The sequence below is a fragment of the Streptomyces sp. NPDC049915 genome (assembly GCF_040656475.1).
Lineage (GTDB): Bacteria > Actinomycetota > Actinomycetes > Streptomycetales > Streptomycetaceae > Streptomyces.
This window is the reverse complement of record NZ_JBFAMH010000009.1, coordinates 214,137-271,095: the sequence shown is the minus strand read 5'-3', so window position 1 is coordinate 271,095 and position 56,959 is coordinate 214,137. Positions and strand designations below refer to the sequence as shown.

The 56,959-nt window shown below is 69.9% G+C and carries 48 protein-coding genes, 1 pseudogene and 1 riboswitch (1 of these 50 running past the window's edge); of the genes and pseudogenes, 28 read left to right on the top strand and 21 right to left on the bottom strand.

Features of this window, described 5'->3' with window-relative positions:
- Positions 1 to 4 precede the first annotated feature (4 nt).
- The 5 genes from AB0J12_RS18635 to AB0J12_RS18615 all read left to right on the top strand — a co-directional run bounded on the left by AB0J12_RS18635 (position 5) and on the right by AB0J12_RS18615 (position 5,377).
- Positions 5 to 847: a M24 family metallopeptidase gene (locus AB0J12_RS18635; protein WP_363265377.1), complete on the top strand. Its 843-nt coding sequence runs from the start codon at positions 5 to 7 to the stop codon at positions 845 to 847.
- Positions 844 to 2,601 (top strand): SDR family oxidoreductase, encoded by a 1,758-nt coding sequence (locus AB0J12_RS18630; RefSeq protein ID WP_363265376.1) that lies wholly within the window; start codon positions 844 to 846, stop codon positions 2,599 to 2,601. Before AB0J12_RS18635 ends, AB0J12_RS18630 begins: the two co-directional genes overlap by 4 nt.
- Positions 2,602 to 2,765: 164 nt before the next feature.
- Positions 2,766 to 3,329 carry an RNA 2'-phosphotransferase gene (locus tag AB0J12_RS18625; RefSeq protein ID WP_363265375.1) on the top strand — a complete coding sequence of 188 codons (564 nt, stop codon included), beginning with the start codon at positions 2,766 to 2,768 and terminating at the stop codon, positions 3,327 to 3,329.
- 66 nt (positions 3,330 to 3,395) lie between these two features.
- The gene (locus AB0J12_RS18620; protein WP_363265374.1) at positions 3,396 to 4,307 is read left to right on the top strand and encodes an LLM class flavin-dependent oxidoreductase; all 912 of its coding nucleotides are present in this window, start codon (positions 3,396 to 3,398) and stop codon (positions 4,305 to 4,307) included.
- 182 nt (positions 4,308 to 4,489) lie between these two features.
- Complete coding sequence (locus tag AB0J12_RS18615) at positions 4,490 to 5,377, top strand: HAD hydrolase family protein (RefSeq protein ID WP_363265373.1); 888 nt, start codon at positions 4,490 to 4,492, stop codon at positions 5,375 to 5,377.
- A gap of 26 nt (positions 5,378 to 5,403) precedes the next feature.
- On the opposite strand, the gene AB0J12_RS18610 is transcribed toward AB0J12_RS18615, so the two are convergent.
- The 4 genes from AB0J12_RS18610 to AB0J12_RS18595 form a co-directional block, all read right to left on the bottom strand.
- Complete coding sequence (locus AB0J12_RS18610; protein WP_363265372.1) at positions 5,404 to 6,459, bottom strand: peptidoglycan DD-metalloendopeptidase family protein; 1,056 nt, start codon at positions 6,457 to 6,459, stop codon at positions 5,404 to 5,406.
- Positions 6,460 to 6,611: 152 nt separating this feature from the next.
- Entirely contained in the window at positions 6,612 to 10,238 is a 3,627-nt protein-coding gene (cydD, locus tag AB0J12_RS18605) for a thiol reductant ABC exporter subunit CydD (protein WP_363265371.1), read from the bottom strand.
- A 12-nt stretch (positions 10,239 to 10,250) separates the two neighbouring features.
- Positions 10,251 to 11,255 (bottom strand): cytochrome d ubiquinol oxidase subunit II, encoded by a 1,005-nt coding sequence (gene cydB / locus AB0J12_RS18600; RefSeq protein ID WP_363265370.1) that lies wholly within the window; start codon positions 11,253 to 11,255, stop codon positions 10,251 to 10,253.
- A gap of 20 nt (positions 11,256 to 11,275) precedes the next feature.
- Positions 11,276 to 12,784: a cytochrome ubiquinol oxidase subunit I gene (locus AB0J12_RS18595; RefSeq protein ID WP_363265369.1), complete on the bottom strand. Its 1,509-nt coding sequence runs from the start codon at positions 12,782 to 12,784 to the stop codon at positions 11,276 to 11,278.
- 209 nt (positions 12,785 to 12,993) lie between these two features.
- Here AB0J12_RS18595 and AB0J12_RS18590 point away from each other — a divergent pair, with 209 nt between their 5' ends.
- Complete coding sequence (locus AB0J12_RS18590; protein ID WP_363265368.1) at positions 12,994 to 13,389, top strand: cyclophilin-like fold protein; 396 nt, start codon at positions 12,994 to 12,996, stop codon at positions 13,387 to 13,389.
- A gap of 182 nt (positions 13,390 to 13,571) precedes the next feature.
- On the opposite strand, the gene hisC is transcribed toward AB0J12_RS18590, so the two are convergent.
- Positions 13,572 to 14,651, bottom strand: coding sequence for a histidinol-phosphate transaminase (gene hisC, locus AB0J12_RS18585; protein WP_363265367.1), 1,080 nt, complete (start codon positions 14,649 to 14,651; stop codon positions 13,572 to 13,574).
- A gap of 468 nt (positions 14,652 to 15,119) precedes the next feature.
- Here hisC and AB0J12_RS18580 point away from each other — a divergent pair, with 468 nt between their 5' ends.
- From AB0J12_RS18580 to AB0J12_RS18570, 3 genes are all read left to right on the top strand, one after another.
- Complete coding sequence (locus AB0J12_RS18580; RefSeq protein ID WP_363265366.1) at positions 15,120 to 16,235, top strand: LacI family DNA-binding transcriptional regulator; 1,116 nt, start codon at positions 15,120 to 15,122, stop codon at positions 16,233 to 16,235.
- 321 nt (positions 16,236 to 16,556) lie between these two features.
- Positions 16,557 to 17,657 (top strand): metallophosphoesterase, encoded by a 1,101-nt coding sequence (locus tag AB0J12_RS18575; protein WP_363265365.1) that lies wholly within the window; start codon positions 16,557 to 16,559, stop codon positions 17,655 to 17,657.
- Positions 17,658 to 17,873: 216 nt separating this feature from the next.
- A complete protein-coding gene (locus AB0J12_RS18570; protein WP_363265364.1) occupies positions 17,874 to 18,743 on the top strand; it encodes a hypothetical protein in 870 nt (289 codons plus the stop codon).
- A gap of 257 nt (positions 18,744 to 19,000) precedes the next feature.
- Here AB0J12_RS18570 and thiC read toward each other — a convergent pair whose 3' ends face one another.
- A complete protein-coding gene (gene thiC / locus AB0J12_RS18565) occupies positions 19,001 to 20,785 on the bottom strand; it encodes a phosphomethylpyrimidine synthase ThiC (protein WP_363265363.1) in 1,785 nt (594 codons plus the stop codon).
- A riboswitch (TPP riboswitch) is annotated at positions 20,778 to 20,955 on the bottom strand. Its footprint overlaps the gene before it by 8 nt.
- A 71-nt stretch (positions 20,956 to 21,026) precedes the next feature.
- Here thiC and AB0J12_RS18560 point away from each other — a divergent pair.
- Entirely contained in the window at positions 21,027 to 22,565 is a 1,539-nt protein-coding gene (locus tag AB0J12_RS18560) for a YibE/F family protein (RefSeq protein WP_363265362.1), read from the top strand.
- A gap of 106 nt (positions 22,566 to 22,671) precedes the next feature.
- On the opposite strand, the gene AB0J12_RS18555 is transcribed toward AB0J12_RS18560, so the two are convergent.
- The 4 genes from AB0J12_RS18555 to AB0J12_RS18540 all read right to left on the bottom strand — a co-directional run bounded on the left by AB0J12_RS18555 (position 22,672) and on the right by AB0J12_RS18540 (position 24,966).
- The gene (locus AB0J12_RS18555; RefSeq protein WP_363265361.1) at positions 22,672 to 23,118 is read right to left on the bottom strand and encodes an SsgA family sporulation/cell division regulator; all 447 of its coding nucleotides are present in this window, start codon (positions 23,116 to 23,118) and stop codon (positions 22,672 to 22,674) included.
- A 100-nt stretch (positions 23,119 to 23,218) separates the two neighbouring features.
- The gene (locus AB0J12_RS18550) at positions 23,219 to 23,944 is read right to left on the bottom strand and encodes an IclR family transcriptional regulator C-terminal domain-containing protein (RefSeq protein ID WP_363265413.1); all 726 of its coding nucleotides are present in this window, start codon (positions 23,942 to 23,944) and stop codon (positions 23,219 to 23,221) included.
- Positions 23,945 to 24,276: 332 nt separating this feature from the next.
- Positions 24,277 to 24,489, bottom strand: a complete 213-nt coding sequence (locus AB0J12_RS18545; protein ID WP_363265360.1) for a DUF5326 family protein — start codon at positions 24,487 to 24,489, stop codon at positions 24,277 to 24,279.
- 159 nt (positions 24,490 to 24,648) lie between these two features.
- Positions 24,649 to 24,966 carry a cupin domain-containing protein gene (locus AB0J12_RS18540; protein WP_361630332.1) on the bottom strand — a complete coding sequence of 106 codons (318 nt, stop codon included), beginning with the start codon at positions 24,964 to 24,966 and terminating at the stop codon, positions 24,649 to 24,651.
- A gap of 57 nt (positions 24,967 to 25,023) precedes the next feature.
- Here AB0J12_RS18540 and AB0J12_RS18535 point away from each other — a divergent pair, with 57 nt between their 5' ends.
- From AB0J12_RS18535 to AB0J12_RS18510, 6 genes are all read left to right on the top strand, one after another.
- Entirely contained in the window at positions 25,024 to 25,401 is a 378-nt protein-coding gene (locus AB0J12_RS18535) for a phage holin family protein (RefSeq protein ID WP_363265359.1), read from the top strand.
- A 6-nt stretch (positions 25,402 to 25,407) separates the two neighbouring features.
- Positions 25,408 to 25,899, top strand: a complete 492-nt coding sequence (locus tag AB0J12_RS18530) for a low molecular weight protein-tyrosine-phosphatase (protein WP_363265358.1) — start codon at positions 25,408 to 25,410, stop codon at positions 25,897 to 25,899.
- The gene (locus tag AB0J12_RS18525; protein ID WP_363265357.1) at positions 25,896 to 27,035 is read left to right on the top strand and encodes a cystathionine gamma-lyase; all 1,140 of its coding nucleotides are present in this window, start codon (positions 25,896 to 25,898) and stop codon (positions 27,033 to 27,035) included. Before AB0J12_RS18530 ends, AB0J12_RS18525 begins: the two co-directional genes overlap by 4 nt.
- Positions 27,036 to 27,264: 229 nt before the next feature.
- Positions 27,265 to 28,170: a LysR family transcriptional regulator gene (locus tag AB0J12_RS18520; protein WP_363265356.1), complete on the top strand. Its 906-nt coding sequence runs from the start codon at positions 27,265 to 27,267 to the stop codon at positions 28,168 to 28,170.
- A 106-nt stretch (positions 28,171 to 28,276) separates the two neighbouring features.
- Positions 28,277 to 28,759, top strand: coding sequence for an NUDIX hydrolase (locus tag AB0J12_RS18515; RefSeq protein ID WP_363265355.1), 483 nt, complete (start codon positions 28,277 to 28,279; stop codon positions 28,757 to 28,759).
- Between the two features lie 140 nt (positions 28,760 to 28,899).
- Positions 28,900 to 29,766 (top strand): GNAT family N-acetyltransferase, encoded by an 867-nt coding sequence (locus tag AB0J12_RS18510; protein ID WP_363265354.1) that lies wholly within the window; start codon positions 28,900 to 28,902, stop codon positions 29,764 to 29,766.
- An 87-nt stretch (positions 29,767 to 29,853) separates the two neighbouring features.
- Here AB0J12_RS18510 and AB0J12_RS18505 read toward each other — a convergent pair whose 3' ends face one another.
- The gene (locus AB0J12_RS18505; protein ID WP_363265353.1) at positions 29,854 to 30,276 is read right to left on the bottom strand and encodes a heme-binding protein; all 423 of its coding nucleotides are present in this window, start codon (positions 30,274 to 30,276) and stop codon (positions 29,854 to 29,856) included.
- Positions 30,277 to 30,343: 67 nt separating this feature from the next.
- Positions 30,344 to 31,552, bottom strand: a complete 1,209-nt coding sequence (locus AB0J12_RS18500; RefSeq protein WP_363265352.1) for an MFS transporter — start codon at positions 31,550 to 31,552, stop codon at positions 30,344 to 30,346.
- A gap of 144 nt (positions 31,553 to 31,696) precedes the next feature.
- On the opposite strand from AB0J12_RS18500, the gene AB0J12_RS18495 reads away from it, so the two are divergent.
- Both AB0J12_RS18495 and AB0J12_RS18490 read left to right on the top strand, forming a co-directional pair.
- Complete coding sequence (locus AB0J12_RS18495) at positions 31,697 to 32,161, top strand: MarR family transcriptional regulator (RefSeq protein ID WP_363265351.1); 465 nt, start codon at positions 31,697 to 31,699, stop codon at positions 32,159 to 32,161.
- 9 nt (positions 32,162 to 32,170) lie between these two features.
- Positions 32,171 to 32,623 carry a GNAT family N-acetyltransferase gene (locus tag AB0J12_RS18490; RefSeq protein WP_363265350.1) on the top strand — a complete coding sequence of 151 codons (453 nt, stop codon included), beginning with the start codon at positions 32,171 to 32,173 and terminating at the stop codon, positions 32,621 to 32,623.
- Between the two features lie 87 nt (positions 32,624 to 32,710).
- Here the strand turns inward: AB0J12_RS18490 and AB0J12_RS18485 are convergent, their stop codons facing one another.
- Complete coding sequence (locus AB0J12_RS18485; RefSeq protein ID WP_363265349.1) at positions 32,711 to 34,096, bottom strand: serine hydrolase domain-containing protein; 1,386 nt, start codon at positions 34,094 to 34,096, stop codon at positions 32,711 to 32,713.
- 73 nt (positions 34,097 to 34,169) lie between these two features.
- Positions 34,170 to 35,648: a replicative DNA helicase gene (gene dnaB, locus AB0J12_RS18480; RefSeq protein ID WP_363265348.1), complete on the bottom strand. Its 1,479-nt coding sequence runs from the start codon at positions 35,646 to 35,648 to the stop codon at positions 34,170 to 34,172.
- Between the two features lie 460 nt (positions 35,649 to 36,108).
- Here dnaB and AB0J12_RS18475 point away from each other — a divergent pair, with 460 nt between their 5' ends.
- Positions 36,109 to 37,446, top strand: a complete 1,338-nt coding sequence (locus AB0J12_RS18475) for an MATE family efflux transporter (RefSeq protein ID WP_363265347.1) — start codon at positions 36,109 to 36,111, stop codon at positions 37,444 to 37,446.
- 191 nt (positions 37,447 to 37,637) lie between these two features.
- Here AB0J12_RS18475 and rplI read toward each other — a convergent pair whose 3' ends face one another.
- The 4 genes from rplI to rpsF all read right to left on the bottom strand — a co-directional run bounded on the left by rplI (position 37,638) and on the right by rpsF (position 39,375).
- Positions 37,638 to 38,084 carry a 50S ribosomal protein L9 gene (rplI, locus tag AB0J12_RS18470; RefSeq protein WP_363265346.1) on the bottom strand — a complete coding sequence of 149 codons (447 nt, stop codon included), beginning with the start codon at positions 38,082 to 38,084 and terminating at the stop codon, positions 37,638 to 37,640.
- 17 nt (positions 38,085 to 38,101) lie between these two features.
- A complete protein-coding gene (gene rpsR / locus AB0J12_RS18465) occupies positions 38,102 to 38,338 on the bottom strand; it encodes a 30S ribosomal protein S18 (protein ID WP_003949403.1) in 237 nt (78 codons plus the stop codon).
- Positions 38,339 to 38,419: 81 nt separating this feature from the next.
- Positions 38,420 to 39,007, bottom strand: coding sequence for a single-stranded DNA-binding protein (locus tag AB0J12_RS18460; RefSeq protein WP_363265345.1), 588 nt, complete (start codon positions 39,005 to 39,007; stop codon positions 38,420 to 38,422).
- 77 nt (positions 39,008 to 39,084) lie between these two features.
- A complete protein-coding gene (gene rpsF / locus AB0J12_RS18455) occupies positions 39,085 to 39,375 on the bottom strand; it encodes a 30S ribosomal protein S6 (protein ID WP_014673750.1) in 291 nt (96 codons plus the stop codon).
- 275 nt (positions 39,376 to 39,650) lie between these two features.
- On the opposite strand from rpsF, the gene AB0J12_RS18450 reads away from it, so the two are divergent.
- The 3 genes from AB0J12_RS18450 (at position 39,651) to AB0J12_RS18440 (ending at position 42,353) form a co-directional block, all read left to right on the top strand.
- Complete coding sequence (locus AB0J12_RS18450) at positions 39,651 to 39,965, top strand: hypothetical protein (RefSeq protein WP_363265344.1); 315 nt, start codon at positions 39,651 to 39,653, stop codon at positions 39,963 to 39,965.
- Between the two features lie 169 nt (positions 39,966 to 40,134).
- A complete protein-coding gene (gene femX / locus AB0J12_RS18445; RefSeq protein ID WP_363265343.1) occupies positions 40,135 to 41,256 on the top strand; it encodes a peptidoglycan bridge formation glycyltransferase FemX in 1,122 nt (373 codons plus the stop codon).
- Between the two features lie 65 nt (positions 41,257 to 41,321).
- On the top strand, positions 41,322 to 42,353 hold the full coding sequence (locus tag AB0J12_RS18440) for an alanine racemase (RefSeq protein WP_363265342.1): 1,032 nt from the start codon (positions 41,322 to 41,324) through the stop codon (positions 42,351 to 42,353).
- Positions 42,354 to 42,435: 82 nt separating this feature from the next.
- Here the strand turns inward: AB0J12_RS18440 and AB0J12_RS18435 are convergent, their stop codons facing one another.
- Positions 42,436 to 43,938, bottom strand: a complete 1,503-nt coding sequence (locus AB0J12_RS18435; RefSeq protein WP_363265341.1) for a glycosyltransferase 87 family protein — start codon at positions 43,936 to 43,938, stop codon at positions 42,436 to 42,438.
- A gap of 130 nt (positions 43,939 to 44,068) precedes the next feature.
- On the bottom strand, positions 44,069 to 46,768 hold the full coding sequence (locus tag AB0J12_RS18430; protein WP_363265340.1) for a transglycosylase domain-containing protein: 2,700 nt from the start codon (positions 46,766 to 46,768) through the stop codon (positions 44,069 to 44,071).
- Positions 46,769 to 47,152: 384 nt separating this feature from the next.
- Here AB0J12_RS18430 and AB0J12_RS18425 point away from each other — a divergent pair, with 384 nt between their 5' ends.
- The 4 genes and pseudogenes from AB0J12_RS18425 to AB0J12_RS18410 all read left to right on the top strand — a co-directional run bounded on the left by AB0J12_RS18425 (position 47,153) and on the right by AB0J12_RS18410 (position 50,948).
- Entirely contained in the window at positions 47,153 to 47,830 is a 678-nt protein-coding gene (locus AB0J12_RS18425) for a PadR family transcriptional regulator (RefSeq protein ID WP_363265339.1), read from the top strand.
- 44 nt (positions 47,831 to 47,874) lie between these two features.
- Entirely contained in the window at positions 47,875 to 48,957 is a 1,083-nt protein-coding gene (locus AB0J12_RS18420) for an inositol-3-phosphate synthase (RefSeq protein ID WP_363265338.1), read from the top strand.
- 87 nt (positions 48,958 to 49,044) lie between these two features.
- Positions 49,045 to 50,306: pseudogene (locus tag AB0J12_RS18415) on the top strand (MFS transporter).
- Positions 50,307 to 50,423: 117 nt separating this feature from the next.
- The gene (locus AB0J12_RS18410; RefSeq protein WP_363265337.1) at positions 50,424 to 50,948 is read left to right on the top strand and encodes a hypothetical protein; all 525 of its coding nucleotides are present in this window, start codon (positions 50,424 to 50,426) and stop codon (positions 50,946 to 50,948) included.
- Positions 50,949 to 51,058: 110 nt separating this feature from the next.
- Here the strand turns inward: AB0J12_RS18410 and AB0J12_RS18405 are convergent, their stop codons facing one another.
- On the bottom strand, positions 51,059 to 52,525 hold the full coding sequence (locus tag AB0J12_RS18405) for a CCA tRNA nucleotidyltransferase (RefSeq protein WP_363265336.1): 1,467 nt from the start codon (positions 52,523 to 52,525) through the stop codon (positions 51,059 to 51,061).
- Between the two features lie 287 nt (positions 52,526 to 52,812).
- On the opposite strand from AB0J12_RS18405, the gene AB0J12_RS18400 reads away from it, so the two are divergent.
- Positions 52,813 to 55,218, top strand: coding sequence for a DUF6049 family protein (locus AB0J12_RS18400; RefSeq protein WP_363265335.1), 2,406 nt, complete (start codon positions 52,813 to 52,815; stop codon positions 55,216 to 55,218).
- Positions 55,219 to 55,261: 43 nt separating this feature from the next.
- Positions 55,262 to 56,959, top strand: the 5' portion of a protein-coding gene (gene murJ / locus AB0J12_RS18395) for a murein biosynthesis integral membrane protein MurJ (protein WP_363265334.1). The gene runs 621 nt beyond the window's last position; 1,698 of the gene's 2,319 nt are visible here — the first part of the coding sequence; it begins with the start codon at positions 55,262 to 55,264; its stop codon lies off the right edge, out of view.

Below are 56,959 nucleotides of genomic sequence, written 5' to 3'. Positions count from 1 at the left end.
TGGCATGACGACCGCAGGGACCCGCGAAACCTCCACTGAGCTGCGAGGCTTCCAGCGGGTGCAGCGCCTGGCATACGAGTGCGCCGAGGCGGTGGCGGCCCGGTTGCAACCGGGAGTGACCGAGCGCGAGGCGGCGCGTATGCAGCGCGAGTGGCTGCGTGAGCGTGGGGTGCGCGACTGGTTCCACATGCCGTTCGCCTGGTTCGGCGACCGCACCGCGTTCGTGAACTTCCGGGTGCCGCTGCAGTTCTTCCCCACGGACCGGCGCCTGGAGCCCGGGATGCCTTTCATCCTGGACATGGCCCCGGTGTACGAGGGATACACCGCGGACATCGGCTACTCGGGCTCCCTCGGGCCGAACCCGGTGCAGGACAAGCTGATGGCGGACCTGAAGGCGCACCGCGAGCTGATCCTGCGCGAGGTGCGCGAGCGGCGGTCGCTGCGCGAGATCTACGAGGACGTGGACCGGCTCATGGTCCGGCAGGGTTATGCCGACCGGCACCGCGCCTACCCGTTCGGTGTGATCGCGCACAAGGTGGACCGGGTGCGCGAACGCCGTTTCGCGCCGCGCCTGTTCGGGTTCGGCACGCAGTCGCTCAAGGGACTGCTCTCCGACGCGGTGCACGGTCACCGTGAGGGCTGGTCGCCGCTGTGGTCGCCGTACCGTTTCTCCGACCATCCGCCGCAGCCGGGCCTGTGGGCGGTCGAACCCCATCTGGGCTTTCGGGGCACGGGCGCGAAGTTCGAGGAGATCCTGGTCGTCACCGACTCGAAGGATCCCGCTCAGAGCGCCTTCTGGCTGGACGACGATCTGCCGCACGTGCGGCGCTGGGCGGAGGACAAGTGACTGTCATGGGTGCTCGTGAGCGCCGGGTGCGCGCCGGCGACGTGGAGCTGTGCGTGGCCGAACTGGGCGATCCGGACCGGCCGACGGTGATCCTCGTGCACGGCTATCCGGACAGCAAGGAGGTCTGGTCCGAGGTGGCCGTCCGGCTCGCCGACCGCTTCCACGTCGTGCTGTACGACGTGCGCGGTCACGGCGGGTCCACCGCGCCGAAGCCACTGCGCGGCGGTTTCACGCTGGAGAAGCTCACGGACGACTTCCTGGCGGTCGCGGACGCGGTCAGTCCGGGCCGGCCGGTGCACCTGGTGGGGCACGACTGGGGTTCGGTGCAGTCGTGGGAGTTCGTCACGGTCAAGCGCACCGAGGGGCGCATCGCCTCCTTCACCTCCATGTCGGGGCCGTCCCTGGACCACTTCGGCCACTGGATCGACAAGCGGCTCAAGCGGCCCACGCCCCGCCGGGTGGGTCAGCTCCTCGGCCAGGGCGCCAAGTCCTGGTACGTCTACCTGTTGCACACGCCGAAGGTGCCCGAACTGGCCTGGCGCGGACCGCTCGGCAAGGCCTGGCCCGGCATCCTGCGGCGCGTCGAGCGCACACCCGACGACGACTACCCCACCGCGTCGCTGCGCGGCGACGCGGCGCACGGCGCCTGGCTGTACCGCGACAACGTCCGCGCCCGGCTGCGCAGGCCACGACAGGACGCGTATGCGCACGCGCCCGTGCAGCTCATCACGCCCGTGCAGGACGCGTTCCTGTCCGAGCGGCTCTACGACGATCTGGAGCTGTGGGTTCCGCATCTGACCCGTCGCACGCTTTCGGCCAAGCACTGGATCCCGCGGACCCGGCCCGACCAACTGTCCTCCTGGATCACCGAGTTCGTCACATCCGTCGAGGACGGCAGGCAGCAGGTACCGGCCACCGGTCGCCACGCCGACCGCTTCGGCGGACAGCTCGTCCTGATCACCGGTGCGGGCAGCGGCATCGGGCGGGCCACGGCGTTCGCGTTCGCCGAGGCCGGCGCGCGCGTGATCGCCGTCGACCGGGACGCCGAGGCGGCCGCGCGGACCGCCGAGATGTCCCGGCTGGTGGGCGCACCGAACGCCTGGGCGGAGGCAGTTGACGTCTCCGACGAGCAGGCGATGGAAAAGCTCGCGCAGAAGGTCGCCGTCGAATACGGCGTCGTCGACGTGCTCGTGAACAACGCCGGAATCGGGCTGTCCGGCAGCTTCTTCGACACCACACCGGACGACTGGCGCAAGGTCCTGAACGTCAACTTGTGGGGTGTTATCCATGGTTGCCGTCTCTTGGGGCGGCAGATGGCCGAGCGCGGCCAGGGCGGCCACATCGTCAACGTCGCGTCCGCCGCCGCGTACCAGCCGTCCCGCGCGCTGCCCGCGTACAGCGCCTCCAAGGCGGCCGTGCTGATGCTCAGCGAGTGCCTGAGGGCCGAACTCGCCGAGCAGGCCATCGGGGTGAGTGCGATCTGCCCGGGGTTCGTCAACACCAGCATCACGTCCACGGCCCACTTCGCGGGTGTGGACGCCGAGGAGGAGCGGCGACGGCAGAAGCGCACGGCGCGGCTGTACGGAGTGCGAAACTACCCGCCGGAAAAGGTGGCTGACGCTGTGTTGGGTGCTGTGGTGCGCAACGCCGCAGTGGTGCCGGTGACTCCGGAGGCGCGCCTGTTCCACGCCATGTCCCGTTTCGCTCCTGGTGCTTTGCGTGCGCTGGCGCGGGTCGAGCCTCCTGTGTCGTGACAAGTGGGCTGTATGTCCTGTCGTGTTGACCAACGGGTCCTATATCTGGTCTGGTTGTCCACAGAACCGTCAAGTTGCCTGTGGATAACCGCACTTGGCTGTGGATCAAACCCAGGTGCGGAAAAAAAGTGCGTGACGCAGGTCTCTCGCGTCATCATGACGACATGAACAAAAACGACACGGGCGACAGGCGCGTCGTGCGGGTGTCGAAGTACCTGTCGAAACATCTGCGACACCAGCCGGACCGCATCGGGCTGGTGCTGGACGAGGGCGGCTGGGCCGAGATCGACGCGCTCCTGGCCGCCGCGGCCGAGCATGGCTTTCCGATCACCCGCAAGGAACTGGAACACGTCGTCGCCGCCAACGACAAGCAGCGCTTCGCGATCGAGGGCGGACGGATCCGCGCCAGCCAGGGTCACAGCGTCGACGTGGACCTGGGCCTGTCCCCGGTGACCCCTCCGCCGTACCTCTACCACGGCACGGTCATCCGCTACCTCGATGCCATCCGCGCCGAGGGGCTGCGGCCCATGAACCGGCACGATGTGCACCTCTCGGCCGACCGGGAGACCGCCACGCGTGTGGGCGCACGCCGCGGCAGACCCGTCGTGCTGTCGGTCGACGCCGGCGCCATGCACCGCGACGGCCATGTCTTCCACGTCAGCGCCAACGGGGTGTGGCTGACCCGGGCCGTTCCCGCGCGCTACCTGCGCTTTCCCGAGAGGCACTGACATCCGGCGGTGCCCCGCGGTGATCGTTTCACGTGAAACACGGGTGTGCGCCTACCCTCGGGGGTTATGAGTCTGCGCCTGAGCACCGTGATCCTCCCCCACCGCCGCTGGCACCAAGGCGGCCGTTCGTCCTGGACGCGGGCCGAGCAGCTCGGCTTCCACACCGCGTACACCTACGACCACCTCTCCTGGCGCAGCTTCCGGGACGGGCCGTGGTTCGGTGCCGTGCCGACCCTGACGGCGGCCGCGTCGGTCACCGACCGGATGCGGCTGGGAACGCTGGTGACCTCGCCGAACTTCCGGCACCCGGTGACCCTCGCCAAGGAGTTGATCTCCCTGGACGACATCTCCGGTGGCCGGATCACCCTGGGCATCGGAGCGGGCGGCAACGGCTTCGACGCCATGACCCTGCTGCAGGAGGGCCAGGAGCCGTGGACGCCGCGGGAGCGCGCCGACCGGTTCGCCGAGTTCGTGCCGCTGCTGGACCGCCTCCTCACCGAGGACGCGGTCACGTACGAGGGGACCTTCTACTCGGCGCGTGAGGCGCGCAACATCCCCGGCTGTGTGCAGGGCCCCCGGCTGCCCTTCGCGGTGGCCGCGACCGGCCCGCGCGGGCTGAAGCTCGCCGCACGCCACGGGCAGGCCTGGGTGACCACCGGCGACCCGAAGCTGTATGAGAACGGCACCCCCGAGCAGTCGGTCCAGGCCCTGCGCGGTCAGCTGCAGAAGCTGTCCGAGGCCTGCGCGGCCATCGGGCGGGACGTGGCCGGGATGGACAAGGTCCTGCTGACCGGCTTCACCCCGGATCGCAGCCGTCCGCTGGAGTCGCTGGACGCCTTCGTGGACTTCGCCGGGCGCCACCGGGAGCTGGGGTTCACCGAGATCGTCCTCCACTGGCCGATCCCCGACTCGGACTTCGCGGCGGACGAGAAGGTCTTCGAGGACATCGCCATGGAGGGGCTCGCGCAGCTGGGGTGACGAGGCCGGAGACGCGGGCGGGGCACACACGGCCGTGGGTGACGCGAGCGTGGGGTGACCCGGCTGGGGGTGACCCGGCCGCGGGTGACTCGGTCGCGGGTGACCCGACCGTGGTGGCCCGGCATGGGGGAAACCCTCAGATGCCCTCAGATGTGCACAGTGCCGCACGGTCGTGCGGGCATATGCGGGACAATGGCCCGGTGACCTCAGCGACTCGACAGCCCGAGACCCCGGCCTCCGCTCTCCCGCCGCGGTTGATCGCCACCGATCTCGACGGAACCCTGCTGCGCGACGACAAGTCGGTGTCGCCGCGCACAGTCGCCGCCCTCGCCGCCGCCGAGGCCGCGGGCATCGAGGTCTTCTTCGTCACCGGCCGCCCGGCCCGCTGGATGGACGTCGTCAGCGACCACGTCCACGGCCACGGCCTGGCGATCTGCGGCAACGGCGCCGCCGTGGTCGACCTGCACGGCGGCCCCGGCGCCCACCGCTTCGTGAAGGTGCGCGAGCTGGCCCGGGAGAACGCGCTGGACGCCGTACGCCTGCTGCGCGACGCGGCACCGGGCACCGTGTACGCCATCGAGCAGACCTACGGCTTCAACCAGGAACCGGACTACCCGAAGCTGCACATGGAGGTGCCCGACGTCCTCCTGTCCGCCGAGGAGCTGCTCGGACCGGACGGCCCGCTGCCCGACGAACCGGTACTGAAGATCCTGGCCTACCACCCCTCGATCGAGCCGGACGCCTTCCTCACCCTCGCCCGGCTGGCGATCGGCGAGCGTGCCAACGTCACCCGGTCCAGCCCCAGCGCCCTGCTGGAGATCAGCGGCCCGGACGTCTCCAAGGCCAGCACCCTCGCCCTGTGCTGCGCCGAGCGCGGCATCTCGCACGAGGAGGTCGTCGCCTTCGGGGACATGCCCAACGACGTCGAGATGCTCACCTGGGCCGGTCGGTCGTACGCCATGGGCAACGCCCACCCGGACGTGATAGCCGCGGCCTCGGGACGAACGGTCGCCAACAACGACGACGGGGTGGCCGTCGTGATAGAGCGGCTGCTGGCCGAGCACGGCTGAGCCCCGCCGCTCGGCACCGCCGGCCGTCAGCCCACCCGCACTCCGCGCTCGGCCAGCCACGGCAGCGGGTCCAGCGCCGCACCCATGTCGGGTGTGATCCGCACCTCGAAGTGCAGGTGGGGTCCGGTCGAGTTGCCGGACGTGCCGGACTGGCCGATCCACTGCCCCGCCAGCACCTGCTGCCCCGCGTCGACGCCGACGGCGGCCAGATGGCCGTACTGCGTGTAGTAGCCGCCGGGGTGCTGGAGCACGATCTCGATGCCGAAGGCGCCACCGCAGGCCACCCGCACCACCCGTCCCGCGCCCACCGCCCGCACAGGTGTGCCGATCGGCACCGCGAAGTCCTGCCCGGTGTGCCGGTGCGCCCAGTGCGAGCCGTCGCTGCCGAAGCCCGCGGACAGCTGGTACGTCTCCACCGGCGCGACCCACGCGCGCGTGCCGTCGAGCGGCGGCTGGTCGAGACGGACGGCACCGCGGCAGCTGCCCGCCGCGACGGACGCGTCGGCCTGTCCCTGCAGCCGGGTCCGGGCGTCCTCCAGCTTCGCCTCGATGCCCTTCTTCAGCACGGCGAGTTCGGCGGTGCGCTGCTCCAGCGCCTGCCAGCCGGCGGCCGCCCTGGCCTCGTCGGCGCTCAGCCGGGCCTCGGCCCGGCGGTTCCGGTCGATCGCGCGGGTCACGGTCCCCTGGACCCGGGCGAAGGCGTGCTGTCCGCGCAACGCCTCCTCGGGGTGGTCGGCCAGGAGGAGCCGCGCGGTCATCGGCAGTCCGCCGCCGGAGCGGTACTGGGCCCGCGCGATGCGGCCCAGGTCCTTGTGCAACACACCCAGCTGCTGCCGCTGCCGCTCCAGCAGGCCCTCGGCGCGCAGGGCCCGCACGCGCTGGGCGTCGGCCTCCCGGCGGCCCTGCTCGTACCGCTGGGTCGCCGCGGCCGCGTCCTGATAGAGCCGCGCCACCTCGGCGCTGACGCCGGCAGCGGTGCCGTCGCCGGGCTCGCCGTCGTCCGGTGCGGGGGCCGCCGCGAGCACCGCCAGCGTGCCGAGCAGGACCGCGACGAGCAGCGGGCGACGGCGAAGTGAGCGCATACCGGCGATCGTCGCGCGGGACGGCCCACGCGGTCCTGTCCGAGTCGTACGACTGGGGGAGAGGTGTCCCGCGGATGGGTACGAAAGAGCACCTGTCGGCGTGTCGCACCGCGGACCCGTACCTGGCCGCTCCAGATGCGGCCCGGGTGTCCTCAGCGCGCTCCCACCAGCAGTTCCGCCTCCGCCTCCCGGGCGGCCATGCGCCGCAGCGGCCCCTCCTCGGCGGCCAGCCGCGCGTAGGGGCCGCGCTGCACGATGCGCCCCTGGTCCAGCACGATCACCTCGTCGACGGCGTCCAGACCGGCGAGCCGGTGCGTGACGAGCAGCGTCGTACGGCCCTCGGTGGCGGCCAGCAGGTCAGCGGTGAGGGCGTCGGCGGTCGGCAGGTCCAAGTGCTCGGCGGGCTCGTCCAGGACGAGGACGGGGAAGTCGGCGAGCAGGGCACGGGCCAGGGCCAGACGCTGCCGCTGCCCGCCGGACAACCGGGCGCCGTGCTCGCCGATCAGCGTGTCGAGACCGTCGGGCAGGCTCTCCGCCCAGGTGAGGAGCCGGGCCCGGGCCAGGGCACCGCGCAGGTCGGCCTCCGAGGCGTCCTTCTTCGCCAGCAGGAGGTTCTCGCGCACGGAGCTGTCGAAGAGGTGCGCGTCCTGGGCGCACAGCCCGGCGAAACGGCGCACGTCGTCACCGTCGAGCGCGCGGGCGTCCGCACCGGCCAGCGTGTACGACCCGGCCGCCGGGTCCAGGAAGCGCAGCAGGACCTGCGCGAGGGTCGTCTTGCCGGATCCGGACGGCCCCACCACGGCGACCCGGCGTCCGGGCTCCAGGGTGAGGTCGACACCGGCGAGGGCGTCCCGGTGCCGGCCCGGGTAACGGGCGGTCAGGCCCTTCAGGACGACCGGGAACGGCGTGGTGGGAGCCGCGAGCGGCCGCTCCGGCTCCTGAACGGGCGCGGGGGAGTCCAGTACGTCGTACACGCGCTCGGCACTCTCGCGCACCCGCTGCCGGTACTGCACGGCGAGCGGCAGCGACGTCACGGCCTCGAACGCGGCCAGCGGCGTCAGCACGACGACGGCCATGGCGACGCCGCTGAGCCGTCCGGCGGCGACGGCCTGGGCGCCGACCAGGGCGGAGGCGGCAACCGTCAGCCCGGACAGCAACGCGGTGAGCCCGTCACCGAGTGCGGTGGCGCCGGCGCCGCGGGCAGCGATCGAGGTGAGCGTCCGGTCGGCGCGGGCGGCCTCGGCGGTGCGGGCGGGCAGGGCACCGGCGACGGTGAGTTCCGCGGTGCCGGTGAGCACGTCGGTGACCCGGGTGGCCAGCTCCCCTCGGGCGGGCGCGAGCCGGCGTTCGGCGTGGCGGGCGACGGCTCCGGTGAGCGCCGGGACGCCCACGCCGGCCGCGAGGAGGCCGGCGGCGAGCACCGCACCGGCCTCCGGCAGCAGCCAGGCCGTGAAGCCGACCGCGGCGGCCGACACGAGCGCGGCGGCCCCGGCGGGCAGCAGCCAGCGCAGCCAGTAGTCCTGCAGCGCGTCGACATCACCGACGAGCCGGGCCAGCAGATCGCCCCGGCGCCGGGCGCGCAGTCCCGCGGGCGCGAGCCGCTCCAGGCGCCGGTAGACCGCGACCCGGGTGTCGGCGAGCATGCGCAGCACCGCGTCGTGCGACACCAGGCGCTCCGCGTAGCGGAATACCGCCCGGCCGATTCCGAAGGCGCGGGTCGCCGTCACGGCGACCATCAGATACAGCACGGGCGGCTGCTGGGAGGCCCGGGAGATCAGCCAGCCGGAGGTGGCCATGAGACCGACGGCACTGCCCAGCGCGAGGCTGCCGAGGAGCAGCGCGAGCAGCAGCCGTCCGCGCCGGGCCCCGGACATCGCGCGGACGCGGGTGAGCACGCTCCCCCGGCTGGTCGTGGGCTCGGCACCGGGGTCGGCCGGGTGTGCCTCGACCACCGCTTGCGGGATGTCCACCGGGGGCGAGGTGTCCACCACGTGCGGGAGGTCCACCACGTGCGGGAGGTCCACCGCGTGCGGGAGGTCCACCGCGTGCGGGAGGTCCGCCGCGTGCGGGAGGTCCGCCACGCCGCTCTCCTCGCCCCTCGCCACGCGTGCGGCGGGCTCGGCGGCAGCCTCCAGCCGCACCGCGCCATCCGTGTCCTCCAGCCGCACGACCCGGTCCGCGATCTCCAGCAGGGCAGGCCGGTGGACGACGAGCAGCACCGTGCGTCCCACGGCGAGGCGGCGAACGGTCGCGACGACCTCTGCCTCGGTCCGTCCGTCGAGTGCGGCCGTCGGCTCGTCGAGCAGCAGCACCGGGCGGTCTGCGAGGAACGCCCGGGCCAGCGCGAGTCGCTGCCGCTGCCCGGCGGACAACCCGGCCCCGTCCTCGCCCAGCAGCGTGCCGAGCCCGTGGGGCAGCGCGTCCACGAAGCCCAGCGCCCCCGCGTCGGCGAGGGCCTGCCGCACGGCGGCGTCGTCGGCATCCGGGCGGGCCAGCCGGACGTTTTCGGCGACCGTCCCGGCGAACAGCTGCGGCCGCTGCGGCACCCAGGCGATCCGCGTCCTCCACTGCTCCAGGTCGAGGTCGGCGAGGTCGGCTCCCCCGATCCGCACCCGCCCGCCGACCGGCCTGACGAAGCCCAGCAGGAGGTGCAGCAGGGTCGACTTGCCCGCCCCGCTGGGCCCGACCAGGGCGACCGTCTCCCCCGGTTCCACGGCGAAGGAGACGTCCGTCACCGCGTCCGCGGAGCGGCCGGGGTAGCGCACGGAGACCCCGTCGAAGGCAATGCCTCCGGCGGGTACGGCCTCGGTGCCCGCCTCCGGCAGCGGAGTCTCGAGTACGGCGAAGATCTCCTCCGCAGCCGCCAGCCCTTCAGCGGCCGCGTGGTACTGGGCGCCCACCTGCCGCAGGGGCAGATACGCCTCGGGCGCGAGCACCAGGACGACCAGACCGTCGTAGAGCGTCATCTCGCCGTGGACGAGCCGCATCCCGATCGTGACCGCGACCAGGGCCACGGACAGCGTGGACAGCAGCTCCAGGGCGAAGGAGGACAGGAAGGCAATGCGCAGGGTGCGCAGGGTCGCCTGGCGGTACTCGCCGGTGATCCGCCGGATGGAGTCGGCCTGGGCCTTGGCCCGTCCGAACACCTTCAGTGTGGGCAGCCCGGCGACGACGTCGAGGAAGTGCCCGGACAGCCGGGACAGCAGCCGCCACTGCCGGTCCATCCGGGACTGGGTCGCCCAGCCGATCAGCATCATGAAGACGGGGATGAGCGGCAGGGTGGCGACGATGATGGCCGCCGACACCCAGTCCTCGGTGACGATCCGCGCCAGCACGGCGACAGGCACCGCCACCGCGAGCCCCAGCTGCGGCAGATAGCGCGAGAAGTAGTCGTCCAGCGCGTCGATACCGCGCGTGGCGAGGGTGACCAGCGATCCGGTCCGCCGGCCGCTCAGCCAGCCCGGCCCGAGCTGTGCGGCCCGCTCCAGCAGCCGGCCCCGCAGCTCGGACTTCACCGCCGCGCTCGCCCGGTGGGCGGCGAGTTCGGTGAGCCAGGAGACCAGGGCGCGGCCACCGGCGACGGCCACCAACAGCAGCAGGGGAGTGCGCAGCGCGGACACCGGCATGCCGTGCTGGAACGCGCCGACGACCGTCTCGGCGATGAGCATCGCCTGGGCGATGACCAGCACCGCCCCCAGGGCGCCCAGGCCGACCACCGCCAGAAGGAAGCGGCGGGTGGCCCGGGCGTACCGGAGCAGACGCGGATCGATTGGTTTCACGTGAAACACACCTCAGTGCGCGGGTTCGGCGATGTGCTGGGTGCCGATCCGCTTGCGGAAGACCCAGTAGGTCCAGGCCTGGTAGAGCAGCACGATCGGCGTGGCGATCGCCGCGCACCAGGTCATGATCTTCAGGGTGTAGGGGCTCGACGAGGCGTTGGTGACCGTCAGGCTCCAGTGCGGGTTCAGCGTGGACGGCATGACGTTCGGGAACAGCGTCAGGAACAGCATGGCCACGGCGGCCACGATGGTCACCCCGGACAGGGCGAATGACCAGCCTTCCCGCCCGGCCTGGTTCGCCACCAGAGCCGCGACCAGCGCCGCTACGGCGACCACCAGCGCGACCAGGCTCTTGCCGTCACCGCCGTCGGCCTGCGTCCAGCCCAGGAAGGCCAGCGCGAGGACGGCGGTGACGAGGCCGACCTTGAGGGCCAGCTTGCGCGCGCGCTGCCGGATCTCGCCGACGGTCTTCAGCGCCGTGAACACCGCCCCGTGGAAGGTGAACAGCGTCAGCGTCACCAGGCCGCCGAGCAGGGCGTACGGGTTGAGCAGGTCGCCGAGGTTCCCGACGTACTCCAGATTCTTGTCGATCTTCACACCGTGCACGATGTTGCCGAAGGCCACGCCCCACAGGAACGCGGGGATGAGCGAGCACCAGAAGATCGCCGCCTCCCAGTTGCGCTGCCAGTTCTCCTCGGGCCGCTTCGCGCGGTACTCGAAGGCGACACCGCGGACGATCAGGCAGACCAGGATCACCAGCAGCGGCAGATAGAAGCCGGAGAAGAGGGTGGCGTACCACTCGGGGAAGGCCGCGAAGGTGGCGCCGCCCGCCGAGAGCAGCCACACCTCGTTGCCGTCCCAGACCGGGCCGATGGTGTTGATCAGCACCCGCTTCTCCGCCCGGTTGCGGGCGAGCAGCTTGGTGAGGACGCCGACCCCGAAGTCGAAGCCCTCCAGGAAGAAGTAGCCGGTCCACAGGACGGCGATCAGGACGAACCAGACGTCGTGCAGTTCCATGTCTGTGCAGCTCCCTCGGCCTAGTACGAGAAGGCCATCGGCTTGTCGGCGTCCCGGGAGTCGCCGCCGATCGTCGTGGGCGGATTCAGGTCGTCCTCGGTCAGCTCGGGCGGGCCGGCCTTGACGTACTTGACGAGCAGCTTCACCTCGATGACGGCGAGGATCGCGTACAGGGCACCGAAGACGGACATCGAGGTGATGACCTCGCCCTGGGAGACGCCGGGGGAGACCGCGTCACGGGTCTGCAGGACGCCGTAGACGACCCACGGCTGGCGGCCCATCTCGGTGAAGATCCAGCCCCAGGAGTTGGCGATCAGCGGGAAGGCCAGGGTCCAGATCGCGATGCGCCAGAACCAGGTGGTGAGCTTCGGGCTGAGCGCCTTGTTCTTGAACAGGACCAGGTGTGGCACCTCGTCCTCGCCGACCCTGAAGGCGTGCGGCAGCATGAACTTCTTGCGGGTCAGCCACAGTCCGGCGATGCCGAGCGCGAAGGACGTCATGCCGAAGCCGATCATCCAGCGGAAGCCCCAGAAGGTGACGGGGATGTTGGGCCGGTAGTCACCGGGTCCGAACTTCTGCTGCTCGGCCTTGTTGACGTCGTTGATGCCGGGGACGTACGAGGTGAAGTCGTCGTTGGCCAGGAAGGACAGCAGGCCGGGGATCTCGATGGCCACGCTGTTGTGGCCCTTCTCCACGTCGCCGTAGGCGAAGACCGAGAACGGGGCCGGCTTCTGCCCGTCCCACAGCGCCTCGGCAGCGGCCATCTTCATCGGCTGCTGCTTGAACATGACCTTGCCGAGGGTGTCGCCGCTGACCGCGGTGAGCAGGCCGGCGATGACCACGGTGATCAGGCCGAGCCGCAGCGATGTCTTCATCTCGCGGATGTGCTTCTTGCGGGTCAGGTGGTAGGCCGCGATGCCGACCATGAAGGCGCCGCCGGTCAGGAAGGCCGCGGAGAGGGTGTGGAAGGCCTGGCTGAGCGCGGTGTTCTGGGTCAGCACGGCCCAGAAGTCGGTCAGTTCGGCCCGGCCCTTCTCCTTGTTGATGCGGTAACCGACCGGGTGCTGCATCCAGGAGTTCGCGGCGAGGATGAAGTACGCCGACAGGATCGTGCCGATCGAGACCATCCAGATGCAGGCCAGGTGGATCTTCTTCGGCAGCTTGTCCCAGCCGAAGATCCACAGGCCGATGAAGGTCGACTCGAAGAAGAAGGCGATCAGTGCCTCGAAGGCGAGGGGCGCGCCGAAGATGTCACCGACGAAGCGGGAGTAGTCCGACCAGTTCATGCCGAACTGGAACTCCTGCACGATGCCGGTGACGACCCCCATCGCGATGTTGATCAGAAAGAGCTTGCCCCAGAACTTGGTGGCCCTGAGGTACTTCTCCTTCTCCGTGCGCACCCAGGCGGTCTGCAACCCGGCCGTGAGCGCGGCGAGAGAGATCGTCAGCGGGACGAACAGGAAGTGGTAGACGGTGGTGATGCCGAACTGCCAGCGCGCCAGGGTCTCCGGCGCCAAAGCCAGGTCCACGTCGTCAGTCTCCTTACCTCGCCGTGGTACGGCAGCCGTTCGCTCCTGTTTGTCAGAGACAACGTGGGAGCAACGGGACACGCTTGTGAATGCATTCACATTCACAAGCCATTATGACGCACCGATTTTCGACTTTCGAAGGGGGGTCCCCCTTGACCGCCGCGGCAGGCTCTTGGCAGCGAGTTCAACATTGTGTTGAATTGCGCGCCATGCAGAAGCACAGCACCACGACTCGGATCCGGATCTCCTGGCCCGCGGGACACCTCACCGCGACCCTCGACGACACCGCCAGCACGCAGGCCCTCGCCAAGGCCCTGCCCCTCGCCTCCGTCGCCCGCACCTGGGGCGAGGAGGTCTACTTCGACACCGGGGTGTCGGTTTCACGTGAAACCACGGCCCAGCAGGTCGTCGAGCCGGGCACCGTGGCCTTCTGGACGGACGGCGACGCGCTCGCCCTCCCCTACGGGCCGACGCCGATCTCGCGGGGTGACGAGTGCCGCCTGGCCAGCCCGTGCAATGTGATGGGACGCCTGGACGGGGACGCCCGAGCACTCGCCACAGTGCGCGACGGCGACCCCATCCGCCTGGAACTGATCGAGGACTGACCCAGCCCATCGGCTGACCCAGTCCTCGACCACCCCGTCTTCGACAACGGACAGCTCACTCAAGCCGCGGCCGCACCCGTGGCGCCACCCGGCGTGACCTGCCCACGGAGCCTTTCGGCACCTGCCCCTCAAGGCCCCTTCGGTACCTGCCCTCGAGGCTCTCCGGCTCCGCTGTGGGAGCTCTACAGCTCCTTGCGGAAGTTCTCCGCCACCTTCACGAAGATGTCGTTGGCCTCGGTCTCCCCGACCGTGACCCGCACCCCTTCACCCGCGAACGGCCGGACGACCACGCCGGCCTGCTCACACGCCTCCGCGAAGGCGACCGTGCGCTCGCCCAGCCGCAGCCACACGAAGTTGGCCTGGGTCTCGGGCACCGTCCAGCCCTGTGCCCGCAGCGCGTCGACCACCCTGGTGCGCTCGCACACCAGCGAGCCGACCCGGCCGAGGAGCTCGTCCTCCGCCTGCAGCGAGGCGATCGCCGCCTCCTGGGCCAGCTGGCTCACGCCGAACGGCACCGCCGTCTTGCGCAGCGCCGCCGCGACCGGCTCATGGGCGATCGCGAAACCGACCCGCAGCCCGGCGAGGCCGTATGCCTTGGAGAAGGTGCGCAGCACGCAGACGTTCGGCCGCTCCCGGTAGATCTCCACGCCGTCGGGCACCTCGGGGTCGCGGATGAACTCCCGGTACGCCTCGTCCAGCACCACCAGCACGTCGCTGGGCACCCGGTCCAGGAAGCGCTCCAGCTCGGCCCGCCGCACCACCGTGCCGGTGGGGTTGTTCGGGTTGCAGACGAAGATCAGCCGGGTCCGGTCGGTGATCGCGTCCGCCATGGCGTCCAGGTCGTGCACATCGCCCTCGGTCAGCGGCACCTGCACCGAACGCGCCCCGCTGATCTGCGTGATGATCGGGTACGCCTCGAAGGAGCGCCACGCGTAGATCACCTCGTCGCCGGGGCCGGAGGTCGCCTGGATCAGCTGCTGGGCCACACCCACCGAGCCGGTGCCGGTCGCCACATGGGAGAGCGGGACACCGAAGCGCTCGGACAGCTCGCTCATCAGGCCCGTGCAGGCCATGTCCGGGTAACGGTTGAAGTTGCAGGCGGCGGCGGTGACACGCTCCATCACGCCGGGAAGCGGCGGATAGGGGTTCTCGTTGGAGGACAGCTTGTAGGCCACCGGGCCGTCCGCCGCGGCGGGCTTGCCCGGCTTGTAGGTGGGAATACCCTCCAGCTCGGCGCGCAGCTTCGGGCTCGTCTCGCTCACCGCAGTCCTCCTCGCGACAGCCGGCGGCCCGTCACCGCCGCCAGCTTCCAATACTGCTCACCTTATGAGGATTGGGCCGCGCTGCGTACCGGTCTGCAGGACCTCGTGCGCCACGGGCCACGGGAGCGCCGCCCCCCAGGTCCCAGGGGCATCACGGGCAACAACACAGGAAGACGCACGAAGGGTCCGGCGCGGGCGTACGAGGTGGGGGCGCGCCGCACATATATCTATGCGCCGGTAGCTCACGCCGTGGCGCGCATCCCTCGTCAAGGTGAGTTGAGACCTCTTCGAAACATCGGGTGCTTGACAGGCCTATCCGCGCCGATGCGTCACGTCTTGCTGGAAAAACGGTCAACTTCCTTGTTTTCTTAGGCACTTGACCCTCTGCTGCCATGCAGAAACGTGCCTGTCAACGCGTGCATATGCGTCCGCACTACCCCACGTCATGAGCCCTACTATCACCTCGCCATGACAGCAGCAGGGAAGCACCAGGTGAGCCGCGCGGAAACCTCACGCCGAGGAAGCCGGCCGGGTCGGGCGGGCATCAGAGACGTGGCCGCCGCCGCCGGAGTCTCCATCACGACCGTCTCCGACGCCCTGAACGGCAAGGGCCGCCTCCCGGACGCGACCCGGCGCCACGTCCGCGAGGTCGCCGACCGGCTGGGATACCGGCCTTCCGCCGCCGCCCGCACCCTCCGTACCGGCAAGTCGGGCCTCATCGGTCTGACCGTGACGACGTACGGGGATGAACCTTTCACCTTCACCGAGTTCGCCTACTTCGCCGAGATGGCCCGCGCCGCCACCTCCGCCGCGCTCGCCCGCGGTTACGCGCTGGTCATCCTGCCCGCGACCTCCCGCCACGACGTGTGGTCCAACGTGGCCCTGGACGGCACCGTCGTCATCGACCCCTCCGACCAGGACCCCGTGGTCACGGAACTGGTCCGGCAGGGTTTACCGGTGGTGTCCGACGGCCGCCCCGTCGACTCCCTGCCCGTCACCGCCTGGGTCGACAACGATCACGAGGCCGCCGTCCTCAACATCCTCGATCATCTCGCCGACGCCGGCGCCCGCCGCATCGGCCTGCTGACCGGGACCACGACCGACACGTACACCCACCTGTCGACCACCGCCTACCTGCGCTGGTGTGAGCGGGTCGGACAGGATCCGGTCTACGAGGCCTACCCGGCGCACGACCCGTGCGCGGGCGCAGTCGCCGCCGACCGGCTCCTCGCCCGGCCCGACCGCCCCGACGCCGTCTACGGCCTCTTCGACCCCAACGGCACCGATCTGCTCGCCGCCGCCCGCCGTTACGGGCTGCGCGTGCCCGAGGACCTGCTGCTGGTGTGCTGCAGCGAGTCCACCGTGTACGCCAGTACCGAACCACCCATCACGACCCTGTCGCTCAAACCCCGCCGTATCGGCACGGCCGTGGTGCAGTTGCTCATCGACGCCATCGAGGGCGTGGAGTCCGACCAGCCGGTCGAGCAGGTGATACCGACCGAGCTGATCATCCGCACGTCCTCCCAGCGCCGCCAGCAGCGCACGACGGTCAGCCCGCCGCGCACCCCGGAGGGTGACGGGTAGCACCGGAGACCGGATGCGCCTCGTACGGGTGGTCCACCGCGCCCCCGACAGGGATGGTGGCGCGGCGCGTGCGCCGGAGGGGGAACCCGGTGGACGCAGGGGTGGCGACGAAGGCGTATCGCCCCCGCGGCGTCGTCACGTCGGAGGGGCTCAGGTGGGAAAGCCCTTCCCAAACGGGGCGAAAAGCCGCAGTGAACAGGAGTCTTGTTCCGATTCACCACCCCTGGGTCATCACACGGCACGATCCGCATTCCTATGATGGGCCCACGACACCGCGGGCCGCTGCGACCAGGCAGTCCGAAGCGGTGCAGATGCGGCGCGATGGTGGAGGGGTCGATGACTCAGGGGGCCGGTCAGGGACCCGAGGTGGAGCGGACGGCGACGTTGCGCGACTTCCGCGTGCCCGCGTACGTCCATGAGACCGGTCCGTTCGGCCACGGTGCCCACCCCGGCGAGGGCGTACCGCCCGTCGAGGACCCGCTGCAGGCGCCCGAGGGCTACACGCCCACCGAGCGCGATCTGCCGGTCATCAACCGCGGGGACACCGTGCAGGTGACCGTCGACCCGGCCGTCGCGCCCGTCCCGGCCGCGGCGCAGCCCGCCCCCGGCCCCCTCTTCGTCGTGGGCGACGTGCACGGCTATCTGGACGAGCTGATCGCCGCCCTGCAGGAGAAGGGGCTGATCGACGCGGCGGGCCAGTGGTGCGCGGGCACCGCCCGGTTGTGGTTCCTCGGCGACTTCACCGACCGCGGACCCGACGGCATCGGGGTCATCGACCTGGTCATGCGCCTGTCCGCGGAGGCCGCGGCGGCCGGCGGCTACTGCAAGGCCCTGATGGGCAACCACGAACTGCTGCTGCTCGGCGCCAAGCGGTTCGGCGACACGCCCGTCAACTCCGGCGCGGGCACCGCCACCTTCCAGGCGGCCTGGCTGCTCAACGGCGGCCAGAAGACCGACATGGACCGCCTCCTGGACCACCACCTGCAGTGGATGGCCCGCCTGGACGCCGTGGAGGAGGTCGACGGCTATCTGCTCGTGCACTCCGACACCACCGCCTACCTCGACTACGGCGACTCGATCGAGGCGGTCAACGACACCGTCCGCGAGACGCTGACCCGAAACGACGCGGACGAGTGCTGGGACATGTTCCGCAAGTTCACCAAGCGCTTCTCCTTCCGCGACGAGGGCGGCGCCGACGCCGTGCGCTCGCTGCTCGATACGTACGGCGGCACCCGCATCGTTCACGGCCACAGCCCGATCCCGTACCTGCTGGGCGATGTCGGCTCCGAGGAGGGCGAGGACAGCGCCGGCCCGCTCGTCGAGGGCCCGCACGTCTATGCCGACGGACTCGCCATCGCCATGGACGGCGGCGTGACGATGGCAGGAAAACTGCTGGTCCAGGAACTCCCGCTGGGCGGCTGAGCGTTCCCACGCGCCACCCTTCGGACCGTTCTGACCCACGGCCGGCACCCGGCCCGGATCAGCTCAACACACCGGGCCCCTCGGCAATTTGTCGAAACCCCCTGTCACCTCGAGCCGTCGCCGCTCTACCATCGCCTTATCCGTAGCAGGCTCCCCTCCGTTTCTGCCCGACGGCTCGTCGCCATGCGAGCCCCAAGCCCTACGGAGCATCGGGGGATGCACATGAACAGCGTTCCGCAGCACCTGCTGAGCGAGGACCGTCAGGACTACGAACGGATCCTCGATGAGGCGCTGCGCTCCGCAGCACACCGTCCGGAACTGTCCGCCGTCGGCCAACGGCTCACCCTCGAACAGCTGCGCGCCATGGCGCTCAGCGCCATCTCCCTCATCACCGCCTCCGCCGCCGCCGAGTACCAGCACTACGTCAAGGTCCGCGAGGAGCTGCGCCGTCCGGCCCCGGCCGCCGCCCCGACAGCCGAGCGCCCCTCCGCATCCTCCGACGCCGGCAGCGCCCCGATGGGGCTCGCCGCCACCATGGGTGAGATGGCCGAGAGCACCGGCGCGGGCGCCGTCGCCGTGGTCGCCGTCCTCGCACCCGTCCTCGCCGGCACCGCCGCCGCGATATTCCTGCTCGTGGGCTACGTCCTGAAGATGCTCGACCCCGAGCCGGCCTTCGCCCGGACCATGCTGACCGCCGGATGGGTCTTCGGCGCGCTGACGGCGGCCGCGATCCTCGTCGCCACGGTCGGACTGCTGCTCACGGCCCTGCGCAACCGTCCCTCGCTCGACCTCGGCGCCCACGGCGAACCTCCCCAGGAGCTGACCCAGGCGCGCGACGCCTGGCATGAAGCCCTGCTGGAACGCGGGATCGTGCCGTTCCTGCGCGACGCCCTGGCCGATCCCGGAACGACGCCGGCCCACCCCGTCTCCCCGTCGGTGCCGTCCAGCCGCATGCCACGCCTGGGTTATGACCGGCCGGGATTCACCAGCCCCGACGACGGCCCCGCCGCCGGCCCGCGCCCGAGCTTCACGAGCCCCGACTTCAGCAGCCCCGATTTCGGCGGGCCGGAGCACCAGCCGGAGTGAACCGCCGGTGCGCGCCCCGCACCGTCCATCAACAGGACGGTCCGAGCGAGTGATCGGTGTCCTTGTCCTCGGGACTTCTCGAGCCGACCCGGCGCAGGCACGTCCGGGTCCCTGAAGTGCCCTACGCCCAGGGGACTCTCGGCTCAGGCCATACGACTGATCACCTACGGCCACTGATCAGCACGTCACCCAACGACTGGAGCCGGATGAGCGGTACTCCGTGCACGCCAGACACGGAGTACCGCCCGCGGCCCGCGTCAGTCCGCGATCGGCAGATACACGCGGTTGCCCGCCGCCGCGAACTCCCGCGACTTCTCCGCCATCCCGGCCTCGATCTCGGCCTTGCTGCCGCCGTGCTCACGGCGGATGTCCTGCGAGATCTTCATCGAGCAGAACTTCGGCCCGCACATCGAGCAGAAGTGTGCCGTCTTGGCCGGTTCGGCCGGCAGGGTCTCGTCGTGGAACTCCCGCGCCGTGTCCGGGTCCAGGGCGAGGTTGAACTGGTCCTCCCACCGGAACTCGAACCGGGCGTCGGACAACGCGTCGTCCCACTCCTGCGCACCCGGGTGCCCCTTGGCGAGATCGGCCGCGTGAGCGGCGATCTTGTAGGTGATGACGCCGGTCTTGACGTCGTCCCGGTTGGGCAGGCCCAGGTGCTCCTTGGGCGTGACGTAGCAGAGCATCGCCGTGCCCCACCAGGCGATCATCGCGGCGCCGATGCCGGAGGTGATGTGGTCGTACGCCGGCGCGACGTCCGTGGTCAGCGGGCCGAGCGTATAGAACGGAGCTTCATCGCAGATCTCCTGCTGAAGGTCGATGTTCTCCTTGATCTTGTGCATCGGGACGTGTCCCGGGCCCTCGATCATGGTCTGTACGTTGAAACGCTTGGCGATCGTGTTGAGTTCCCCGAGCGTGCGGAGCTCCGCGAACTGCGCCTCGTCGTTGGCGTCCGCGATGGAGCCGGGCCTGAGGCCGTCACCGAGGGAGTACGTCACGTCGTAGGCGGCGAGGATCTCGCACAGCTCCTCGAAGTGCTCGTACAGGAACGATTCCTTGTGATGGGCGAGGCACCACGCGGCCATGATCGAGCCGCCGCGCGAGACGATGCCCGTCTTGCGGTTGGCGGTGAGCGGCACATACGCCAGGCGCACGCCCGCGTGGACCGTCATGTAGTCCACGCCCTGCTCGGCCTGCTCGATGACCGTGTCCTTGTAGATCTCCCAGGTCAGTTCCTCGGCCCTGCCGTCGACCTTCTCCAGTGCCTGGTAGAGCGGCACCGTGCCGATGGGGACGGGGGAGTTGCGCAGCACCCACTCACGGGTGGTGTGGATGTTGCGGCCCGTGGAGAGGTCCATGACCGTGTCGGCGCCCCAACGGGTCGCCCACGTCATCTTCTCGACCTCCTCCTCGATGGAGGAAGTCACCGCGGAGTTGCCGATGTTGGCGTTGACCTTCACCAGGAACCGCTTGCCGATGATCATCGGCTCGATCTCCGGATGGTTGACGTTGGCCGGCAGTACGGCGCGGCCCGCCGCGATCTCCTCGCGGACCACCTCGGGCGAGACGTTCTCCCGCAGGGCCACGAACTCCATCTCGGGCGTGATCTCACCCCGGCGGGCGTACGCGAGCTGGGTGACCGCCTGGCCGTCACGGCCGCGACGAGGCTGGCGCGGACGTCCGGGGAAGACCGCGTCGAGGTTGCGCAGGCCTCCGCGCGGCGAGGTGTGCTTGACCCCGTCGTCCTCGGGACGGACGGGGCGGCCCGCGTACTCCTCGGTGTCGCCACGGGCGATGATCCAGTTCTCCCGCAGCGGTGACAGGCCCCTGCGCACATCGGTGTCGACGAGCGGATCGGTATACGGGCCGGATGTGTCGTACAGCGTGACCGACTTCCCGTTGGTGAGGTGCACCTGACGGACCGGCACCCGCAGGTCGGGGCGCGAACCCTCGACGTATGCCTTGTGCCAGCCGATGGACTTCCCGGCCTCCTGAGCCGTCTCGCTCTGAACGGAGGCAGGCGTGCGTGCGTCCTTGTTGGTCATGAGACCTACTCCCTACGCCGGCATTACCCGGTAACAGGTTCGGCGGTCGACGCAGCGGTCACCGTCTGCCGACATTTCGCGCGGAACACCGTGTGTCCCACGTGAAACATCGCAAAGACGGAGGTCAGCGCCCTCTCAGCCCGGTGCTCCGAGCTCCCGCGTGTGCAAAGGTGCCTCCACGCTAGCGTCAATTCGGGCGCGGTGAACAGGGGGCCCCTGTCGTTCTTGCGATGATCGGTCGGTGACCACCACACACCAGCCCCCGTATCCGCCGTCCGAGCCGCCCCGCGGCCAGGGCACGACAGGCCACGGCCAGGACGTCGAGGACGGGCATGCGCAGGGGCACGCATCAGGGTCCGGGCACGGGCATCGGCGCGCGCCCGGTGGCGGCCACGGTCACGGTGCCACCCATGCCACGGGAGGCGGGCACGGTGCCCAGCACTCTGCGGGAGGCGGGCATGGGCACAGTCACAGTCACGGGCCCGCTGCTCCTGTCTCCCGGCATCTGCGCAAGGTCATCGCGGCGATCCTCATCCCGTTCGCCGTAGCGGTGGTCGTGGGTCTTGGCGTGCTGTGGCCCGGGGGTGCCCCGTCCCACCAGCGCACCGGTGTCGGCTTCGACCGGCAGACCCAGCAGGCCACGGTCACCCAGGTGGTCGAGGTGAGCTGCAAGGCGGTCAACGCCTCCGGTGGCACGCCGACCGGCGACACATCCACCGCGGAGGGCTCCTCGGCCCAGCAACAGGCGTCCGCCGCCTGCAAGAAGGCCACCGTCCGGGTCGACTCGGGCAAGGACACGGGCCGGACGTTCACCGAGATCGTGCAGCCGGACCAGACGCGGCAGCTGCACCAGGGCGAGAAGGTCGTGGTCGCCTACGAGCCCTCGGCGCCGAGGGACCTGCAGTACTCGGTCACGGACGTCGACCGGCGCTTCCCGATGGCCCTGCTGGCCGGCATCTTCGCGCTCGCCGTCATCGTCGTCGGGCGGCTGCGCGGGGTGATGGCGCTCGTCGCGCTGGCCATCAGCTTCATGGTGCTGAACTTCTTCATCCTGCCGGCGGTCCTGCAGGGCCAGAACCCGTTGGTCGTCGCCGTCGTGGGCTCCAGTGCGATCATGCTCATCGCCCTGTATCTGTGCCACGGGCTGTCGGCCCGGACGTCCGTGGCGGTGCTCGGCACCCTGATCTCCCTGCTGCTGATCGGCGTCCTCGGTTCGCTGTTCATTGGCTGGGCCGCGCTGACCGGCAACACGGACGACAACACCGGCCTGATCCACGGCCTGTACCCGTCCATCGACATGAGCGGTCTGCTGCTCGCCGGCGTCATCATCGGATCGCTGGGCGTGCTCGACGACGTGACGGTCACCCAGACCTCCGCCGTCTGGGAGCTGCACGAGGCCAACCCGTCGATGGGCTGGCGCGGGCTGTACCGGGCGGGCATCCGGATCGGCCGCGACCACATCGCGTCGGTCGTCAACACCCTGGTCCTCGCCTACGCCGGTGCCGCGTTGCCGTTGCTGCTGCTCTTCTCCATCGCACAGAGCAGCGTGGGCACCGTCGCCAACAGTGAGCTGGTCGCGGAGGAGATCGTGCGCACACTGGTGGGATCGATCGGCCTGGTCGCCTCGGTACCGGTCACCACGGCGCTCGCGGCCCTGGTGGTGGCCGCCGACCGTCCGGGTCCGGCACCGGCCGGCCAGGACCTCGGCGGTGGCACCGCCACCGGCTCGATCCCGGTGCCCGCGGGGCGCGGCGGCCGGGGACGGCGCCGCAAGCACTGAGACACCGGCCGGCACCTTCGCCGTACCGGCCGAACGACTGCAGAAGCGTTCCTGCACATCCCCGCCCAGCAGTGGTGAACCGTTACGCCATCGGTGACGTGACGTATCAGCCCGCGCTCTGCTCCTCCGCGAGGATGCGGTCGAGCGCCTCCTCCAGATGGGCATCGAAATCGGCGAGCGCGCCCTCCTGGCCGAGCGGCACCAGCTTGTCGGTGCGGTCCAGGAACGCCACGATCGGTGGCGCCGACGAACGGAACAGCGCCTGGTCGCAACCGACCTGGAGCCGGATCAGCACCTCGCCCAGCGTGTCGGCTTCGACCGGTGCGATACGGACATCGCCCTCCCCGCACGGCCGCCCCACCCCGTCGAGCAGCAGCTCACGGCCGAACGCCCAGGTCACCGGCGCGTCCCCGGGAAGGTGGAAAGTCAGCCGTACGGCGTAGGGATCACAGGCCTCGTAGCGCAGTTCCACCGGGATGCGGAACGAGAGCTCCTCGGAGACGAGAAAGCTCATCATGACCTCTGCCTGTACTGCCTGCACGGACTCGCGCATTCGCCTACCCCGTCACTTGCCGTCGACTGGCTGGGAATGAACCCCTTGACACTGGAGGCATCTTGCTGAACGTGCACGTGAGATCACAAGGAGTGAGTTTTCAGATACTGATAGACAGGGCCAGCGAGCCCAGCAGGCGCCCGATCTCGTCCTGCAGCTTCCGCGCCGCGGGCAGCAGCCGATCGGCCTGGTGCGCGGGCAGCGAGATGGCCATCGTCGCGGCCGTGGTGCCCACCGTGATCGGCACCGCCGCACACACCGTGCCCAGGGCGTACTCCTGCCGCTCGATCACCGGCTCCATCCGCCGCAGCCGCTCCAGCCGCCGCAGCAGGGCATGGTTGTCACACACCGTGTACGGGGTGATGGCCTGCGCCGGGTAGCGCGCGAGGTGGTCGCGGCGGGCGCCCTCGTCCAACTGGGAGAGCAGGCACTGCCCGATGGCGTGGGCGTGTCCCGTCTCACGGAAGTCGGCCCACTCCTCGACCGCCGGGTTGCCGGGCGTGTCCGAAACGCACATGACCTCGATCTCGCCCTCGCGGTACATGGCGTAATACACCGGCACACCGATCGAATCGCGCCACTGTGCGAGTGTGTCCACGATCGTGCTGCGACGTTTCTGCTCCGCTCCGCTGCTGCCCAGCCGTTCGGCTGACTCACCGAGGAAGAACAGGCCCTTCTCCCGGCAGAGATAGCCCTCGTGCACCAGAGTGCGCAGCAGGTGGTAGGCGGTGGGCAGGGCGAGGCCGGTCTCCCGGGCCAGTTGTTTGGCGGGGGCGCCGTAGGGGTGTTCGGCGACGGCTTCCAGCAGACGCATGGCGCGCTGCACGGAACTGATGAGCGTCGTCGCGGCCGGAGGCTGCTCGGTACCGGGCGTGGCGGCGGGCCGCTGCAGCGGGGGCGCGGTCGAGCAGGGCCGGGCAGGGGGCGGGTGCGGCTCTGCGGATGCGGTGTCAACCGTGGCCAAGGGTCACTCCCGAAGCGCGAGGGGGAGCCCGTGCGGGAACACGGGTGCGGGGGTGTCCGCCATGCGCGGGGGATCGGCCCCGCGTCGGATTCCGGACTCTAACCGTCCGCCGCCGTGGACAGAATGGCTGTCCGGAAAAGTTCCCTCCCCCGAGGGAACCGGCGATTCCCTCGGCGATCACCGGCCGCGGGCCCCTACCAGTCGCTGCGCGAGGACGATCCGGCGGTGAACTTCCGCACGATGTAGATGAGACCGGCGATCAGGGCGACGAAGACCAGCAGCTTGAAGAGCAGCCCGATCACGAAACCGACGACCGTGGCAATCACACCGCCGAACACGACGAGGGCGATGACCGGCACCGCGACCCACTTCACCCACCACGGCAGTCCCGCGAAAATCTCTCGCATCGTCTTCGCCCTTTCCTCACCGGCCCGTTGACGGGTGCCGGACTCTCCTGGATGTCCTGCACTCGATGCTAGGGCCGGGGAGGAGCAGGCGGGGGCCTCGCACCCCCGGTCCTCCCCTGACCCGTCCCCTAGGGAACCCGGAGGAAGAAGGCGGTCCCCTCAGCCCTCCGGCGGGGAGAACACCACGAGAACGCGCAGGTCCTCGCTGATGTGATGGAACTTGTGGGCGACCCCGGCTGGCACGTACACCACGCTGCCGCGTGCCACCTCCGTCGTCTCCAGGCCGACGGTGATCGCGGCGCGGCCGCTGACGACGAAGTAGACCTCGTCCTGGTTGTGCGGCTTTTGCGGGTCGTGCTCGCCCGCGTTGAGCGCGTACAGGCCGACGGACATGTTCCGCTCGCGCAGGAACTGCAGGTAGGCGCCTTCGTTGGCGGCCCGTTCCGCCTCCAGTTCGTCCAGCCGGAATGCCTTCATCGTCTTGTTCGCCCTCGCCTCTGCTCCTGGCCGTGTCCGTCTGCCACGATCAGACACATGAAGAATTTCGTAGTCAAGACGATCGCCAACGCGGGCGCCCTGCTGGTCGCCGTGTGGTTGCTTGACAAGATCACTCTGACCGGATCGAGCACCGGCAAGAAGGCCGGCACGCTGATCGTCGTCGCCCTGGTCTTCGGCCTGGTGAACTTCCTGGTCAAGCCGGTCGTGAAGGTGCTGACCTTCCCCCTGTTCATCCTCACGCTCGGCTTGTTCACCCTGGTCGTCAACGCGCTGATGCTGCTGCTGACCTCGTGGGTGTGCGGCAAGGCCGACCTGAGCTTCCATGTCGAGGGCTTCTGGACGGCCGTCCTGGGCGGCCTGATCATCTCGATCGTGTCCTGGGCCCTGCACGTCGTGCTGCCCGACGAGGACTGAGGCGCCATGAGCTACCGCGTCTGCTTCGTCTGCACCGGCAACATCTGCCGCTCCCCGATGGCCGAGTCCGTCTTCCGCGCCCGCGTGGAGGAGGCGGGTCTCGGCGGTCTCGTCGAGGTCGACAGTGCCGGCACGGGCGGCTGGCACGAGGGCGACGGCGCAGACCCGCGCACGGTCGCCGTCCTGCGGGAGTCCGGGTACGACGGCGACCACACGGCGCGGCAGTTCCAGCCGTCCTGGTTCGCACGGCTCGACCTGGTGATCGCCCTGGACGCCGGGCACCTGAGGGCGCTGCGCCGTCTCGCGCCCACCGAGCAGGACGCGGCGAAGGTACGGCTCCTGCGCTCCTACGACCCCGCCGCAGGCGCCGATCTGGACGTACCCGACCCGTACTACGGGGGCATGGACGGCTTCGAGGAGTGCCTTGAGATGGTGGAGGCGGCGAGCGACGGACTGCTCGCCGCGGTACGTGAGCGGATGGAAGGACGGGCGGCATGAGCGACGCGGACGAGGGTCGGGGCGACGGCACCCGCGCGGTGCGGGCGGGACTGCCCGAACCGGTCAAGCACGAACCGACGCTGCCGGGCCCGGTCTTCGCGGCCCACTTCCATCTGCCGGGCGATCCCACGGGGCCGTACACCTATGGGCGTGACGAGAACCCCACGTGGACGCTGCTGGAGCGGGCCATCGGCGAGCTGGAGGCGCCGGGCGAGGACGGCGTGGAGACGCTGGTGTTCGCCTCCGGGATGGCGGCGATCTCCGCGGTGCTGTTCTCCCAGCTGCGCACCGGGGACGCGGTCGTGCTGCCCAGTGACGGCTACCAGGCACTGCCCCTGGTCCGCACCCAGCTGGAGGCGTTCGGCGTCGAGGTGCGCACCGCGCCGACCGGCGGCGACGCGCAGCTGGAGGTGCTCGACGGCGCGCGGCTGCTGTGGATCGAGTCGCCGTCCAACCCCGGTCTCGACGTGTGCGACATCCGGCGGCTGGTCGAGGCGGCGCACGCGCGTGGCGCCCTTGTCGCCGTCGACAACACGCTCGCCACGCCGCTCGGGCAGCGCCCGCTGGAGCTGGGCGCCGACTTCGCGGTGGCCAGCGGGACGAAGCAGCTCACCGGGCACGGCGACATCCTGCTCGGGTACGTCGCCGGCCGCGGTCGCGAGGCCATGACCGACGTGCGGCGCTGGCGCAAGATCGTCGGGGCGATCCCCGGGCCCATGGAGGCCTGGCTGGCGCACCGCTCCCTGGCCACGCTCGGGCTGCGCGTCGACCGGCAGAACGCCACGGCACTGCAGGTGGCCGAGGCGCTGCGGGAGCACCCGGACATCACCGGACTGCGCTATCCGGGACTGCCCGGCGATCCGTCGCACAAGGTCGCCTGCCGGCAGATGCGGCGCTTCGGGTGCGTCGTCTCCTTCACGCTGCCCACGCGCGCCCGTGCCGACCGTTTCCTGGACGCGCTGCGGCTGGTGGACGACGCCACCAGCTTCGGCGGGGTGCGCTCCACCGCCGAGCGGCGTGGCCGGTGGGGTGGAGACGCGGTGCCGGAGGGCTTCATCCGGCTGTCGGTGGGTGCGGAGGACCCCGAGGACCTGGTGGCCGATCTGCTGCGCGCCCTCAAGGAGTCGGCCGGCTGACCCGCTCACGGACGCGGATACGGTGTCCGGCTCTCCGCGACGGACGGTCCGAACCTCCCCCCTCGTGGCTCGGACCGTCCGCGGTTCCACAGGCCAAGAACCGCGCGCACCAGGCTAGTTGACTCCCTGTCAGTGTCCAATCACGGTAGCGACAGAGACCTATCGACATATTTATAGTTGGGTGCGCGGCCGAGCACCCTGAACGGGCGGCGAGAGGGGAGGGCACGCCATGGATCTGGCCTTACTGCGCACCTTCGTGACCGTGCACCGCGCCGGGTCCTTCACCCGGGCAGCTGCCCTGCTCGGTCTGTCCCAACCGGCCGTGACCTCACAGATCCGCACACTGGAGCGACAGCTCGGCCGCCCCTTGTTCCTGCGCCAGGCCCGCGGGGTGACCCCGACGGCCATCGGCGACGAGCTGGCCCACAAGGCGGCCCCGCATCTGGACGCTTTGGTGGAGATCGCCGAGACGGGGGTCGACGAGGAGTCGTCGTTACGGACCCTGCATCTGGCAGGGCCCCCGGAGTTCATCGCGGAGCGGGCCCTGCCGGTGCTGACGGAGCTGACCGGCGACGACGGACAGGGGCTCGCCCTGCGCGCGTCCTTCGGCACCGCCGAGAAGGCACTCGAAGGGCTGGCGGCCGGCCATCACGACCTGGCCATCAGTACCACCCGGCCCCGAGACGCGCTGCTCACCGCCACCGCACTGTGCGACGAGGAACACGTCCTGGTCGCCGCCCCGCACCGGGTCGAACAGGTCCGCCGCGCCGAACTGCGCCGCGCGGGCGCCCCGGCCCTGCAAAGCCTCCCCGTCGTCGAGGTCCACGAGTCCCTCCCCTTCGTCTCCCGCTACTGGGCCTCCGTCTTCGACTCCCGTCCCGCGCCCTCCGGCGCGATCATCGTCCCCGACCTGCGCGCGGTCCTCACCTGTACGGCGGCAGGGGCGGGGCTCGCCGTCCTGCCCCGCTATCTGTGCGCGGCTGCCCTGGAACGCGGCGAAGTCGTGGCGCTGCACCATCCGACGGTGCCTCCGCTGCGGACCTACTTTTTGGCGGTGCGCACCGGGACACTGGCCATGCCGCACATCGCCCGGGCCCATGAGCGGCTCCAGCGGGCGGCGGCCGACTGGGCCTGAGCCGCTTGCGGTTCACCGAGCGAGTTCGGTTGATGACGGTTCGCGATGTTTCACGTGAAACCGGCGGGGATGTTTCATACGGAACGCGCCGGGCCACATTTCTCCCATGACCGTCCGACCCGTGGTCAAGCGCACCGCCCGCGCCGTTCTCCTGGACGGTGACGACCTCATCCTGATCAAGCGTACGAAGCCTGGCGTGGACCCCTACTGGCTGACACCCGGCGGCGGGGTGGAGCCGGAGGACCCGACCGTCGTCGACGCTCTGCACCGCGAGGTGCACGAGGAGCTCGGCGCCAAGATCACCGACGTGGTGCCCTGCTTCGTGGACACCGTGGAGCACATCGGTGAGGAGGGCGGTGCGACCGGAGTGAAGGTGCAGCACTTCTTCGTCTGCCGCCTGGAATCCATGGACCTCTCACAGCGCCACGGCCCCGAGGTGGATGAGCCGGCCGGCGAGTATGAGATCGTCCGGGTTCCGTTCACCCGCGTCGGCATCGCCTCCGTGCACCTCGTTCCGCTGTCACTGCGGCACTACCTGGACGGGAACATCGAGGGCGTACGCGCCATGCACGCACCCGACCTGGGGTGATGAGCCGCACCGCCTGTTTCACGTGAAACGTCGCCCGTCTGTCCCCGAGCTGTCCGCCAGACCACGACATGGCCAAAAGCACGTACGTCTGCCGTGAAACAGGTGGACGCAGGGGCCTGCCGTCGGACAGCCTGACCTGCGTGCCGACTGTTTCCCTTGCCGCTGTGCCCATCCGCCGTCTGACGCTTCGCGATCTCACCGCCTGCGCGGACCTGTCCGAGAACCGTGGCTGGCCGCGGGAGGAACACAAGTGGGGATTCCTCCTCACCGCGGGGACGGCTTACGGCATCGACGATCCCGAGGGCGGCCTCGTCAGCGCGTGCGTCGTCACCGCGTACGGACCGCGAGAGCGTCCTGTTCTCGGTGCCGTCGGTATGGTCCTGGTCGCCGAGCGCCACGCCCGCCAGGGCGTCGGGCGCCGGATGATGCGGCATGTCCTCGCCGAGATGGGCACGACGCCGCTCACCCTGCACGCGACACCGAACGGCCGCCCGCTCTACGAGGAGCTGGGCTTCAAGACCACCGGCCGGGCGGAGATGGTGGTCGGGCGCCTGACTCCGGACGTCACGGTGGACACCGCGGCCACACGGGCAGCCACCGCCGAGGACCTGCCGGCCATCCTCCGTCTCGACGAGGAGGTGTTCGGTGCCGACCGCACGCCGATCGTGACGCGGCTGCCCGCCTTCGCCGACCAGTTGCGCGTCGCGGAGGACGGTGGGCGGATCACCGGCTACGCCGCCGCGTGGCCGAACATGAACACCCACGTCGTGGGCCCGCTCATCGCCCGGGACACCGCGACGGCCAAGGCGCTGATGACCTCCCTCGCCGCGGGCACCGACCGCCCGCTGCGCACCGACATCGACGTCCGCCACGAGGAACTGCTCTCCTGGGTCAAGGAGCACGGCATGGCGTCCGTCGCCTTCAACTCCGTCATGACCCACGGCATCACCGGCCTGCCGGGTGACTGGAGCCGGCGGTTCGCCCCGGTGACGGTGGCCGCGGGCTGACCGCGCGGTAGACGCACGACAGCGCCGGTTCCCACGGGGACCGGCGCTGTGCTGTGGTGGGGTGGCTGTGCTGTGGTGGGCTGTGGGTCAGGCCAGCGCCTCGACGGCCGCGGAGGCGAAGGCGTGGTCCTGCTCCGGCGCACCGCCGCCGACGCCGATCGCGCCGATCAGTCGGCCGTCGCGGTGAACGGGCAGGCCGCCGGCGATGAACAGCAGCGGCCGGTCGAGCGCGGTGGGCAGGGTGTGGAAGAGGCCGCCGGGCTGGACGGCGTCCACCAAGTCCGCGGTCGGGGCGTCCAGCTGGAGCGCCGTGTAGGCCTTGCGGGTGCTGGTCTCCCCCGAGATCAGCACGGCCCGGTCGTCCCGTCGGAAGGCGAGGAGGTGCCCGCCGGCGTCCAGCACGCTGATGCTGACGGTGACGCCGGCCGTCTCGGCGGCCCGCCGGGCGGCGGCGACGAGGATCTCGGCGTCCTGGGTGGTCAGGGGGGTCACGACGGTGGTGGTGCTCACGGGGGTCTCCTTGGTGAGGGGGTGTGCGGTGTAGCTGGAGAGCGGTGCACGGGGGTGCCGAGGAGGGTCAGTGGTGGACGGCGGCGCGTGGCTCGACGGTCCCCGAGCCGGCCACCACGGTGCGGGGCCCACCGGCCCGGCGCTCCAGGGCGGCCGAGAGCACGGCGAGGACGAGGGCGCCCGCGGCGAGGACGGCTCCCACCCAGTTGGGAGCGGTGTAACCGAAGCCGGCCGAGATCACGAGCCCGCCGAGCCAGGCCGACAGCGCATTGCCGAGGTTGAAGGCGCCGATGTTCACGGCCGAGGCCAGCGTGGGAGCGCCATGGGCCTGGTCGAGGACGCGCTTCTGCAGCGGCGGGACGGTGGCGAAGCCCAGCGCGCCGATCAGGGCGATGGTGACGGCCGCGAGGATCTTGTTGTGCGCGGTGAGCGTGAAGAGCGCCAGGACGACGGCCAGGGCACCCAGCGACACGTACAGCATGGGCATCAGGGCGCGGTCGGCGAACTTGCCGCCGACGAGGTTGCCGCCCACCATGCCGAGGCCGAACAGCACCAGCAGCCAGGTGACGGAGCCGTCGGCGAACCCGGTGACGTGCGTCATCATCGGCGCGATGTAGGTGATGGCCGCGAAGACACCGCCGAAGCCGAGGACGGTCATCGCCATCGCGAGCAGGACCTGGACGTTCTTGAACGCGGCCAGCTCGTGGCGCAGATGCACGCCTTCCGGCTTGGGCAGGTCGGGGACGAGCTTGGCGATGCCGAGCAGGCCGACGACGCCGAGGGCGGCGACGATGCCGAAGGTGACGCGCCAGCCGACGCTCTGGCCGACCAGGGTGCCGAGCGGTACGCCCACGACGTTGGCGACGGTCAGGCCGGTGAACATCATGGCGATGGCGCCGGCCTTCTTGTCGGGGGCGACCAGTTCGGCGGCGACCACGGAACCGATGCCGAAGAAGGCACCGTGGGCGAGTGAGGCCACCACCCGGCCGATGAGCATGATGCCGAAGGCGGGAGCGAGGGCGGACAGCAGGTTGCCGGCGATGAACAGGGCCATCAGCAGCATCAGCATCCGCTTGCGGGGGATCTTGGTGCCGAGGACCGCCATCAGCGGGGCGCCGAACATGACACCGAGTGCGTATCCGGTGACGAGGAAGCCGGCCGTCGGGATGGAGACCCCGAAGTCGCCCGCGACCTCGGGCAGCAAGCCCATGATCACGAACTCGGTCGTTCCGATTCCGAAGGCCCCGATCGCGAGGGCCAGAAGCGCGAGAGGCATGGAGGGGTACACCTTCCCGAACGATTGCAGATGCGCTTTGCGTGCGTCCACAATAATTGCAGACGCGGGATACTTGCAAACGCGCTCTATTGCGTGGCTGCCCTATCCTGGTAGCAGCCGCTCCGGGACGGAGGAAGAACGCCGATGACAGCGACGGACCCCGCGCTCACCGCCCTCGCTCAGGGCTGGTGCGCCCTCTCCCTGCTCCACGGGAGGATCGAGACGCACATCGAGCGCGCCCTGCAGGCTCGGCACGGGCTCAGCGTGCGCGAGTACTCCCTGCTCGACGTGCTCAGCCGGCAGCACGACGGCGATGGCGGACATCTGCAGATGAAGCAGGTCGCCGACGCGGTCGTCCTCAGCCAGAGCGCCACCACCCGCCTGGTCACACGGCTCGAGGACCGCGGTCTGCTCGAGCGCTACCTGTGCCCCACCGACCGTCGTGGCATCTACACCAACGTCACCGACGCCGGTCTGGAGCTCCTCGAGGAGGCCCGGCCCACCAACGACGCCGCACTGCGCGAGGCCCTCGACGAGGCGGCGAAGAACGCGGATCTTGCCCCTCTGGTCCACGTCGTGGAAACCCTGAAGGCACCGCTGCCCGCATAAGGTGCGGTCATGGGAGATCTTGAGATACGGGCCGCCGTCCCCGACGACGTCCCGGCCATCGTCGCCATGCTCGCGGACGACCCGTTGGGTGCCCAGCGCGAGTCCCCCGACGACCTCGCGCCGTACCTGAGTGCGTTCGAGAGCATCGCCGCGGACCCGAACCAGCGCCTGGTCGTCGCGGTGCGCGAGGGCCGCATCGTCGGCACCCTTCAACTGACATTGATTCCCGGCCTGTCCCGGCGAGGGGCCACCCGGTCGATCATCGAAGCGGTGCGGATCCACGCCGACGAGCGCGGCAGCGGGCTGGGCACCCGGCTCATCGAGTGGGCGGTGGACGAATCCCGGCTCCTGGGCTGCCAGTTGGTGCAGCTGACCTCGGACAAGAGCCGGACCGACGCCCACCGGTTCTATGAGCGACTCGGGTTCGAGGGCTCGCACCTCGGTTTCAAGTTGTCCCTGTGACCGACGCGGCGTGGGGGCCGTCTCGCGCCTGTTTCACGTGAAACAGGCGCCTCGCCCCCTCGCCCCCTCACCCGAAGCCACGATGCGTCAGCCGATACCCCGCCACCCCTGCGGGTCGACACCGCCCGGCACCGCGGCGCTGCCGTCGTACGGCTGCCGCGTGAAGGCGAATGAGCCAAGGTCCAAGTGGTCGACCGAGCCGTCGGGCCGCCGCACCGCCTGCAGAACCTCACCGGCGTAGTAGCCCTCCAGCCCGGTCCACGTGCCGTCACCGTTCGGCCGGAAGCGCGAGCGGCGGCCGTTGCCCGTGAGCGGCTCCAGCGACGCCAGCCCGTCGGCCGTCAGCCGCAAGGCGAACCCATGCGTCCCCCAGTACCAGGGCCCGGCCAGCTCCAGTACCGCTGGATCGGCTTCCCGCAACGGGCGCCAGGGTTCGGGGATGCGCGGCTCCGCCTCGGCGACGATCCCCACGAGATCCGCGGCCACGGTCGCGATGGGCGGACCGGAGGTGCAGTTGGCGAGCACTACGGCGGCCACGTCGTCCTCCACGCTGAACTGGAGGCCGGCCAGGAAACCCGGAAGCGATCCGGAGTGCCCTGCCAGCAGCCGCCCGCCGTGGTGCCGGATCTCCAAACCGAGTCCGTAGGCGTAACCGTCGGCCACGTTCGCCGCCTCGGAAGGGGCCGTGGGCGTCCGCATCTCGCGCAGGGACTGCGCGCCGAGCACCCGGTCGTCTCCCTTGGCCAGGAAGGCGGCAAAGCGCGCCAGGTCGCCCGTGGTGGACCACAGCTGGCCCGCGGGGGCCATCCGGCCCAGATCTTCCGCCGGTTCGGGCAGCATCGCATCGGCCCATGGGTGCACGGCCCAGCCTCCGGCCTGTGGGGCACTGGGCCGCACATCCGTGCGACGAAGGTCCAGGGGTTCGAGCACCTCGCGCCGCAGCACGTCCTCCCATGCCTCGCCCCGCACCTTCTCGACCACGGCCCCGAGCAGGGTGAAACCGGGGTTGGAGTAGTGGAACCGCTGACCGACCGGGTGCCGGAACGGCTGCTCCCCCAGAACGTCGGCGAGTTCGGGTCGCAGCGTCCCCGGCGTGCGCTCCCACCACGGGGCCGGCGACTCGGCCGCCAGCCCGCTGGTGTGTGCGAGCAGTTCCCGGATCGTCACCTCGCCCGCGCCGGTGCCGGGCAGATGCTTCTCCAGCGGGTCACCGAGGTCGAGCAGTCCCTCGTCCTGTAGCCGCAGGACCAGAACGGCCGTGAAGGTCTTGGTGATCGACCCGATCCTGTACTGCACATTCTCGTCGGGCCCATGACCGTCGACCGAGGTGCGCGCACCGTGCCAGACGGTGCGTCCGTCGCGGACGACGGCCGCGACGAGCGAGGGGGCCCTGCCGTCCGCCTGGGCCACGGCGATCCGGTGCAACAGCGCACGCCGGGTGGCGGGCAGCAGCTCTTCCTGAAATCTCGTCATGCGCCCAGTCCACCCGCCGGATCAGTCCACGTCGAGCCCATTTCGCCGGGCGCGGCACCACACGGCGGGCGCCTCAGGTCTGCGCCATGTCCACGAAGCGCGAGTAGTGGCCCTGGAAGGCGACCGTGATCGTCGCCGTCGGGCCGTTACGGTGCTTGGCCACGATCAGGTCGGCCTCGCCCGCGCGCGGCGACTCCTTCTCGTAGGCGTCCTCGCGGTGCAGCAGGATGACCATGTCGGCGTCCTGCTCGATGGAGCCGGACTCACGCAGGTCCGAGACCATCGGCTTCTTGTCGGTGCGCTGCTCGGGGCCACGGTTGAGCTGGGAGAGCGCGATCACGGGAACCTCCAGCTCCTTGGCGAGCAGCTTGAGGTTACGTGACATGTCCGACACCTCCTGCTGACGGCTCTCGGCACGCTTGGAGCCGCCGGACTGCATCAGCTGGAGGTAGTCGATGACGACCAGCCTGAGGTCGTTGCGCTGCTTCAGACGGCGGCACTTGGCGCGGATCTCCATCATCGACAGGTTCGGGGAGTCGTCGATGAAGAGCGGCGCCGCGGACACGTCGGGCATCCGGCGGGCCAGGCGCGTCCAGTCGTCGTCGGTCATCGTGCCGGAGCGCATGTGGTGCAGGGCGACACGGGCCTCCGCGGACAGCAGGCGCATCGCGATCTCGTTGCGCCCCATCTCGAGGGAGAAGATCACGCTCGGCAGGTTGTGCCTGATCGCCGCGGCGCGCGCGAAGTCCAGCGCGAGGGTGGACTTACCCATGGCGGGACGGGCCGCGATGACGATCATCTGGCCGGGGTGCAGACCATTGGTGAGCGAGTCGAAGTCGGTGAAGCCCGTGGGCACACCGGTCATCTCGCCGCTGCGTGAGCCGATCGCCTCGATCTCGTCGAGGGCGCCCTCCATGATGTCGCCGAGCGGCAGGTAGTCCTCGCTGGTGCGCTGCTCGGTGACCGCGTAGATCTCCGCCTGCGCACGGTTGACGATCTCGTCGACGTCGTCGTCGGCTGCGTATCCCATCTGCGTGATCCGCGTGCCGGCCTCGACCAGGCGGCGCAGGACCGCGCGCTCGTGCACGATCTCCGCGTAGTACTCGGCGTTGGCCGCCGTCGGGACCGTCTGGACAAGGGTGTGCAGATACGACGCGCCGCCGACCTTGTTGATCTCACCCCGCTTGGTGAGTTCGGCGGCGATGGTGATGGGGTCGGCCGGTTCGCCCCGGGCGTAGACGTCGAGGATCGCCTGGTAGATCGTCTCGTGGGCGGGCTTGTAGAAGTCGTGACCCTTGAGGATCTCGACGACGTCGGCGATCGCGTCCTTCGACAGCAGCATGCCGCCGAGGACCGACTGCTCGGCCTCCAGGTCCTGGGGCGGTACCCGCTCGAAGGCCGAACCGGCGCCGTCCCAGCCGCCGCTGTCCTGCCCCCGGTCGTGCTGCTCCTCACGGGTCCGAACCCCGTCACCGCGCCGGCGGGAAGCGGGCAGACGATCACTTGGACCGCTGTCGGCCCACGGATCGTCCAAGGGCTCGGAAATGCTCACCGAGCCACCTCCTCCCGTCCGCAGAGCGGACCTCGCCGTGCCCCTCTGTTCTAAGGGACGGCACTGACAAACCGAGAGGCCCGACTCCACTTGAGACGCGTTGGTTTTGTGGCGTTTTTCGCCACCGGCGGACGAGCGGGCGCCGGACCACGGTAGGCCCCACGGAGGCGTCAGCCAATCTGGTTATCCACAGGCCATGTGGACGACGGCCCCGATGCTGTGGAGAACCCCTCGAAACCTGTGCACGACCCGGTGGACAGCGCTGTGAACAAGCTCGCTCTGCCACCGAAGCAACGCCTCTGACCTGCGGTTTCGGCATTCACGGGCTGTGCAGAAGAAAAACTTTCCCGGTCGGACCAAGATCACTTCGAACACTGCGCGAGAAGACGCCCACCGTTCCGGTAAGTAAGGGGCTATGCGGCATTGCATCTCTTACCTGTGGACGACTAGATTGCTGCTCATGACACAGGCTCCCCCGACCTCCAGGGTCACCCGCCGCCGCCACGACCGCGAGATCGTCACCCTGGCCGTTCCAGCCTTCGGTGCCCTCGTCGCCGAGCCTCTCTTCGTCATGGCCGACAGCGCCATCGTGGGTCATCTCGGCACCGCCCAGCTCGCCGGGCTGGGCGTCGCCTCCGCCCTGCTCACCACCGCGGTGAGCGTGTTCGTCTTCCTCGCCTACGCGACCACGGCCGCGGTGGCCCGCCGCGTGGGTGCCGGCGATCTCCCGGCCGCCATCCGCCAGGGCATGGACGGCATCTGGCTCGCGGTTCTGCTCGGAGCGGCCGTCATCGCCCTCGTCCTTCCGCTGGCTCCGGCGATCGTCGACCTCTTCGGTGCTTCGTCCACCGCGGCACCGTACGCCATCACCTATCTGCGGATCTCCGCGCTGGGCATCCCCGCCATGCTCGTCGTGCTCGCCGCAACCGGTGTTCTGCGCGGACTGCAGGACACGAAGACACCGCTCTACGTCGCCGTCGGCGGATTCGTCGCCAACGGCGCCCTGAACGCGGGCCTCGTCTATGGCGCCGGTCTCGGCATCGCGGGCTCGGCGTGGGGAACCGTCATCGCGCAATGCGGCATGGCCGCGGTCTATCTCACGGTGGTGATCCGCGGTGCCCGTCGCCACGGCGCCTCCCTGCGACCTGACGCCGCGGGCATCCGCGCCTCCGCCCAGGCAGGCGTTCCCCTCCTGGTACGCACGCTGTCCCTGCGCGCCATCCTGATGATCGCCACCGCCGTGGCCGCTCGCCTCGGTGACGCCGATATCGCCGCCCACCAGATCATCCTGTCGCTGTGGAGCCTGCTGGCCTTCGCCCTCGACGCCATCGCCATCGCCGGGCAGGCCATCATCGGCCGCTACCTCGGCGCGGGCGATCCCGACGGTGCCCGAGCCGCCTGTCGGCGGATGGTGGAGTGGGGCATCGCGGTCGGCGTCGTCCTCGGTGTCCTGGTGGTGCTCACCCGCCCGCTCTTCCTGCCGCTGTTCACCAGCGACTCCTCGGTGACGGACACCGCATTGCCCGCACTGCTGATCGTGGCGCTCTCCCAGCCGGTCTCCGGCGTCGTGTTCGTCCTGGACGGCGTGCTGATGGGCGCCGGCGACGGACCGTATCTGGCGTGGGCGATGCTGGTCACGCTGGCGGTCTTCGCACCGGCCGCGCTGCTTGTCCCGGCGCTGGGCGGAGGACTGACCGCGCTGTGGGGTGCGATGACGCTGATGATGACCGTACGGTTGGTGACCCTCGGGCTGCGCACCCGCTCGGGCCGCTGGCTGGTGACGGGCGCGACGCGCTGACCGTTTCACGTGAAACGGTGCCGGCCTCATCGGGCCCGCCGATCCTCCGGCACGACGATCCGCTGGCGTGTTTCACGTGAAACACGCCCCCCGTCCCCGCCCGGGGCAGCTCCCCGCACACGAGAGGGGCCGCACCCTGACGGGTGCGGCCCCTCTCACCGGCTCGAGCGAGCGCAGCGATCACGCGGTGATCAGCCCGCGACGACCTCGATGTTGACCTTGGCGGCAACCTCGGGGTGCAGACGCACGGACGTCTCGTGGGCGCCCAGGGTCTTGATGGGCGAACCGAGCTCGATGCGGCGCTTGTCGACCTCGGGGCCACCCGACGCCTTGATCGCGGACGCGACGTCGGCCGGGGTGACGGAACCGAAGAGACGACCGGCGTCGCCGGAGCGGACGGCCAGACGGACCTTCACACCTTCGAGCTGGGCCTTGATCTGGTTGGCCTGCTCGATGGTCTGGATCTCGTGGATCTTGCGAGCACGACGGATCTGCTCGACGTCCTTCTCGCCACCCTTGGTCCAGCGGATCGCGAAGTTCCGCGGGATCAGGTAGTTGCGAGCGTAACCGTCCTTGACGTCGACGACGTCGCCCGCGGCACCGAGGCCGGAGACCTCGTGAGTGAGGATGATCTTCATGTTTCGGTCACCCTCCCTTAGCGCGCGGTGGACGTGTAGGGCAGCAGCGCCATCTCACGGCTGTTCTTGACGGCCGTGGCGACGTCACGCTGGTGCTGCGTGCAGTTGCCGGTCACGCGGCGGGCACGGATCTTGCCGCGGTCGGAAATGAACTTCCGCAGCATGTTCGTGTCCTTGTAGTCCACGTACGTGACCTTGTCCTTGCAGAAAGCGCAGACCTTCTTCTTCGGCTTGCGCACAGGCGGCTTCGCCATGGTGATTCTCCTGTGTGATCAAGAAGTTTGGGTACGACCCGCCCTCGACCGGGACCGGCCCCGAAGGACCGGACCGAAGGCCTAGAAGGGGGGCTCGTCCGAGTAGCCGCCACCGCCGCCGGAGCCTCCGCCCCAGCCGCCGCCACCCTGGTTGCCACCGGCGGGAGCGCCGGTCGCCCAGGGGTCGTCGGCAGGAGCGCCGCCGCCCTGCTGGCCGCCACCGGCGGGGCCGCCGCCCCAGCCGGCGCCGCCCTGCTGGCCGCCACCGCCGCCGCCCCCGTAACCACCCTGGCCACCGCGGCCTGCGGCGGTCTTGGTGATCTTGGCCGTGGCGTTGCGCAGGCTGGGGCCGACCTCGTCGACGTCCAGCTCGTAGACCGTGCGCTTGACACCCTCACGGTCTTCGTACGACCGCTGCTTCAGCCGGCCCTGCACGATGACGCGCATGCCTCGCTGGAGCGACTCGGCGACGTTCTCCGCCGCCTGACGCCAGACCGAGCAGGTCAGGAACAGGCTCTCGCCGTCCTTCCACTCGTTGGTCTGACGGTCGAAGGTGCGGGGGGTGGACGCGACACGGAACTTCGCGACCGCCGCACCGGAGGGGGTGAAGCGCAGCTCGGGGTCGTCGACAAGATTGCCGATGACCGTGATGACGGTCTCGCCTGCCATGGGGGAACCTCTCGGCGGGTTTGCTGCTGGCTGCTGGTGGTGCTGCTCGGAATCCCGAGATCAGCTGAGCGGAAGGCTCAGTGGGTCTCGGGGCGAAGGACCTTGGTCCGGAGGACCGACTCGTTCAGGTTCATCTGCCGGTCGAGCTCCTTGACGACCGCGGGCTCAGCCTGCAGGTCGATGACCGAGTAGATGCCCTCGGGCTTCTTCTTGATCTCGTACGCGAGACGACGACGGCCCCAGGTGTCGACCTTCTCGACCTTTCCGCCGCCATCACGGACGACAGAAAGGAAGTTCTCGATCAGCGGGGAGACAGCGCGCTCCTCGAGATCGGGGTCGAGGATGACCATCACCTCGTAGTGACGCATGTGGAACCCACCTCCTTTGGACTCAGCGGCCACGGTCGTTCCGTGGCAGGAGGGTTGTGATGCGTACGCAACGGTATCGGCCGCCACTGACAATCGGGGTCAGTCGGCGGTATCACCCTGGCCAGTCTCGAAGCGGCCTGGGCAGACACCGGTGCAGAGGGTACAGACTACCCGCACACCGGCTTCCGGTTGAAATCCGGCCGGGGAGGCCGTCAATCTGTACACATCGGGTGTGTATGGCGCTACGATGCGCCGTCTTCCGCAGGAGGTGCCCTATGGCACAGGCATTGCGACCCAAGACCGCCTCCGGCCTTCTCGCCACGGACGGAAAGTCCCATCCCCTCCAGGACACGCTGCTCGTCGTGACGCTGGCCCTCGGCTTGCTGGCCTTCATCACGGCTCTTGTCTCCGACGACCTGCACCTGCTCAGCTCCTGGGCCGGTCTGGTGGGCATCCTCGTCGGTGCCTACGGCCAGTGGGTCTCGGTGACCACCCGTGAGCGCTTCGGCATCATCGTGGGCCTGGGCGCGTCCGGCGTCGGATTCCTGCTCGGCATGGCGCACGGCGGTCTCTTCGGCGGCGTCTTCTGACGTCACCCGACATCTCCTTCTCCAGCACCACGCATCTCACCCGGCCGCCGCGCGGCCGGGCGAGATGTGCCGTGCGCCCAGCAGGCGCGCTCCGTGGGCGCAGTAGGCTTCGGCGCTAGAGCCGGAGCCCCTGACCCGTGGGGACAGACCAGCCCGAGGAGCGCCCCGAATGAGCCTGACCCTGAGGACCATCAGTCGCGAGCAGCATCTGGCCTTCATCCAGACCCTGCCGGCGGCGAGTCACATGCAGGTGCCGGCGTGGGCGGACGTGAAGGCGGAGTGGCGCTCCGAGAGCCTCGGCTGGTTCGACGAGCGCACCGGCGAGCTGGTCGGGGCGGGCCTGGTGCTCTACCGGCAGCTGCCCAAGATCAAGCGCTACCTCGCCTATCTGCCCGAGGGCCCGGTCATCAACTGGTTCGCACCGAATCTGCAGGACTGGATCGAGCCGATGCTCGCCCACCTGAAGCAGCAGGGCGCCTTCTCGGTGAAGATGGGTCCGCCGGTGGTCATCCGGCGCTGGAACGCCGACACCATCAAGAAGGGCATCCAGGACCAGGACGTGAAGCGCCTGCGCGACCTGGAGGCCGACTTCATCGAGCCGCGCGCCTTCGAGGTGGCCGACAAGCTGCGTCGTATGGGCTGGCAGCAGGGCGAGGACGGCGGAGCCGGTTTCGGTGACGTCCAGCCCCGCTACGTCTTCCAGGTGCCGCTGGCGAACCGCTCCCTGGAAGAGGTCCACAAGAACTTCAACCAGCTGTGGCGCCGCAACATCAAGAAGGCGGAGAAGGCCGGCGTCGAGGTCGTCCAGGGCGGCTACCACGACCTCGAGGAGTGGCAGCGGCTGTACGAGATCACGGCCGTGCGCGACCACTTCCGGCCGCGCCCGCTGTCGTACTTCCAGCGCATGTGGTCGGCCCTCAACAGTGAGGACCCCAACCGCATGCGGCTGTACTTCGCCCGCCACAACGGTGTGAACCTCGCGGCGGCCACGATGCTGATCGTCGGCGGGCACGTCTGGTACTCCTACGGCGCCTCCGACAACATCGGCCGCGAGGTCCGGCCCTCGAACGCGATGCAGTGGCGGATGCTGCGCGACGCCTACGCCCTCGGCGCGACCGTCTACGACCTGCGCGGCATCTCCGACTCGCTCGACGAGTCCGACCACCTCTTCGGCCTGATCCAGTTCAAGGTCGGCACGGGCGGCCAGGCCGCCGAGTACCTCGGCGAGTGGGACTTCCCGCTGAACAAGCTGCTCCACAAGGCGCTCGACATCTACATGTCGCGCCGCTGACGTCCCGTTCAGTGCTTCCATACCTCTGACACACCGCAACCACGAGAAAGGTTCCAGGTCCGGCCATGGCGCTCACGCTCTACGTCGACACCGCGCGCTGGCGGGCGCACCACAAGCACGTGCAGGAGCAGTTCCCGGGCCTGGTCCCGGTCTGCAAGGGCAACGGCTACGGCTTCGGTCACGAGCGGCTGGCCGAGGAGGCCACGCGCCTGGGTGCGGACCTGCTCGCCGTCGGTACGACGTACGAGGCCGCCCGGATCAAGGACTTCTTCGGCGGCGACCTGCTGGTGCTGACCCCGTACCGGCGCGGCGAGGAGCCGGTGCCGCTGCCCGACCGGGTGGTGCGCTCGGTCTCCTCCATCGACGGCGTGTACGGCCTGGTCGGCGCCCGGGTGGTCATCGAGGTGATGTCCTCGATGAAGCGGCACGGCATCAGCGAGCAGGACCTGCCGCAACTGCACGCCGCCATAGAGAACGTCCGGCTGGAGGGCTTCGCCATCCATCTGCCGCTGGACCGCACCGACGGCTCCGACGCCGTCGAGGAGGTCATCGGCTGGATGGACCGGCTGCGCGCGGCCCGGCTGCCGCTGCACACGATGTTCGTCAGCCACCTCAAGGCCGACGAACTGCAGCGGCTGCAACAGCAGTTCCCGCAGACCCGGTTCCGCGCCCGCATCGGCACGCGGCTGTGGCTGGGCGACCACGAGGCCACCGAGTACCGCGGCGCGGTCCTGGACGTCACGCGCGTGTCCAAGGGCGACCGCTTCGGCTACCGGCAGCAGAAGGCGGCTTCCGACGGGTTCCTGGTCGTCGTGGCGGGGGGTACCTCGCACGGGGTGGGTCTGGAGGCCCCGAAGGCCATGCACGGCGTCATGCCGCGCGCGAAGGGCGTCGCACGCGCCGGCCTCGCCACGGTGAACCGGAACCTTTCTCCGTTCGTCTGGGACGGAAAGCAGCGCTGGTTCGCCGAGCCCCCGCACATGCAGGTGTCCATCCTGTTCGTGCCCGCCGAAGCGGCCGAGCCGAAGGTCGGTGACGAGCTGGTGGCCCATCTGCGCCACACCACCACGCAGTTCGACCGGCTCATGGACCGCTGAGCCGGCACGGCGAACGCCGAAGGCCGTACGCGGGAGCGCCCGTGTACGGCCTTTGTCATACGGTCCCCGGGGGGCCGTTCGCTCAGAGCGAACCCCCTGCCGCCTCACGGCCGTTGCCCCACTCCACCGCCGGGGTGTCGAAGTGGGCTGCGTGCCGTGGGGGATGGGCGGCGGGTCCGAGGACGAACACGTCCTCCGCACCGTCCAGGACCCCGCCGGACGGGTCGTCGTCGCCGGCGACGCGCACCACGTCCCGCTCCGGCATGAGGATGTCGCGCACCACGACGGCGCACAGGTACAGCGTCCCCAACAGGTGCACGCCGATCGCCCAGTGATAGCCGTCGGTCGGCAGACCCTTGTGGGCGTCTCCGCTGGTGGTGTACGCGAGGTACATCCAGATTCCGAGGAAGTACCCCACCTCGCAGGCCTGCCAGATCAGGAAGTCCCGCCACTTGGGCCGGGCCAGCGCGGCCAGCGGCACCAGCCACAGGACGTACTGCGGCGAGTAGACCTTGTTGGTGACGATGAACGCGGCGACGATCAGGAAAGCCAGCTGGGCGAACCGGGGGCGGCGCGGTGCGGTGAAGGTGAGCACGGCGATGCCCAGGCAGCACAGGAGCATCAGCGCCAGCGCGAGCACATTGACGGTCTCGGTGTGCAGCGGGTGGCTGGAGTTCTGCGCCAGGATCAGCCAGAACGATCCGAAGTCGACGCCCCGGTCCTGGCTGAACCGGTAGAACTTCGACCAGCCGTCGAACGCGAAGTACATGACGGGCAGGTTCACCACGAGCCAGGAGACGACCGCACCACCCAGGGCCTTGCCGAAGGCCCGCCAGGTGCCCGCGCGCCAGCACAGCACGAGCAGCGGGCCGAGCAGGAAGGCCGGGTAGAGCTTGGCGGCGGTGGCGAGCCCCAGCAGGACGCCGAAGGCCACGGAGCGGCCCCGGGACCACATCAGCATCGCGGCGGCCGTCAGAGCGACGGCGAGCAGGTCCCAGTTGATGGTGGCCGTCAGGACGTAGGCGGGCGCCAGGGCGACGAGCAGGCCGTCCCAGGTCCGGCGGGCGTGTGTGCGCGAGACGCAGACGGCGATGACGGCCGCGCAGACCATCAGCATCCCGGCGTTGACCATCCAGTACCACTGTTCCTGGTGCTGAATGCTGCCGCTGCCGGGTGTCAGCCAGGCCGCCACCTCCATGAACACGCCGGTCAGCACCGGGTACTCGAGGTAGTCCATGTCGCCGGGCAGCTTGTCGAAGTACGGCACGAGCCCGTCGGCGAAGCCGCGGCCCTGATACAGGTGCGGGATGTCGGAGTAGCAGGCGTGTGTGTACTGCGAGCTGGCTCCGAAGAACCAGGCGCCGTTGTAGCAGGGCGCCTTCTGCACCAGCCCGAGGGCGAACATGCCGATCGCCACCAGGGCGACGATCCGGACGGGCGTCCACCACGAGGCCCCGGTCAGGGCACGCCGTCCGAGCGGGCCGCCGATCAGCTCACTGCCGGCCGCGGCGATCTTGTCGTCCCGGGTCGGCCGTACCGTGTCCGGCTCGTGCGCGCTCGTCGGCGTCGATTCTGCACTGGGCATGGGGCACATCCTGCCGTACAAGGCTGGGAAAACGCCGAGGGCCGCCGCACCTGAGTCGGTGCGGCGGCCCCTGTTTCACGTGAAACGTCGGGACGTTTCACGTGAAACACCCGTCTTGGGCGGTCGGTGACTATCCGGCTGGGCCTCCGAAGAGCCCGCCGCCGCCATTTTGGTTACCCCTCGGGTTGCCGCCGACGCTGTCCGAGGGCGACGGCGACGGAGACACACCGCCGTCCGTGCCTCCGGTGTCGGTGCCACCACCGTTCGCCCCGCCGGCCGGGTCACAGGTCCAGTCCCAGGGCTTGCAGGACTCGCTGACCGACGGCGACGGACTGGGGGAGCTGTGACTGGGCGACGGCGTCGGCGACGGGCTCTCCTTCTCCGACTCCGTCGCCGACGGAGTGGGCGTCGGCGAGGGCTGCGCGTTGATGATCTCGCCGATGGGCTCGGGCGCCGGGAACGGCTTGGCCGGCTCGCCCTTCAGCGCCTCCGCCATGTAGTCGTGCCAGATCTGCGCCGGGAAGGAGGCACCGTGGATCTTCTTCTGGCCACCGGTGCCGAACATCTCGAGAAACGTCCGGTTCTTGTTCGACGCGTCGTCGTCGTACCGGAACATGGTGATCGCCGTGGACAGCTGCGGGGTGTAGCCCACGAACCAGGCGGACTTGTTGCCGTCGGTCGTACCCGTCTTGCCGGCCACGTCGCGGCCGGGGAGCTGGGCGGCCGTACCCGTACCCTTGTCGACCACGGTCTTCAGCACGTCGGTGACGTTGTCGGCGACCTTCTCGCTGAAGGCCCGCTTGGTCTTGGCCCGGTGCTCGAAGGCCACCCCGTCCTTGCTGACGACCTTGTCGACGGAGTACGGGTCGCGCTGCTCGCCGCTGGCGGCGAAGGTGCCGTACGCGCCGGCCATACGGATCGCGCTGGGGTCCGATGTACCGATGGAGAAGGACGGGTAGCTGGTACCGGCCAGACTGCTCTCCAGCAGGCCCGCGTCCATGGCGGCCTGCTTGACCTTGTCGAGACCGACGTCCATGCCGAGCTGGACGAAGGGGGAGTTCACCGACTCCCGCATGGCCTCACGCAGGTCGATCAGGTACTTGGGGGGGTCACCGTACGACTTGTGGCCGTCGTTGGTCTGCAGCCACTCCTCGCCCTTCTCGTTCGTCCAGACGTTGCCCTGGTAGTCCTTGATCTTCAGCTTGTTCTTGGCGTTGTACAGGCTCTTCGGGGAGACGATGGTGCGCTCGTCCTGGGCCTGGTCCGGCCCGAGCTCCGGGTTGCGCTTGCCCCACTCCATGGCGGCGGCCAGAACGAACGGCTTGAAGGTCGAACCCACCTGGGCGCCGGTGGCGTCGGCGTTGTTGGTGAAGTGCTTGGTCGCGTCCTCACCGCCGTAGATCGCCTTGATGGCACCGGTACCCGGGTCCACGGACGCCCCGCCGAACTGGACGTGGGTATCGGTCTCGGGGCGCAGCTTCGGCTTGATGTTGGCCTTCTGCACCCTCGTGACGGACGCCTGGAGCTCCTGGATCTTCTTCTTGTCGAAGGTCGTGTAGATCGACAGGCCGCCCTCACGCAGCTTCTGCTGGTCGACGTGCGTCTCGTCGCTGTGGGTGACCAGATAGCTGTTCGCCAGGTCGACGAGGTAGCCGATCTGACCGCTGAGCCGGGTGTTGGAGCGCGGGTTCTGGACCGTGGGGAGGGTCCGGTACTTGTCGCGCTGCGCGGCGTCGAGATGGCCGTACTCGACCATCTTGTTCAGCGTGTCCTGCATCTGGCTCGTGGCGCGCTTCCGGTTGGCGTCCGGCGTGGCCGCGGGGTCGATCGAGGTGGCACCGGCCGGGTCGTAGTAGGTGGCGCCCTTGAGCATCGCGGCCAGGAACGCGCACTCGCCCGGGTTCAGGTCGACGGCGTCCTTGTTGAAGTAGGCCCGCGCGGCCGCCTGGATGCCGTAGGCGTTGCGCCCGTAGTAGGCGGAGTTCAGGTAGCCGGCCATGATGTCGTCCTTCTTGACGGTGGCCCCTACCTTGATCGAGACGAAGATCTCCTTGAACTTCCGCGTCAGGGTCTGCGACTGGTCGTTGAGCATCGCGTTCTTGACGTACTGCTGGGTGATCGTGGAGCCACCCTGCGTCTCGCCGCCGCGCGCCATGTTCAGCAAGGCCCGGGCGATGCCCTTCGGGTCGATGCCGCTGTCGGTCTCGAAGGTCTTGTTCTCCTGCGAGATCACGGCGTACTGCATCGCCTTGGGGATCTGCTCCAGGTTGATGATCTGGCGGTTGGTCTCCCCGCCCGTCGCGACCATCTGGCTCTTGTCGGCCCAGTAGTAGACGTTGTTCTGCGAGGTCGCGGTCTTGGCCAGGTCGGGGACGCCCACCATGGCGTATCCGATGCCCGCCACGGCCACCAGGCTGCCGATGAAGCCGAGGAACAGACCGGAGACGAGCTTCCAGGACGGCATCCAGCGGCGCCAGCCGTACTTGCCCGCACGCGGGTAGTCGATGATCCGCTTCTTGCCGGGGTCGGCCGCCCGCCCGCGGCCCCGCCCCGGACCGGCGGGCGCCGGGCGGCGCCCCCCACGACCCGGATCGGCCGCTCGGCGTCGGCTCCCGCCTCTCTGTGCCGCTCGGCGGGCCTCGGCACGGCCGCCGTAGGGCCGCTCCTCGGCTTCCGGCCCATAGGCGTCCGACCCGTATGCGTCGGACGGAGACCCGGTGGCGCCTCGCGGTGCCGCCCGGCGGCCGGAGGACGAACCGGACGTACCGCGTCGGCCCGCGGCACGTCCGCCTCCCTGCGGCTGTGGCGGTTTGCGACGGTGCTCGCTCATCGAACGATTACTCCTAGGGCAGGCGCACCCGTGCGCGCCTGGAAACGGCGGCTGGTTTCCGGTCCCCCCGAAGTACGGATGTGGTCGGTTTGGCATTCACCCGTACTGCACCGAGGACGATGACGCCGTCAGGCGTCACTCGGTTCCCGGTGGGATGCATGGCGCACAGACTACGCACCGTCAAAACGCGTCTAGTCCCAAAATTCACCCCAAATCAGGCAACTTGGTTGTGACGAATCAGTGATGTGATCCCGTTCACCGTCGCTCCTCTTGTCGCGCCCGGACGGCCGTTCTATCGTCATGATGTATCGAGTCGATACATCAGCTCGGCATAAGGACCGTCACGGCGCCCGTCACACGGGTCGCGGCAGAGAGGAGGCGACGATGAGCCGGCGTTCCGGGATCCTCGAGTTCGCCGTACTCGGCCTGCTCCGCGAATCTCCGATGCACGGCTATGAGCTGCGCAAACGACTCAATACGTCATTGGGTGTGTTCCGTGCGTTCAGCTACGGGACGCTCTACCCCTGCCTCAAGACGCTGGTCGCCAACGGCTGGTTGACCGAGGAGGCAGGGCCGGGCACCGAGGACGCCCTGGCCGCTCCGCTCACGGGGCGCCGCGCCAAGATCGTCTACCGGTTGACGGCGGAGGGCAAGGAGCACTTCGAGGAACTGCTGTCGCAGACGGGCCCCGACGCGTACGAGGACGAGCACTTCGCCGCTCGCTTCGCTTTCTTCGGGCAGACCTCGCGCGACGTCCGTATGCGCGTCCTCGAAGGCCGTCGCAGCCGGCTGGAGGAGCGGCTGGAGAAGATGGGCGCCTCACTCGCGCGCACCCGGGAGCGCCTCGACGACTACACCCTCGAGCTCCAGCGCCACGGAATGGAGTCCGTGGAGCGCGAAGTGCGCTGGCTGAACGAGCTCATCGAGAGCGAGCGGGCCGGAAGGGACATGCGTTCCCCCGGGGAGACCGCTCAGCAGGACACCACATCTGGAGCGTCGGGCGGCCTGCCCCGTCCCGGGGACACCCCCCGGACGGATACGCCCGACGACACCGCCACGTGAGCGCCCACCGCGGGCCTCACCAGTACACACAGGGAGCAACCGGAATGGGTTCGGTTCGCGTAGCCATCGTCGGCGTGGGCAACTGCGCCGCCTCGCTGGTGCAGGGAGTCGAGTACTACAAGGACGCCGACCCGGCGGCCAAGGTGCCGGGCCTGATGCACGTCCAGTTCGGCGACTACCACGTCAGGGACGTCGAGTTCGTCGCCGCCTTCGACGTGGACGCCAAGAAGGTCGGCCTCGACCTCGCGGACGCGATCGGCGCCTCCGAGAACAACACCATCAAGATCTGCGACGTGCCCACCACCGGTGTCACCGTCCAGCGCGGCCACACCCTCGACGGCCTCGGCAAGTACTACCGCGAGACCATCGAGGAGTCGGACGCCGAGCCGGTCGACGTCGTCCAGATCCTCAAGGACAAGCAGGTCGACGTCCTGGTCTGCTACCTGCCCGTCGGTTCCGAGGACGCGGCGAAGTTCTACGCCCAGTGCGCCATCGACGCCAAGGTCGCCTTCGTCAACGCCCTGCCGGTCTTCATCGCCGGTACCAAGGAGTGGGCGGACAAGTTCACCGAGGCCGGCGTGCCGATCGTCGGTGACGACATCAAGTCCCAGGTCGGCGCCACCATCACGCACCGCGTCATGGCGAAGCTGTTCGAGGACCGCGGTGTCATCCTGGACCGCACGATGCAGCTGAACGTCGGCGGCAACATGGACTTCAAGAACATGCTCGAGCGCGAGCGCCTGGAGTCCAAGAAGATCTCCAAGACGCAGGCCGTCACCTCCCAGATCCCCGACCGGGACCTCGGCGAGAAGAACGTCCACATCGGCCCGTCCGACTACGTCGCCTGGCTCGACGACCGCAAGTGGGCCTACGTGCGTCTCGAGGGCCGCGCCTTCGGTGACGTCCCGCTGAACCTGGAGTACAAGCTCGAGGTCTGGGACTCCCCGAACTCCGCCGGTGTCATCATCGACGCCCTGCGCGCCGCGAAGATCGCCAAGGACCGCGGCATCGGCGGCCCGATCCTGTCGGCGTCCTCCTACTTCATGAAGTCCCCGCCGGTGCAGTACTTCGACGACGAGGCCCGCGAGAACGTCGAGAAGTTCATCCGCGGCGAGGTCGAGCGCTGAACTGAGCGCCGATAGCTCCTGCCAGGGCCGGAAGGGTCCCTGGGGCACTGTGCCCCGGGGACCCTTCCGTGTGTGAGGCTGTGCCGCATGGCCGTCGTCCGCGATCTTCGCGTCCTGCTCCGCTTCAGGGACTTCCGGCGGTTGCTCGCGGTACGGCTGCTCTCCCAGGGCGCGGACGGGATCTACCAGGTCGGCCTCGCCACCTACGTCGTCTTCTCCCCGGAGAAGCAGACCTCGCCCACCGCGATCGCGTCCGCGACGGCGATCCTGCTGCTGCCCTACTCCGTGGTGGGCCCCTTCGCCGGCGTCCTGCTGGACCGCTGGCGCCGTCGGCAGGTTCTCGTCCACGGCAACCTGCTGCGCGCCCTGACGGCAGCGGTGACGGCCGCCCTGATGGTCGCTCACGTCCCCGACTGGCTCTTCTACCTCTCCGCGCTGTGCGTCACCGCCGTCAACCGGTTCGTGCTCGCGGGCCTGTCCGCCGCCCTGCCGCGCGTGGTCGACACCGATCGACTGGTGATGGCCAACTCCCTGGCCCCGACCGCCGGAACGCTCGCGGCGACCGCCGGCGGCGCGCTCGCCTTCGTCGTACGCCTGATGGCCGCGGGCTCCGACGCCGCGGTGGTCCTGCTGGGCCGGTCCTGTATCTGTGCTCCGCGCTCGCCTCGCTGCGCCTGGCCGTGGGGCTGCTGGGCCCCGACCGGGCGCTGGTACGGCCGCGGCTGACGAGGGCGGTCCGGGGCACCGCACGCGGACTCGCAGCCGGTGCGCGCCATCTCGCGGCGCCGCAACGCCGTGAGGCCGCCTGGGCGTTGGCCGCCGTGACGCTGATGCGGTTCTGCTACGGCGCCCTGACCGTCACCGTGCTGATGCTGTGCCGGTACGCGTGGTCCTCCGACCCGGACCGGGGGCTGGCGCTGCTGGGACTGGCCCTCGGCGTCTCGGGCGCGGGATTCTTCGCGGCGGCCGTCGTGTCCCCGTCCGCTGTGGGTCTGCTCGGGCCGGTGCGCTGGATCCAGGTCTGCTCGGCCTGCGCGGCGGTGCTGGTGCCCGCCCTGGGGCTGACGTTCACCCAGGGGCCGGGCCTCGTCGCGGCGTTCGTGCTGGGACTGGTGACCCAGGCCGCGAAGATCGCCACGGACACCGTGGTGCAGTCCACGGTCGACGACGCCTTCCGCGGCCGGATCTTCTCCCTCTACGACGTGCTCTTCAACGTCGCGTTCGTGGCGGCGGCGGGCGTCGCTGCGCTGATGCTGCCGCCGGACGGACGTTCCGCTCCGCTCGTGGTCACGGTGGCTTTGGTCTATGGGGTGGTTGCCCTGGCTATGGCCCGTTTTCGGCGTCCGTAAGTGTCACATCCAAGCCACAGAGTGAACTCGGGAAAGCAAAGTGGCCACAAGGACCCAGTAATTTACGTGGGTCTTATCTCGCGCTCTGCGCACCCACGTTCGAGGGGGACCCCCAAAGTGACCACTCCGCCGCCCCACGGCCAGAACCCGTACGCCCAGACGCCTCCCCCGCCCGTGGGTCAGCAGCCTGGTCAGCCCGGCATCCCGCCGCAGGGCGCTCCCTACGCCCCGTTCCCGAACCAGGCCGCCCCGGGCGTTCCCGGCGCCCCGGTCCCGCCGCCGGTTCCGGCCGCCCCGGCGAAGAAGGGCGGGAAGAAGGTCCTGAAGGTGATCTCCGGCATTGTCGTCGCGATCATCATCGCCCTGGTGAAGTTCGGTGGCATCTTCGGCATCAGCTGGTTCATGAGCCGCAACGACGCGGAGTCGACGTCGGTCGGCGCCTGCATGCACAACAAGGGCACGGACACCGACGCGAAGCTCGAGGAAGTCGACTGCTCCTCGACCGACGCGCAGTACAAGGTCGTGAAGAAGTTCGAGTTCTCCAGCGACGAGAACAAGTGCGAGGGCATCGCGCCGGTCTGGTACGTCCAGTCGGGCGGCGCGCACGACGTGGTGCTGTGCCTGGACGAGGTCAAGAAGTAACCCGTTTGTGGTTCAACGCAACGCAAGGGGCGGTGTTTCACGTGAAACACCGCCCCTTGTGACGTTCCCGGGGTCGTGTTTCACGTGAAACACGACCCCGCTTCGTTGGTTCAGCTCTGCTCGGACCACCAGTCCTTGAGGGCGGCCACGGCCTGATCGTGCTCCATCGGGCCGCGCTCCAGACGGAGTTCCAGCATGTGCTTGTACGCCTTGCCGATCACCGGGCCAGGGCCGACGCCCAGGATCTCCATGATCTGGTTGCCGTCGAGGTCCGGGCGGATCGAGTCCAGCTCTTCCTGCTCCTGCAGCTGGGCGATGCGCTCCTCCAGGCCGTCGTAGGCGCGGGACAGGGCGGCCGCCTTGCGCTTGTTGCGGGTGGTGCAGTCGGAGCGTGTCAGCTTGTGGAGCCGGCTCAGGAGGGGGCCTGCGTCACGGACGTAGCGCCGCACCGCGGAGTCGGTCCACTCACCGGTGCCGTAGCCGTGGAAGCGCAGGTGGAGCTCCACCAGCCGGGAGATGTCCTTGACCAGCTCGTTGGAGTACTTCAGCGCCGTCAGCCGCTTCTTGGTCATCTTCGCGCCGACCACCTCGTGGTGGTGGAACGAGACCCGGCCGTCCTTCTCGAAGCGGCGCGTCCTCGGCTTGCCGATGTCGTGCAGCAGCGCGGCCAGCCGGAGCGTGAGGTCGGGGCCGTCCTCCTCGAGGGCGATCGCCTGCTCCAGAACGATCAGTGTGTGCTCGTAGACGTCCTTGTGCCGGTGGTGCTCGTCGCTCTCCAGCCGCAGCGCCGGCAGCTCGGGCAGGACACACTCGGCGATTCCGCTGTCCACGAGCAGGGCCAGGCCCTTGCGCGGGTGGGCGGAGAGGATGAGCTTGTTCAGCTCGTCCCGCACCCGCTCCGCGGAGACGATCTCGATCCGCTCGGCCATCTCCGACATCGCCGTCACGACCTCGGGCGCGACCTCGAAGTCGAGCTGGGCGGCGAAGCGCGCGGCCCGCATCATGCGCAGCGGATCGTCGGAGAACGACGCCTCGGGGGTGCCGGGGGTGCGCAGCACGCGCGCCGCCAGGTCCACCAGACCACCGTGCGGGTCGATGAATTCCTTCTCCGGCAGCGCGACGGCCATCGCGTTCACCGTGAAGTCACGGCGGACGAGGTCCTCCTCGATGGAGTCGCCGTACGACACCTCCGGCTTGCGGGAGGTGCGGTCGTAGGCCTCGGAGCGGTAGGTGGTGATCTCGATCTGGAAGTCCCAGTCAGCGTCTCCGACCCGGGCCGACTTCTGCACACCCACCGTGCCGAAGGCGATCCCGACCTCCCAGACGGCGTCCGCCCAGGGCCGCACGATCTTCAGGACGTCCTCGGGCCGGGCGTCGGTCGTGAAGTCCAGGTCGTTGCCGAGTCGGCCGAGCAGCGCGTCCCGCACCGAGCCGCCGACCAGGGCGAGCGAGAAGCCCGCCTGCTGGAAACGGCGGGCGAGGTCGTCGGCGACGGGGGCCACCCGCAGCAGTTCGCTCACCGCGCGCTGCTGCGCCTGGCTCAGGGCAGTGGGAGTGTCTTCATTGGCGTTCGGCACAACAGAACAGGGTACGTGCACCGGCGGGCCGCGCAGAGAAGCGCTCCTCTTTATAAGGATCCATGCTTATAGGGATCCATGTCGGGATCTGTGCCGCGGGTACGCCGTCTCGTGATCCCTTGTGCAGACCGCAGCTGATCCTCGGAGCAGACCGCGGCTGATCTTGTGGCGTGCTCCGCCGCTGATCTTGTGGCGCAGACCGCGGCACTTCCACTCGGCGCGCATCGTTACCATGCGTGGACGCACATTCCGACGACCACTGACGACGACGAGGGACGGGCGAGCGCGTGGCCGAGGCGGCAGACATCCAGGGGACCAGTCCCTCACCTGCCCGCCGCTGGTTGCGGCGCACCGCCGCCGTGCTCACAGGAGTGCCTCTGCTGGCCGGGCTGGTGCAGCTGCCCGCCGCACCGTCCGCCGCGGCCGCACCGCATGCGGCACCCGCCGCATCGGGCTCGCGCACGGTGTCCGTGGCTGTGGATTCGCTCACCCCGAGTGCCCTCTCCGACGGTGACACCCTGACGGTCTCCGGCACCGTGACGAACAACGGCCGGCAGGCGGTCACCGACGCCCACGTGGGGCTGCGGGTCGGTCCGGAGCTGTCCACCCGCTCGGAGATCGACGCCGCCGCCGAGCGCACGGGCTACACGCCCGGCGCCGACGGCTCGGAGATCGGCGGCACCTACATCGCGAAGTTCGCCAAGCTCACCCCCGGCGTCGCCGAGCACTTCAGCATCTCCGTACCGGTGGACAAGCTGGACCTCGGTGACGACGGCGTCTACCAGCTCGGCGTCTCGCTCTCCGGGAAGACGCCCACGCAGTCGTGGGAACAGGTCATGGGCATCCAGCGGACCTTCCTGCCGTGGCAGCCCGACGAGGCGGACACCAAGACGAAGACGACCGTCCTGTGGCCCCTGATGTCGTCGGTGCGGATGACCGCCGAGACGAGCCCGGGCGAGCAGCAGACGCCGGTCTTCCTCAACGACGACCTGGCCAAGGAGCTCGCCCCGGGCGGTCGCCTGGAGCAGATGGTCGCGCTGGGCAAGAGCCTGAACGTGACCTGGGTGGTCGACCCCGACCTGCTGGCCTCCGTGGATGCGATGGCGGGCAGCTACAAGGTCCGGGGCGCCGACGGGACCGCGACCCCGGGCCGCAACCAGGTGGTGGCCAAGCAGTGGCTCGCCGAGCTGCAGCAGGCGGTGGCGGGCAAGGAGGTCGTCGCCCTGCCGTTCGGGGACCCGGACCTGGCCTCCCTCGCCCACAACGGCACCGGCGTGACCGGCTCGCTCAGCCAGCTGAAGGCGGCCACCGACGTCGCGGCGATCACGGTGCAGAGCGTGCTGCACGTCACGCCGACCACCGACTTCGCCTGGCCCGTGGCCGGCGCCGTCGACCCGTCGATCATGAAGGTCGCCACCTCGGCGGGCGCCGACAAGGTCATCGCGCGCAGCGACAGCCTGCGGGATACCGCCGGGCTGCCCTACACGCCGTCCGCCGCCCGCCCCGTCGGCGGCGGCACCACGGCGGTCGTGGCCGACGCCCGGCTGTCCACACAGTTCCAGGGCGACCTGACCACGGCCTCCGCCTCCTCGCTCGCGGTGCAGCAGTTCCTCGCGCAGAGCCTCGCGCTGAACCAGCAGTCCGACAAGGAGCGCAGCATCGTGGTCGCCCCGCAGCGGATGCCGACCGCGAGCCAGGCGCAGGCGATGGCGGAAGCCGTGGCGGCGCTCCAGGGCAGCACGTGGTCGCAGCCCCAGCAGCTGACGGCGGCCGCGAAGGCCAAGCCCGACCCGGACGCCACCACGACGATGCCCTCGGGGTGGGCGTACCCGTCGTCGCTGCGCCGCCAGGAACTGCCCCGGTCGGCCTTCGCGCAGATCGCGGCCACGCAGGACAAGCTCGACAACTTCCAGGTGATCCTCACCGACCCGTCCCGGGTCGTGACCCCCTTCGGCCGGGCCATGAACCGCGAGATGTCCACGTCGTGGCGCGGCCGGGCCGGGGAGGCACGGGCGTTCCGCCGGGGCGTGGAGGACTACCTGGACACGCTCGCCCACCAGGTGAAGCTGATCGACAAGTCCGACACCAAGCTGTCCGGGCGCAGCGCCACCATCCCGGTGTCCGTGCAGAACAACCTGCTGCAGGGCTCCGACCATCTGGTGCTGCGGCTGACCTCGACCAACCCCACCCGCCTCAAGATCGGCGGCGGGGCCTTCGACGAACAGCCGGTCACGGTCTCCGGCGGGCACAGCCAGACGGTGAAGTTCACCACGTCCGCGAACGTCAACGGCCAGACCACGGTGATCGCCCAGCTGTTCACGGAGGACGGCCGCAAATACGGCTCCCCCGTCTACTTCGATGTGAAGGTCACCGAGATCACCGCCACGGTGATGCTGGTCATCGGCGGTGGCGTCCTGCTGCTCGTCCTGGCCGGCTTCCGGATGTACACCCAGCGCAAGCGGGCCGCGGCCCGCACCGCCGAGAACGCCGAGTCGCCGCAGAACGGCGGCGCCGACGAGGAACCGGGTGGGACGGCGGCCGCCGAGGAGAACCCGGACGGCCCCCGGGACCGTCTCACGCAAGAGTCCGCCGCCCACCCGGGGGCAGACGGTACGCAGCCGAGTGACCCGACACCGGACACCGCAGCGGAAAGCCCGGACCCGTCCGGGACGGGTGAGAGAGTGGACCGTTGAGGATGTCGTGGCCGTGGGCCCGGGACAATGAGGTGGGGTAACCATGAACGCGCCGTACGACGGTGACCGCGGCCAGGCCGTGGGCGGCTCGGACCCCGAGGGCCCGCCGCCCGAGAACGGCCCGGTACCGCCGCAGCACCCCGCGGACATGTACCTCCAGGACGCCTACGACCAGGACCCCTACCGCGGGCAGGACCTCTCCGCCCAGGACCCGGTCGCCGAGGCGCTCTACGACCGTGCCGCGCACCCCCCGCCCCCGCCGGGCACCTTCCCGCCGGCGCAGCAGCTGTACGCGCAGCCGCAGCAGTCGCCGTACGCCCCGGACCCGCACGTGTGGGCGCAGACGCCCGCGCCGGAGCCGGACGGCCCGACCCAGTACCTGCCGTTCGGCGACGATCCCCGCACCACCCAGTACGTGGGGGTGGACGACCTCGTCAGCCAGGCCGGCGAGGGCCGCCACGAGCCGGATGCCTTCGCCCACCTCTTCCGCGACCAGCAGCAGAGCGCCGGCCACCCCTCGTACGAGCAGCAGCCGTCGGTGCCGGGTCCGGCGGCCGCACCCGGCACCGGGCAGGGACCCGCGGGCCCGCACCAGGCGCCGCCCGCGCACAGTGCCGAGCAGACGCTCCATCTGGGCGCCACCCCCGCCGCGCCCGTCGCCGCGGACGCCTCGGCCGACGTGGAGGCTCCGGCGGCCGTGTCCGCCGCGCCCGCCGCGCCGGTGAAGAAGGGCGGCCGCGCCGCGGGTCTGCTGAAGTCGAGCGCCGTGATGGCGGCGGGCACGATGGTCTCCCGCCTGACCGGCTTCGTCCGTTCCGCGCTGATCGTCTCCGCGCTCGGCGTCGGCCTCCTCGGTGACACCTTCCAGGTCGCCTACCAGCTGCCGACGATGATCTACATCCTGACCGTCGGCGGTGGACTGAACTCCGTCTTCGTCCCGCAGCTCGTCCGGGCCATGAAGGACGACGAGGACGGCGGCGAGGCCTACGCCAACCGGCTGCTGACGCTTGTCATGGTGGCACTCGGGCTGCTGACGGCAGCAGCAATCGTCGCCGCGCCGCTGCTGGTCCATCTGCTGTCGCCCTCCGTGGCCGGCGATCCGGCGGCCAACGACGTGGGCATCACCTTCGTCCATTACTTCGTGCCGTCCATCTTCTTCATGGGCATCCATGTCGTGATGGGCCAGGTGCTCAACGCCCGGGGCAAGTTCGGCGCAATGATGTGGACCCCGGTCCTGAACAACATCGTCATCATCGTGACGCTGGGCATGTTCATCTGGGTCTACGGCACCGCCGCGGACTCCGGCATGAAGGTCACCAACATCCCGCCGGAGGGCCAGCGCCTCCTCGGCGTCGGCATCCTGCTCGGGCTCGTCGTCCAGGCCCTGGCAATGATTCCGTACCTGCGGGAGACCGGGTTCCGGCTGCGGCTGCGCTTCGACTGGCGCGGCCACGGCCTGGGCAAGGCCGTCACCCTCGCCAAGTGGACCTTCCTGTTCGTCCTGGCGAACCAGGCCGGCGCCATCGTCGTCACCAACTTGTCCACGGCCGCCGGAAAGCACTCCCCGGTCGACGGCACCGGCTTCGCCGCCTACGCCAACGCGCAGCTGATCTGGGGCCTGCCGCAGGCCATCATCACGGTGTCGCTGATGGCCGCCCTGCTGCCGCGCATCTCCCGCTCGGCGGCCGAGGACGACACCGGTGCGGTCCGGGACGACATCTCGCAGGGCCTGCGCACCACG

What these genes read in the sequence shown, in the direction of transcription:
- AB0J12_RS18635 (WP_363265377.1), top strand. Translation starts at nt 5, where the DNA reads ATGACGACCGCAGGGACCCGCGAAACCTCCACTGAGCTGCGAGGCTTC.
- AB0J12_RS18625 (WP_363265375.1), top strand. Translation starts at nt 2,766, where the DNA reads ATGAACAAAAACGACACGGGCGACAGGCGCGTCGTGCGGGTGTCGAAG.
- AB0J12_RS18620 (WP_363265374.1), top strand. Translation starts at nt 3,396, where the DNA reads ATGAGTCTGCGCCTGAGCACCGTGATCCTCCCCCACCGCCGCTGGCAC.
- AB0J12_RS18615 (WP_363265373.1), top strand. Translation starts at nt 4,490, where the DNA reads ATGCGGGACAATGGCCCGGTGACCTCAGCGACTCGACAGCCCGAGACC.
- AB0J12_RS18610 (WP_363265372.1), bottom strand. Translation starts at nt 6,459, where the DNA reads ATGCGCTCACTTCGCCGTCGCCCGCTGCTCGTCGCGGTCCTGCTCGGC.
- cydB (WP_363265370.1), bottom strand. Translation starts at nt 11,255, where the DNA reads ATGGAACTGCACGACGTCTGGTTCGTCCTGATCGCCGTCCTGTGGACC.
- AB0J12_RS18590 (WP_363265368.1), top strand. Translation starts at nt 12,994, where the DNA reads ATGCAGAAGCACAGCACCACGACTCGGATCCGGATCTCCTGGCCCGCG.
- AB0J12_RS18580 (WP_363265366.1), top strand. Translation starts at nt 15,120, where the DNA reads ATGACAGCAGCAGGGAAGCACCAGGTGAGCCGCGCGGAAACCTCACGC.
- AB0J12_RS18575 (WP_363265365.1), top strand. Translation starts at nt 16,557, where the DNA reads ATGGTGGAGGGGTCGATGACTCAGGGGGCCGGTCAGGGACCCGAGGTG.
- AB0J12_RS18570 (WP_363265364.1), top strand. Translation starts at nt 17,874, where the DNA reads ATGCACATGAACAGCGTTCCGCAGCACCTGCTGAGCGAGGACCGTCAG.
- thiC (WP_363265363.1), bottom strand. Translation starts at nt 20,785, where the DNA reads ATGACCAACAAGGACGCACGCACGCCTGCCTCCGTTCAGAGCGAGACG.
- AB0J12_RS18555 (WP_363265361.1), bottom strand. Translation starts at nt 23,118, where the DNA reads ATGCGCGAGTCCGTGCAGGCAGTACAGGCAGAGGTCATGATGAGCTTT.
- AB0J12_RS18545 (WP_363265360.1), bottom strand. Translation starts at nt 24,489, where the DNA reads ATGCGAGAGATTTTCGCGGGACTGCCGTGGTGGGTGAAGTGGGTCGCG.
- AB0J12_RS18540 (WP_361630332.1), bottom strand. Translation starts at nt 24,966, where the DNA reads ATGAAGGCATTCCGGCTGGACGAACTGGAGGCGGAACGGGCCGCCAAC.
- AB0J12_RS18535 (WP_363265359.1), top strand. Translation starts at nt 25,024, where the DNA reads ATGAAGAATTTCGTAGTCAAGACGATCGCCAACGCGGGCGCCCTGCTG.
- AB0J12_RS18530 (WP_363265358.1), top strand. Translation starts at nt 25,408, where the DNA reads ATGAGCTACCGCGTCTGCTTCGTCTGCACCGGCAACATCTGCCGCTCC.
- AB0J12_RS18525 (WP_363265357.1), top strand. Translation starts at nt 25,896, where the DNA reads ATGAGCGACGCGGACGAGGGTCGGGGCGACGGCACCCGCGCGGTGCGG.
- AB0J12_RS18520 (WP_363265356.1), top strand. Translation starts at nt 27,265, where the DNA reads ATGGATCTGGCCTTACTGCGCACCTTCGTGACCGTGCACCGCGCCGGG.
- AB0J12_RS18515 (WP_363265355.1), top strand. Translation starts at nt 28,277, where the DNA reads ATGACCGTCCGACCCGTGGTCAAGCGCACCGCCCGCGCCGTTCTCCTG.
- AB0J12_RS18500 (WP_363265352.1), bottom strand. Translation starts at nt 31,552, where the DNA reads ATGCCTCTCGCGCTTCTGGCCCTCGCGATCGGGGCCTTCGGAATCGGA.
- AB0J12_RS18495 (WP_363265351.1), top strand. Translation starts at nt 31,697, where the DNA reads ATGACAGCGACGGACCCCGCGCTCACCGCCCTCGCTCAGGGCTGGTGC.
- AB0J12_RS18490 (WP_363265350.1), top strand. Translation starts at nt 32,171, where the DNA reads ATGGGAGATCTTGAGATACGGGCCGCCGTCCCCGACGACGTCCCGGCC.
- AB0J12_RS18485 (WP_363265349.1), bottom strand. Translation starts at nt 34,096, where the DNA reads ATGACGAGATTTCAGGAAGAGCTGCTGCCCGCCACCCGGCGTGCGCTG.
- AB0J12_RS18475 (WP_363265347.1), top strand. Translation starts at nt 36,109, where the DNA reads ATGACACAGGCTCCCCCGACCTCCAGGGTCACCCGCCGCCGCCACGAC.
- rplI (WP_363265346.1), bottom strand. Translation starts at nt 38,084, where the DNA reads ATGAAGATCATCCTCACTCACGAGGTCTCCGGCCTCGGTGCCGCGGGC.
- rpsR (WP_003949403.1), bottom strand. Translation starts at nt 38,338, where the DNA reads ATGGCGAAGCCGCCTGTGCGCAAGCCGAAGAAGAAGGTCTGCGCTTTC.
- AB0J12_RS18460 (WP_363265345.1), bottom strand. Translation starts at nt 39,007, where the DNA reads ATGGCAGGCGAGACCGTCATCACGGTCATCGGCAATCTTGTCGACGAC.
- rpsF (WP_014673750.1), bottom strand. Translation starts at nt 39,375, where the DNA reads ATGCGTCACTACGAGGTGATGGTCATCCTCGACCCCGATCTCGAGGAG.
- AB0J12_RS18450 (WP_363265344.1), top strand. Translation starts at nt 39,651, where the DNA reads ATGGCACAGGCATTGCGACCCAAGACCGCCTCCGGCCTTCTCGCCACG.
- femX (WP_363265343.1), top strand. Translation starts at nt 40,135, where the DNA reads ATGAGCCTGACCCTGAGGACCATCAGTCGCGAGCAGCATCTGGCCTTC.
- AB0J12_RS18440 (WP_363265342.1), top strand. Translation starts at nt 41,322, where the DNA reads ATGGCGCTCACGCTCTACGTCGACACCGCGCGCTGGCGGGCGCACCAC.
- AB0J12_RS18435 (WP_363265341.1), bottom strand. Translation starts at nt 43,938, where the DNA reads ATGCCCAGTGCAGAATCGACGCCGACGAGCGCGCACGAGCCGGACACG.
- AB0J12_RS18430 (WP_363265340.1), bottom strand. Translation starts at nt 46,768, where the DNA reads ATGAGCGAGCACCGTCGCAAACCGCCACAGCCGCAGGGAGGCGGACGT.
- AB0J12_RS18425 (WP_363265339.1), top strand. Translation starts at nt 47,153, where the DNA reads ATGAGCCGGCGTTCCGGGATCCTCGAGTTCGCCGTACTCGGCCTGCTC.
- AB0J12_RS18420 (WP_363265338.1), top strand. Translation starts at nt 47,875, where the DNA reads ATGGGTTCGGTTCGCGTAGCCATCGTCGGCGTGGGCAACTGCGCCGCC.